Consider the following 54,393-nt stretch of genomic DNA (forward strand, 5'->3'; position numbering starts at 1 on the left):
TGATCACTGATCCTACTGATTAATCTGATTAACCTGAAGATCATTTGTGATCATTGCTGATGTGTGAGATCCGATCTCCGTGGCACTTTTGCCAAACATCCTGTTTCAATTTATCCGCAATTTTCGCTTTTCGTTTGCGGCCCGTTGTTGTTGGGGTTGCAAAGGTAATCAACTTTTCATTTCTACCAAATCTTTTTAAAGATTTTTTAAAATTTTATTTTTTCATTGCTGTTGACCGCAAAAGCGCTGCCACCAGGTATTAGCGGCTGTCGGGCATCTGAAAAAAAATGTAGAAATACGATGTCGGGAAGAGCTTTTGTATGCGTGCTTTCTATCAAAGCGGAGCGCAAAGGTAGGCGGAATTTTTACACTTCCAACTTTTTTGCAGTACTATTTTAAAAAAATCTCTGTAACCCTTTACCGCAAAGGATTACAGAAGCAAAGAATTATTGGCGACCAAAGCGAACCGGCTGCAAAAGCCCTTCCGGATATCTCACTTTCATCAAAAACAATCCCTGGGGGGGCACTGCAAAATCAGCATTTGTGCAATCCCTGCTCTCTACCGCTTTCCTGAACTGATCCATGGAAAGCTTCCCCCGCCCCACTCTCAGCATGGTTCCCACCAGGCCCCGTACCATTCCCCGAAGGAAACGATTGGCAGTAACGTTATAGACTATACGCTCTCCATCAACCGTCCAGAACGATTCTTCAATTTTACAGATATAGGTCTTCACCTGTGTATTTCGCTTTGAGAAAGTAGTGAAGTCACTATACTCCTTTATTATTTCCGCGGTTTCCTGCAAAGCAGCTATATCCAACTTATAAGGAAAAAAATAACCACGATCCTTCATGAACGGATCCTTATGTGTATATAAGGTGTACTCATATGAACGGCCTAACGCAGCAAAACGGCTGTTGGCATCTGCAGGCACCTGGTAGATACCTTTCAACACTACATCCTCGGGCAGGATAGCATTGATCTTGTAGATAAACTGCGGATGCAACGGCAACGCCGTATCAAAGTGAAGGAAATTCTGCGCTGCATTTACACCGGCATCCGTTCTGCTGGAGCCTGTACTAACAATGGTTTCTCTGAATAATGTACTCAATGCCCGGTCTATTTCCGCCTGCACCGTATGTGCATTTTCCTGCACCTGGAAACCGCTGTACTGCGCCCCTTTATAACCCACTTCTATAAAATACCTGTTCATATGGGGGCGAAATTAAAGAATTACGAATTAGGAATTACGAATTACGGATTTGTGAGTAGATAACAGCAAATGCCCTTCGCGTTTACCGTCTACTCACAAATCCGTAATTCGTAATTCCTAATTCGTAACTCTTATTTATGCAGCATGGCTTTGAACCTGCCCCGGTAGTAGTCATCAATTAACAGGCTTTCCAGGGAACCATACTTTTCTGTATCATATGTTTTTGAATAACCCGCATCCAGCAAGCGATAACGGGTATCATCTGCAGTCAGCAACTGTACCAGGGTTTTAATCTGGGCTGTTTCCAGGCAGTAGTTACGGGTTTGCTTGCGGAACACATCTATCATGCTGTTATCTGTTCTGGCAGCCACGAACTTACGTAACAGTTTACGGAAGGTGGCCTCGTCCATGATATTAGTACAATCAGAATTGAGTAAACGGGCATCGCTCGCTTTCTTCTTTTCCGTTGCCGGCACATCTGGTACCACTTCTGCCCCAACAGGTGCTCCTGCCGCATCTACCGCTGTTTCTTCCTCACTGCGTTTTTTCTTCTTTTTACTCTTTACCGGTTCTTCCTCTGTAACCGGGCGGGCTACGGCTACGCCGTATCCGCTGGAATCTGTAATGATATTAGGAGGGTTTTCGGTATCATCAAACAGTTTACCGCGTTTTTTCTTTTTCTTCACTGGCGCTGTTGGCTCCTCCGGTGTTGTTACCGGCACTTCCACCACTACCGGCGCAGCAGTAGCTTTCACGGCAGCCACCGGCGCCTGGGACTTGTCGTCCTGGAATTCTATGAAATCAGGATCCCCCTCCTTTGCCTTATGTTTCTTATGTTTTTTTACAGGCTCTTCTGAGGCAGCAGGAGTTGCCTTCGCCACTTCTTCTGTAGCGGCCTCGCTGGCTGCTGCTTTGCCTTCCTCCGCCAATACATCTGTTAAAATAGCCTGTTCTTCTTCTGTCAGCGGCTCTCTTTCACCTTTACGCTTTTTACCTTTGGACTTCTTTACTTCCCCGGTTTCTCCTGTTGCCACTGGCACATCGGCGGGTGGCGCAGCTGGTTTTACTTCTTCCACCGGCTCATTTCTGTCGTCGCCGGTCACTACTACTTTATCCAGGGCGGAAGAAAAAGGATTGGAGGATTTGGCCGGCGTTGTTGTCTTGGCAGGCCCCGTAACAATAGCTTTATCTGCAAAAGTGGTTTCCAGGTCTTTCTGCAGATTGGTCATCATTTCCTTCTTAGCGGTATCCAGCTCAGGAACCAGTGAATCAGCCACTGCCGCGGTTTCAGCAACCGGCGTAGCAGGAGCGCCCGCTTCTGACTTAATTTCCCGGAATGTTTGCAGGTTATACAAAGAATAGCCCGCTTCGCCGGACTGTTTCAGCAAAAAGCCCTGATCATTCTTCGCTATTTTCAGGTAAAACTGTGATTCGTGGCCTTCATCTTTGGCTAAACCAACGGTAATAGGCGTGGTACCACTCTCCAGCTGGGGTATAATAATATACCCCCGCTCGGTGGAACTCAATACTTTACCATTATGTTTTACATAAAACGGTTGTCCCTTCTCGCTCTGAATATATACGTAATGGTGCTGTTCCTGCGCCAGAAGACGGCCACAGAGTAACAAGCATGCCCAAACGAATACGACTGTCCTGTATTTGAGATGCATACTATAAATTGGTATAAAACTGTTCCTGTGCAAATATTATTCCAGCACGATCAGCACTTCGCCTTTTTCAACGGCGGTGCGCTCTGCGACCTTAATTTCTTTAACGATGGCATCTGAAGCCGATTTGAATACATTCTCCATTTTCATGGCTTCCAGGATCAATACCGGATCGCCTTTACGGATCGCCTGTCCCGGCGTAACCAGTACCTTCAATACCAGCCCCGGCATCGGCGCCTTGATGTCATTTACCTTCCTGGCCATGGCATCTTTAATACCCATAGATGCCAGTAACTGGTCGATTGGCTCTTCTATAACGACTTCAAACTGTTGCTGGTTTACCTGTAGGACCACTGTTTTGGTGTCCCGGTCTACCCGCAACACCTGCGCCTGATAGCTATGGCCGTCCATTATGATGCTATAATCGCCCGAAGGAAGCCTGGCCGCAGACCAGTCTACTTCCTGGTTATTACAGGTAACCTTTGTATCTGTATTCACGGCAAACCCGGATTTGCCATTCACTATTGCTTTGATCATAATACTGTTTTATTGGCCGCTAAGTGTAACAAAAATAGCATTTTTAACCACTTACCTCATATTTGGCCCATTTGTTTAAATTTGACTCTTTTTAATATCGCAAGCCGATACATTTGTTTAAAACTGTCTTTTACATGAATCAACATCTGAAACAAACCCTGATGGGCATGTTGATCGGAGGAATAGCAGGTCTGGGAATGAGCACTCCCCTGATGGCCCAATCCGATAAAGCTGGCCAGGAAGACCCCGCACTAAAAATTTACCGCGCCTCTGCCACTAAAGTGAACGACCTGGTACATACCAAGCTGGATGTACGTTTTGATTATGCCAAAAGATATCTCTATGGCAAAGCATGGATTACCCTGAAACCTCATTTTTATGCCACTGACTCCCTCACACTGGACGCCAAAGGTATGGACATCAAAGATGTAGCTGTTGTAAAAGCTGGTAAAAACAGTGCGCTGAAGTACAGCTACGACAGCCTGCAGCTGCACATTGCCCTGGATAAACGATATAAACCAGGCGAATCTTATGTCATCTATATCAATTATACTGCAAAGCCGGACGAACTGAGAACAAAGGGCAGTGCAGCCATTTCGGAAGCCAAAGGCTTATACTTTATCAATCCTGATGGAAAAGACCCCAATAAGCCCATTCAGATATGGACACAGGGTGAAACAGAAAGCTCATCTGCCTGGTTTCCAACGATAGATAAAACCAACCAGAAATGCACAGAAGAAATCAGCATGACGGTGGAAAAGAAATATGTGACCCTCTCCAATGGCAAGCTGGTGAGCCAGAAAAACAATGCTGACGGTACCCGTACAGATACCTGGAAAATGGACCTTCCCCACTCTCCCTACCTTTTTATGATGGCAGTAGGCGACTATGCCATTGTAAAGGATAAATGGCGTGGCAAAGAAGTAAATTACTATGTAGAAAAAGCCTATGAAAAATATGCCAGAAATATTTTCGGTAATACCCCGGAAATGCTCACCTTCTACTCCAAAATACTCGGTTATGATTATCCATGGGTGAAGTATTCTCAGATCTCCGGTCGTGACTATGTTTCCGGTGCTATGGAAAACACCACCGCTACCCTGCATGGTGATTTCATACAAAAAACTGATCGGGAATTACTCGATAACAACAACTACAATGAAGCCGTGATAGCTCATGAACTGTTTCACCATTGGTTTGGCGACCTCGCCACTGCGGAGTCCTGGAGTAATCTTACCGTCAATGAATCTTTTGCGGACTACAGCGAGTACCTGTGGCTGGAATATAAATATGGCAAGGACGCTGCAGATGAACATGGATTTGAAGCTGTACAATCTTATATGTCGATGGCTCAATACTCCGGCGATAAGGATCTGGTTCGTTTCCACTACCATGATAAAGAAGATATGTTTGACCAGATCACCTACCAGAAAGGCGGTCGTGTGTTAAACATGCTCCGCAATGCAATAGGTGATTCCGCCTTCTTCAAGTCGCTGAACCTATACCTGAAAACAAACGCATTCAAAGCGACAGAAGCCCACCAGCTACGCCTGGCCGTTGAAGAAGTAACCGGTCGTGATATGAACTGGTTCTTTAATGAATGGTACTTTGGAAAGAGCTTCCCCCAACTGGATATCAGCTATAAGTATAACGATGCTGCCAAAACAGTTACTGTTATTTTACAGCAGATACAGAAAGAAGCCAAAGTGTGGCAGATCCCTATGGCTGTTGACATATACGCCGGCGGTAAGATAGAACGTCATTCTATTTTTATGGAAAACAAGGTGGATTCATTCACCTTCTCTTATACTACCCATCCTGACCTGGTAAATGTAGATGCAGATAAAGTAGTATTAGCTAAGATAGATGACCACCGTGCATTCAGTACTTATGTTTACCAGTACTCGCATGCGCCCAATTATATGGACCGCCGCATTGCCATTGATGAAGCAGCAGACGCCCAGGCTACCAATCCCGAAGCGGTGAAGGTGTTGCAACTGGCGCTGAAAGATAAATATCATGGCTTAAGAACTTATACCATCGGCAAACTCACTATGACGAACAGTACAGTGAAAGCCGCTACCCTGCCTATTTTGCAGGAACTGGCCAAACAGGATCCCAGCTCGCTCGTACGTGCGGCAGCGTTACAACAACTGGCTGAATTGAAAGATCCGCAGTATAGTTCGCTGTTTGAAGCTGCTACGAAAGATAAATCCTACAGTGTGGAAGCCGCAGGCCTGGAAGGCCTTGCAGCGCTGGATCTGGATAAAGCCTATACCCTTGCCAAACAGATGGAAGGGGATAGCAAAGGTAAACTGGTCAATGCCATTGCTGGTGTTTATGCCAGGAAAGGCAATGCAGCTGATATCTCATTTGTTGCTACCAAATTTGAAGAAACCAGTGGTCAGGATAAGCTGAATGCAGCGTTCGACTATCTTGGCTTTTTATCTAAGGTAAATAATACACCCGCTGTTATCAAAGGTGTAGACCAGGTAAAAGCAATGACTGCGCAGTTTAACAACCCGCAGGTAAGCACTTACGTCAGTAACTGGATGCAGGAAATCAGCAAAAACAAATCCCAGGAAGCAACTGCCGTTTCCGGCGCCAACAGGGATGAACTGCAAAAGCAATCAGCCTATATGGGTAAGGCTGCTGAAGAAATAAGAAAGTCGATCAAAGAATAGTAGGTGGGTCTTGCCGAGGATTTTTTCTTGCCCAGGATTAGACTGATTTTGATGATTTAAGGATTATATTTTTACAGGATTAAAAAAGATTAGCGAAGACAGAAGCGGATACTCGCTTTATCTTCGCTAATCTTTTTAAAATCATCAAGGAAAAAATCCTTAAATCATCAAAATCAGTCTAATCCTGGGCAAGAAAAAATCCTGAGCAAGGCCAAACCTTCGGCGTTACAGCTCCGATTCTACCAGCGCCCCTACAGCCGGATCCCAGCGCCATAAGCTGTTGACCAACCGCACGCCGCCCAGCCACCGGTGTTCCAGGGAAACATAGTCCAGGTAGTTTTCTTCTTCTTCCAGTATTTCTTTTCCCAGGCTGGTAATTTTAAGCATCTGGTCATGCTCCTCAATTACGCCGGCGCGAACCATCCGGTTAACCAGGATATCGAGTTGAAAGTTGGTGAAGCCATATATTTCGAGTTCATTCCAGAAAAGCATGTAGAGGTCGTACCAGCGGTAGTTACCCAGTACCAGTCGTAACAGGAAATAATGCTCAATGGTACTGAGTCCTGTGTTTACATCGGGAAATCTTTTCAGGTGGGCATGAATGGCTGCTGGCAGGTATTTAAGATTACCGGTAGGTAGTTTACTGATTGTTTCCAGCGCCTGCGGCGTGTTGAGGCACCAGGCGTCCCAAACATCCGCGGCCCGGGTAAGATCATTGGGCTCCAGCCTGATACGTTCTTCAAATGTTTTAGGCAGGTCATCCGGTTGCACATGATGCTGCAGATCGGCAATACTGATGGGAGGAAGTGTGGGAAGCTTGCTGCTGATATAATGCAGTATAAACAGCATATTGATCTGGCAGAACAGGTCGTATTCAAACCAGAGGATAATTTCATCAGCAGAGGAGCCGGAGAGGTCCAACCTCTCCAGCTCCTGTACTATATTGGTAAAGTATGTTTGTTTATCTATTCCGTATTGAAATTCCAGGTGTTTAGCGCGGCTTTCAAAAAACGCTGTAAGATCTTTGGTATACTTTACTTTTCCTTCGCACATCATTTCTCTGCATACCACTACTTCACCGGGTATCTTACTTTGCCGGAACAAGGTAAGGGTAGCATCTCCATTTAACACATGCAAGTATTCCATAAAATAATTTTCAGATATTACCAGCTGCCACTGGCGCCGCCTCCTCCGCCGGACCCTCCGCCGAAGCCACCGAAGCCGCCTCCACCGGAACCTCCGCCACCGGACCAGCCACCACCACCGCCGCCGCCAAAGCCTCCCATACCGCCTATTACCGGCCATATCCAGCCTCCGCGCCTGTTATAAGTGGTGCCGCCACCGCCTCTGCCGCCACCGCCGCGACCAATAATAGAAACAACGATCACGATCAGCATGATCAACAGGAACAGACCTCCCGGGCTGATCCCCGGCTTACTCTGCTTTGGATCCGCCCTGTATTCACCGGCAGCAGCTTTCTTAATAGCATCCACTGCCCCGTCGAGCCCCTGGTAGTAATGGCCCTCCCGGAAAGCCGGCTTGATAATCTGGTTAATGATATCGCTGGCAACGGCGTCCGGCACCACGCCTTCCATACCATAACCTGTTTCTATCCTGATCTTCCTGTCTTCAACTGAAACAAGAATTAGTATTCCATTGTTCTTGCCTTTTGTACCAATCCCCCAATCACGCAATATTTTTAACGACACCTGGCTTACATCATAATCACCGATCGACTTCAGCGTTACGATGGCTATCTGGGTAGAGGTACTATCGAAATAAGCAACAACTTTGTGTTCCAGGGCATCGTCTTCATCTTTCAGCAATACACCTGCAAAGTCATTTACTAAAGTTGGAGGATTAGGCCGGGGAGGTATATTCTGCGCTTTCGCCAGCAAGCCCGCCATCATTAATAATCCCGGTAAAAACCAGCGTAGTATCCTCATTGTTTCTAAGCTAAAATCGTTTAAAAAGAGTGGCCGTTATTTGCCGAAGACGATATCATCCGGCAATTCGTTGACATCGGTGCCGGCTTCATGCGGAAACCAGGTGCGGAGTGAAGCCCCTATTTCTGCTATACATGCTTCGATGCCTTCAATGATACGATTATCCTGGAAATGGTCTATCAACAACCCTGCTTCTTTTATCCAGAAGTCGTCGCCCACTTTGTCATGTATGCCCTGGTCGCCCAGGATGGCAAACTGCCGGTCTTTAATGGCCACATATACCAATACGCCGTTGCGCAATTTAGTTTTTCCCATTTCCAGTGATGCAAAGGCTTCTCTGGCCCTATCCATGGGGTCTACATAGGTGCAATGACTTTCTACAAACAACCTGATTTCTCCGGATGTAAGTCGTTCTGCTACCCGGATAGCCTGCACCAGTCTATTCTTCTCCGTTTCTGAAAAAATCTCTTTTCGTTTAAAAGGAAAAATGCGCATGCGTTATATATTTTTAATTTCCGGTTACTGACGGCAGGAGAACTGACCGGGAAACTTGTCTTTCCCGGCCGGCGTCCACATTGATCAGGAACCGGAAATACTCGTATGGGTTATTTTAGAATTTCACCTGTGGTGCGTTTTCAGCACCAGCAGCTGCTTCGAAGTAACCTTTTTGTTTAAAGCCTGTGATACCCGCAACGATGTTGGTTGGGAAAGCACGAACAGAACTGTTATAACCATTTACGGCTTCGTTGAAGTCATTTCTGGCAACGTTGATCCTGTTTTCAGTACCTTCCAGCTGTGCCTGCAGGTTCTGGAAGTTGGCGTTTGCTTTCAGGTCCGGATAACTTTCAGACACCGCGAGCAAACGGCCTAATGCCTGGCTGAGCTGACCTTGTGCAGCCTGGTATTGCTGGATTTTTTCAGGGCTCAGATCATTCACATCTACCTTGATCTGTGTAGCGCTGGCACGTGCCTGTATCACTTTCTCAAGGGTTTCAGTTTCGAAGTTGGCGGCGCCCTTTACAGTGGCTACCAGGTTAGGAATCAGGTCAGCGCGGCGTTGATAGCTACTCTGTACCACTCCCCATTTATTCTTCACGTTTTCATCCTTAGTCACGAGGCCGTTGTATTTACCACAACCAAACATGCCTAATAATACGAGTACTACAATTACAATAATTCCTGTTTTCATCTGAATTAAAATTTAAGTTTTAAGTGCCGGCAATGATGCAAAACGTATTCCCGTTTTAAGGCTTACCGGTGTACGTGTTGTTTTCACCGGTGAATGCTATAAAAAAAGCGGTAAACGCAAGCTTTTCACGCCTACACGAAAATATGGAAACTAAGCCACTAAATAGCTATTGGATAAGGAAACGGCAATTTTTTAAAAAAGTTCATTCATCCTTGAAATATTCATCATAAAACAGTATGTTTATATGTACCTTTGCAACGTATAAAACGTTGAACGTTTTACTAAACGATCTATGGTGAATGGGGTGGAATGGATACAAAATCGATATCAAAGGTTCATTGTTTCTAACTCATTTATTATCAATAACTTGGAACTAAGTCTGCTTAAATGAGTGCACAACACATCCATATACTCTATATTGATGATGAAATACACAATCTGAATGCCTTTAAAGCTTCTTTCAGAAGACTGTACAACGTAGTAACGGCTACCTCGGCGGAAGAGGCAGAGAAGCTCCTGGCCGAACAGGAATTTCACATCATTATCTCGGATCAGCGAATGCCCAAAACAACCGGGATAGAGTTTTTTGAATCCATACTGGAAAGGTATCCCGAACCTATTCGTATGCTGTTAACAGGGTATGCCGACATTAACGCGGTGGTAGATGCCATCAACAAAGGACAGGTATACAAGTATTTCTCCAAACCCTGGAACGAAGAAGAACTGAAACACAACATCGACAAAGCATATGAGGTGTATGCCCTTCGTAAGGAAAACAAAGAACTGACCGCCAAGTTGCTGGATGTAAACCAGAAGCTTGAGTTCCTGGTACGACAGAAACTGATTTCCTGATCCTTTAATGCGCCCCATCTCTGACTACAGTTCCCTTACAGGAGCCTGTTATCTTATTATACCATTGTACTTCCCTCAGCCCGTTCATCAAAATCCGCCTATCTGCAATTTCTGAATGTTGATTTTCCTTTAACTTGCACCACATTGTGAACTTAATTTCCTGAATCATGCAAGTTTGGAAAGATTACCAGGCGGAGAATAAAGATCGTTTCCTGGATGAATTACTGGCGCTGTTACGCATTCCATCTGTGAGTGCGGATTCCCGTCATAATGGAGATACACAGCAATGTGCAGAAGCTGTAAAGCTGCGCCTGCAGGAAGCCGGCGCTGAAAAAGTAGAAGTGTGTCAGACTGCAGGTCATCCTATCGTTTATGGAGAGAAGATTATAGATCCGTCCTTACCCACCGTACTGGTATACGGCCACTACGATGTACAGCCCGCAGACCCGCTGGAGCTGTGGCACAGTGGTCCGTTTGAGCCGGTGATCAAAGACGGCAACATATATGCCCGCGGCAGCGCCGACGACAAAGGCCAGTTTTACATGCACGTAAAAGCCTTTGAAACCATGAACAAGACTAACACCATTCCGTGTAATATCAAGTTTATGATTGAGGGCGAAGAAGAAGTAGGCTCCGCGAACCTGGGCATCTTCCTGAAAGAAAATAAAGAGCGGCTGAAAGCTGATGTAGTATTGATTTCAGATACTTCCATGATCAGCCTCGAAAACCCTTCCATTGACACAGGTCTGCGTGGCCTTGCCTATATGGAAGTAGAAGTAACTGGTCCTAACCGCGACCTGCACAGTGGCGTTTATGGCGGCGCAGTGGCTAATCCTGCAACCGTCCTCGCAAAAATGATTGCTTCCCTGCACGACGACAATAACCACATCACTATTCCAGGCTTCTACGATAAAGTACAGGAGCTGAGCGCAGAAGAAAGAACCGCACTGAACGCTGCTCCGTTTGATGAGGAAGAATATAAGAAAGACCTGGGAATAGCAGATGTATGGGGAGAAAAAGGTTATAGCACCATCGAAAGAACAGGCATCCGTCCTACCCTCGAAGTAAACGGTATCTGGGGTGGATATACCGGCGAAGGCTCTAAAACAGTTTTACCATCCAAAGCATTTGCCAAGATATCCATGCGCCTTGTTCCTAACCAGGACTGGCACGAAATATCTGACCTGTTTACCAAACACTTTGAAGCTATTGCACCGAAAAGTGTAAAAGTGAAAGTGACCAAACACCATGGTGGCAGCCCTTATGTAACACCCACCGACTCTGTTGCATTCAAAGCAGCCCACAAGGCGATCAATGCCACGTTTGGCAAAGATCCTATTCCTGTTCGCGGCGGCGGCAGCATTCCCATTGTAGCACTGTTTGAAAAGGAACTGGGACTGAAAACAGTATTGATGGGTTTTGGCCTGGATAGTGATAACCTGCACTCTCCCAACGAGAAGTATGGTTTGGACAACTACTACAAAGGCATCGAAACCATTCCATATTTCCACAAATTTTTTGCGGAAATGGCAAAAAATAATGGTTAAACACCGGCAGTTAGCTCCAGGTAAAAGCCGCCATCTCCGCTGCACTTACTAAAAGCTAACTGCTAAAAGCTAAAAGCTTATGAGCACTCCTGAAAAAGTACGCGTCGACAAATACCTCTGGTCGATCCGGGTATTTAAAACACGCAGCCAGGCTGCAGATGCCTGCGACGGCGGTAAAGTAAAGATGAACGGCTCCTCTGTAAAAGCTGCCAAGCCGGTAAACATCGGCGATAAGTTTGAAATCAGATCAGAAGCCCGTAAATGGGTGATAGAAGTAACCGGCCTGCTATCCAACCGGGTAGCGTACAGCGAAGCCATTAAATATTATCTTGATACAACACCTGATGAAGATAAATTAGCGCCAGCCTTTGTACCCTCTGTATTCCAGACCGGTAAACGGCAAAGTAAGATTGGCCGTCCAACGAAAAAAGACCGAAGAAGTATAGAAGGTTTTATGGAAGGAGACGGGGAAGAGTAGGTTTTCACAGGATATTTTACAGAAAAAGGCGCCGCTCTGCACGTTAGCGGCGCCTTTTTATTTTAAACGCCTTGCCAATTGAAGCGCTCTATGCTTTTTTCTACAATTTCTCACTTTTGCGTAGTAATTTTGCCACCTCATTCTTAAACTAAGGATTATCAATGCCTAAACAAAGCGACGTACTTGCTGCGGATTTCCTCGTGAAAGTAGCAGAAGAATTTGGTACCCCGGTATATATATACCATGCAGAAAAGATAAAAACCCAGTATGAAAAGCTCCAGAAGGCTTTTCATAAGGCCGACACCCGCTTTTTCTACGCCTGTAAGGCATTGACCAATATCAATATCCTTAAGTACATCAATTCCATTGGTTGCGGACTGGATACTGTATCCATCCAGGAAGTGCAATTGGGCCTGAAGGCCGGATTTGATCCTAAAAACATCATCTTTACCCCCAACTGTGTGGATTTGCAGGAAATTATTGCTGCAAAAGACCTGGGCGTAATCATCAATATAGACAACCTCTCTATCCTGGAGCAGTTTGGCAATAAGTTCGGCGGCAGCTACCCGATCTGCATCCGCCTGAACCCGCATATCATGGCAGGTGGTAATTTCAAGATCTCCACAGGCCATATCGATAGCAAGTTTGGTATTTCCATCCACCAGATGCGTCATATTGAACGTATTATCAATTCCACCAAATTGAAAGTAACAGGCCTGCACATGCATACCGGCTCTGAAATCAAAGACGTGGATGTGTTTCTTCGTGGTGTAGAAGTGATGTTTGAAATGGTACAGCATTTCCCTGACCTGGAATCTATTGACCTGGGCAGCGGCTTCAAAGTAGCCTACCAGCAGGGCGATCCTGAAACCGATATTGATCTGCTCGGTAAGAAACTGAGCGAAGCATTCAACAACTTCGCGAAATCATACGTACGCCCACTCCAGCTGTGGTTCGAACCAGGAAAGTTCCTTGTAAGTCAATCCGGTTACTTTGTAGTAAAAGCTAACGTGATCAAACAAACAACGGCTAATGTATTTGTAGGCGTGAACTCAGGCTTTAACCACCTGATCAGACCTATGTTTTACGATGCCTTCCACCTGATCCGTAATATTTCCAATCCTAAAGGCACCGAACGGATATACACCGTAGTAGGTAATATCTGCGAAACCGACACTTTTGGATGGGACAGAAAAATAAATGAGGTAAGAGAAGGTGACTACCTGGTGTTTTATAACGCCGGCGCCTATGGCTTTGAGATGTCTTCCAACTTTAACTCCCGCCTTAAACCAGCGGAAGTACTGGTAAGAGATGGCAAGCCACACCTGATACGTAAACGCGATACGATAGACGATCTGCTCAAAAACCAGATTGAGCTGCAATAAAATTCCCGGTTTTTCAGAAATGCAGGTAATTGATTTTCAGATATAATATCAATTACCTGCAGCTGACCCGGATGTTGAATACAATATTTCCCCTACCTTTGCGTCTACATTAGTATACTTCCCTCTGTTATTCCTGCACTGATTTTACTGTAATTGTAATAAGATATTTTTTTGCTGGCACACCAAAATTGATGGCCTTTGGTTATAATTATACGTTGATATGAAAGTTTTAACTGCACACCCCGGTGTATTTAACGATGATAAAGTAATTGAGTCTAATATATCATTCGTCCCCTTCCTGAATTATTTAAAGGAAAAGGTAAATAATGCCGATGAAGTCCGCTCTCCTTTCTATAAACTCATCATTGATAAGTTTGAAAGCAACCCGGATACCCTGAAGCCCATTTCCAGTGATAGTGATCTGAGCCCTTATAAAGAATACCTGGACCTGTTGATATCCGCCATTTTCCCGGTAACAACAGATGCTACCAAAGATATTTATGGCATTGGCGTACCTTTTAAATTCGCCATTTTCTACTACTCTGACCTGTTTAAGCAGTTGTTTACAGAGAATGGGAAAGAACTGACCGCTGTTCCGGATGGCATTTCACTGGCCCAGGTGAAAAAAGATAAGATCACCTGGCTGTATAAGCTCATCCTGGAGAAAGTGTATCATTTTCCGATGACCTACAAGAACGAAATCATCCATACTGTGGAAACACCGGATGGAGGTAAACGTTATGTAAAGGTGAATATAGACCCACGCTTTGTAGAGGTAAAAGTAAAGGGCAATCTGCCGGTACTGAACTATGATCAGTTCTGTTCCAAACAAATTACGCCGGAAGCACTGCAGGAACTGTTGCCCACCAACATGTTTTCCCTGGAAGGCTTTGTGATCTGGACGGTAAAAGATGTTACACAATCCGAAACGCTCAATAATATCAAAAGCCTGGTGATGAATATGCGCGCCAGCAATGAAATAGAGAGCTATCGTACCCTGGAAAAAATGATCCCGGTGATACTGGGCGTTCCGGACATCACCGCCCACGTAGTGCCCTTTCCGAAGGTAAACGGGAAGAATGTACTGGAAGAACAGTTCTCCAATACAGATCCGATCCTGGGAGTAGGCAACAAAAAACAACAGCAGCATTTTTTCCAGTTATTGCTGGAACACGTGCAACAGCATCCTATTCCACTGATTGTTCCGGATGTAAACGAAACCACCATCGCACCGCATGCTTTTCTCAAGTATCTGCCTATAAAAAATATCAGGAGCTTCCTGGTATTCCCGATCACCCATAAAAAGGAGATCCTGGGCGTACTGGAACTGGCATCTTCCACACCTAACCGGCTATCTGCCGATCCTTTGTGGAAATTTCAGAACACCTATCCCCTGCTGGTACTAATGCTCAACCGCAGTATGAACATCCTGGAGAGCCGCTTAAATGAAGTGATCAAGGATCAGTTCACTGCCTTACAACCCTCCGTAGAATGGAAATTCGTGGACGCAGCCTGGAATTACCTGCTCACACCAACAGAAGAAAGAAAAGATATTGAAAGCATCAGCTTTGAAGAAGTATACCCGCTCTACGGTGCGGTAGACATCCGCAATTCTTCTGTGCAGCAGGGCAATGCCATCAGGGAGGACTTACAGGAACAACTGGAGCTGATCCGCGATACCCTCGAAACCATCGGGCAAACCATACATCTGCCGTTGCTGGAAGAGCTGCAGTTTAAAACCAACGACCTGCTGAATAACCTCAGCGATAGCCTCTCTGCCGGCGAAGACCTGAAAGTGAACGAATTCATGGAACAGGAAATACAACCCGTGCTGGAGCATCTCTGTGAAGGTAACGACACCCTGAAACCACTACTGACCAACTATTTCGCCAAAATGGATAAGTCAGAAGGACATGTATATCATCACCGGAGGGAATACGAGGAAAGCTTATCAAAAATCAATGCGGCCATTAGTCAATACCTGGAAAAAGAGCGCCAATACATACAGCATTCCTTCCCATGCTACTTTGAGAAATACCGTACAGATGGTGTGGAATACACCATTTATATTGGTCAGTCTATTGCACAGGAAAAGAAATTTGATCAGTTGTACCTGCGTAACCTGCGCCTGTGGCAGCTTTCTTCTATGGCTCATATTGCGAGGCTTACGCATAAGCTGGGACCCAAATTAAAGACCCCGCTGCAAACCACACAGATGATCCTCATGCACAGCGCTCCTATCACTATCAGCTTCCGCAGCGATGAGCGCAGATTTGATGTGGAAGGCGCGTATAATGTCCGCTATGAGATTATCAAAAAACGTATCGACAAAGTACATGTAAAAGATACCGGTGAAAGGTTAACACAACCCGGCACCATTGCAATGGTATACTCTTATGTAAGGGAAATGGAAGAATTGAAAAAATACATCACCTTCCTTCAAAGCAAAAAAATATTGCTGCCCGAAATTGAGATGCTCGACCTCGAAGAGCTACAGGGCGTAAGCGGTCTGAAGGCACTCAGGGTGAGAGTGAATATGGAGGAGGAGTAAGCGGATTTTTTCTTGCCCGGGATTTCAAAGATTTTGATGATTTACAGGATTTTTATTTTTTGATTTAGCGAATTAAAAAAGATTAGGGGAGATAAAAGCGGATATGCTTTTATCTCCCCTAATCTTTTAAAAATCATCATAGGAAAAATCCTGTAAATCATCAAAACCTTTGAAATCCCGGGCAAGAAAAAATCGGCTAGAATTTAAAACCGAAAGTCACATACGGTACGGTTTCTTCTTTGGAATGACCTACTACTGCGGTAATAATAAGCGCATTGATAGGCGCTACATAAATACCACCGCCGTATCCATCGTGCCATACATGCGATGTTTCGTTCTCCCGCCATACACGTCCTACATCGTTAAAGGCGATCAGTCCTACCCCTGCAGGCAGTACATATGTTTTCAGATCGAAGAGCTTCACGCGTATTTCTGTGTTGTTATACACATTGGCATCGCCGGCAAAACGGAAGTTGCGGTAGCCGCGCAGGTTCTGCACACCACCTACCGTAAGCGCCTGGAAGTATTCATAGTTGCCCCATAGTTTGCCACCACCAAAACGGCTCACAATTACAAAATTAGCAGGTATGCGGAAACTCATATACAGGCTCAGGTCGGACTGCAGCTGCGTAGTGTTGTGACTGCTATTATTCAACCCAAAATTACCGGCATAGGTGGTTGTCCACAGGACGCCGCGTGTAGGAATGATCTTATTATTACGGGTATCTATAGTAGCTACTATCTTGCCGCCCGCATAGGCTTTGTTGCTGTAGATACCGGCGGAGTCCAGCCCGTTGTCTTTGAAATTAGTGATGAAACGGTTATCATTTTCCTCCTTATTAAAAGCATAATTATTGAAAGTTGGGCCATACGCTATATTCAGGTGATTCCCGAAACTCGTTCTCAGCAACGCTTCCGCGGTATAGAAATTATACCTGGCCCGGTAGTAGGAAATGGTTTTGTTATTGGATTTATCAAACACCGTTTCGTTGCCATAGCCAAAAAAGTTGATGGTATTATTGGGCGCTTTGGCTCTGGCAAATACTAACAGGTCTGATTTTCCAATCACATCAGTATACTCCCCTTCGTAGCGGAAGTTCCAGGCACGTGTTGCCAATGCGTGGGTGGCTGTAAACAAATGCTTGGTGGAGAAAGGCTCTCTCCTGAAAGCATGACGGGTAACAGACAGGCCTAAACCCAGCAAAACACCGTCATCGCGGTTATAACCCCCTGCCAGCAGCGGCATTGTTTTTTCGTATTGGAAAGCGCTGCGGTTGTATTTAATATTCTCCGGGTCGTTGGATAAACGGCGTTGCTCATTGCGTGTCAGCGCAAAACTATCTTTGCCGGTACGCTGGTCGTATATGCGTATCCGTTTCCCTGCTTTTACAGTGGTGCTATCTACGTAGGTATCTGCTTCTTTGCCGCCAATAAGTCTTATACGTATAGGTGTGCCGTGATCGCCTTTTATTTCAAAACGGTCGTTTCCACCCATGCCGTACACATTTACTTCTTTGGTAACAGCCGGATCAAAAGTGCGGGAATAGATATTCTGTTGTACCACGCCCTTTTTGCTGATTTTAAACATATTCAGCGCTACGGCGCCGCCAGCCTGTTTCTCCACGGTAATCAGTTCATTCTTTTCTGTAGCGGGGATATCTACACCCTTAGCAAGGAACCGATAATATTTGAGCAAATTCTTTTCCAGGATGTTACGGCGAACAGACAAACGATGGAGCATCATTGGGCCCACCTGCGCTTTAACGGTATCGGGAAAAGCGTTTACAGCAGCCTGCAGCACGCTGTCGGTCATCTTCTTCAAAAATTTATCCGTTTGTTTTTTCCAGTCTTTTTCATCCATCTCGTTGAGGAAAGAACGGTCGAAATAACGGGTGCTGAAGTTAAAGCCGTTGATATCCGGGATACCATCACGGAATCCCTGTATGGCCGGCAACAGCCATGGTCTTGTTGCAGCGCGTGGTATGACACCACCGTTAATAAAAAATGCCTGATCACGGTCGCGGGGAACCGGGTAATAATAATCTTCTCCCTTATGCGACTCCTTATACCAGCGCCACTGATCATCGTGGCGGTCAAAGTCCATAATGTACATATCAAGGATACGGGCCCGCAGCACCGACTTCTGGTCTACATGCACGTCATTGTCGCCCCAGATCTTTGCGAGTACTTTTGGGGTGTTGTATGTTTTATCATTTTTGCCCGTCATGGGTTCTCTTTCTTCAAAGAGATACAGTTCGTTGCCATAGTCGCTGGCAAAGGCCCCTAGTGCCGTATCTGCGGGCAGGTATACAAAGGTTGGATTGGTATGTGGTACACCGGCAGCTTCGGCCAGCACGCTTACCGCCAGCGGCGCATACGGGTTGGCAGCTGAAATCTGATCCTGCACCACTTCTTTGGCGATGGTTTCCCTCAATATTTCGGGGATAGCGGCCAGTGGAAATTTCCGGAGGGAGCGCATGGAATATTCGGTACCGGTGCTGTCTTCCAGCCGGAGTGAATGTGTTTGTTTACCGCCACCGCGCTGTAATACCTTTAATCCGCCTTTGGCTGTTTTAAGGTCCAGTACCGGGAAATTCATAGGGGTTCCCCATACTTTCCGGTAATTTTCTCCCAGCAAAAATCTATGAAAGCGGCCTACATCGTTATACTGGGTATCTGCAGCCATTTTTATAAACGGCGGCAATTGTGCCGGGGTAGTATAGACCCTGCCCTGTTGCTGGATATCCTGCAGGCGGAAAAGATTATTGGTAAATACGGGGGTATTGCCGTTGCCGGCAAAGTAATACTGTACCCGCACGGTATTATCCGACATTAATTCCACCGTGCTGAAGCCATTGGCGGTAGAGGCAAATAACGACTTTGACCCTTTCTTTACGCGGTTGTGTTTTGCCCCACTGCCGCTCACCACATAGGCATTCTGGTTATCCTTTATCAGCTGCAACGTGTGATCATGGCCGGATACAAATACTACCGGGCCATGCGGTTTCAGGGCTTCTTCCACGCCTTTCACCATCTGCTGGTATTTCGGATTGGGAATATCTTCCGGCGTACCAAATACGCCGCGGGCAATAGGATAAATAGAACCTATCACCGGCAATGGCACATATAGCCCTGGATTCAGATCTGTTAAAGGGAAAATATGCTGTTTGATGGTATAATAACCACCATGAATACCATAACTGCGGAAGGGATGATGGGTAGCAAAAATGATCAGCTTATTACGGTTCAATGCTACTATTTCCGATAGTTTGGTGAGTATTTCGTCGTTGTCCTTACAGTCGCAGGACGATTCCAGTCCCGGCTTCTGATAAGGGAATACCCACCATTCGCTATCCATAATGATGAGCGTGATACTGTCCGAGATCTTCACTTCAACAGGACCGGGACAGCCTTCCTTGGGTTCAAAATGAACATTATTGAGATGCTGTGAATCTACATATTGTTGCTGGTTACGGATAATATCCCAACCGTCAGGTTTACTTTTATTCCAGTCGTGGTTACCGGGAATAATATATCCATTTGCGTTGGTACCCCTTACCAGGTTAATCTGGTAGTCAAGAATTTCTTTGGCTGTTGGGAACCGGGGGCTGGAGGAGTCGGGTAACCCTTTCGGGTATACGTTGTCGCCCAGGAACAGGATGGTGTTACGGGCATCCTGCAGGTCGAATGTCTTCCGTACGGCGTCTACCACGGCGTTTTGCCCGTTGGCGTGCAGTTCTCCGGCGTCGCCAATGAGAATAATACGTTTTACTACATCAGGGGTTTGGGCATAGCCATGGTGGTAACCCAATAGTGTGACTACTATAAAGATGATGGCTGATCTGATCATTTGGACTTGTAAGTGAATTTAAGAATAGCGGCGGTGCCGTCGTAACCGCCTTCGTTAGAAATAAACATATCCCCGTTGGGCGCAAAAGCAATTCCTTCCGGCTGTAAAAATAAGCGATGTTTCAGGTTATAAGCTTCCTGTACATGTCCCTGCAGGTCGGTGATGACCAGCAAACCGTTTACAGAAGCCACAATGTATAATCTTTTTTCCACAGGGTGAATAGCGGCGGCAGAAGGTTTAAAGAAACGCATGTCTGAGCCGGCCAGTTTGGCTATTTCCCGGTTATCGAACCGGTAAATGGCCGTGGTATCAAACGATTTGGTGGCCAGATCAAAGCGATAGGCGCTGGTAACCCCCAGCTTTTTGTCGTCTTCACAGTTCTTGCAGATCATCACGATACCGTTCTTCTTGGGGTCGTAGTAAGTGGTTTCAAACTCGCGTTTCCCCTGTTTGACCATTTTGTAGTGGTCGCTGTAAACGCTGTCAGTAAATAATCCATGTACATGGAACAATGAGCCGTTGCTTTTCAGCACAAACCAGCCACTGTCGGTATGGCAAATATCCTCGTAGTCACCGTCTTTCGCGAATTTATAATGCGGATAGGGGCTGGTTGCGGCCACATCTACCTGGTAGATCCGTCCTTGCTCATCGTTGATGGCCATAATTTTATGTTCATCGGGAAACAGCTCTATACCGGAGATCTCCTGCATGGATTCCCGTAACCGGTAGCGTACAGGCTCTTTCAGATCATAGCCTGCCGGAGAGGCGTATACTTTTTGTTCCCTGTCGCCGAAAGCATTACATGACAGTAAGAAGAGGAGAAATATTAACCCGATACGGACATCCATAGTGTAACTTTATAGCATAAATTTAACTCAAAAATGCAGTAACTTCCGTGAAGAATTACGAATTACAAATTATGAATTACTTATTTGTACGGGGATTGCAAACACGGAAAACAGTCTTTCCGGATATCTCCACACAAATACGTAATTCATAATTCGTAATTCGTAATTTTAATTCAATACTACCAATATGCAAAACAGCACAATTATAGATGCAGCCCGGGATTATGTACTAGCCCAGTATCAGCAACACCCGAACCCTAACCTGGTATATCACAATCTGGTTCATACACAGCAGGTAGTACAGGCAGCTGCGCAAATTGCGGCCCATTACCGTTTGCAGGATGATGAACTGGTGGCCGTTTATGTGGCTGCCTGGTTTCACGATGCCGGTTATTTATTGGGAGAAGGCAAGGCTCATGAGGAAAATGGCGCCAAAGAAGCCCTGGTATTTCTACAGCAACAACAGGCGCCGGAAAATGTTCAATCTATGGTGCAGGGAGCTATTATGGCCACCAAAATGCCCCAGTCGCCCCAAACCCTGGTAGAACAGATCGTTTGCGATGCCGACCTCTCCCACCTGGGATCAAAAGAATTTTCAGACCGTAATAAATTGCTCCGTAAAGAGCTGGAGTTGGTCTATCAGATGGAGATTCCCGCCGTCAAATGGCTGACCAACAACGTTGCCTTTTTAACAACACATCACTACTGGACGGACTACGCCCAAACACTGTTCAAGCAACAAAAAGAGGAAAATCTCGCCAAACTGCAGAAGAAGCTGGAGAAAAAATCGGCCGATGCTGCAGAAGAAACCAGCATCGTTCCCGGCAGTACAGAAGCTCCGAAAAGCGCTGCTGAAAAAGTGAAAAAGGAAAAACTGAAAGACAAGAAAGCAGAACGGGGGGTGGAAACCATGTTCAGAACCACTTCTACCAATCATATCCGGCTCAGCTCTATGGCCGACAGCAAAGCACATATCATGATTTCCGTAAACTCCATTATCATCTCGGTGATATTGAGTGTGCTGGTAAGAAGACTGGAAGACTATCCCAACATGGTTATTCCTTCCATCATATTTCTTACCACGGCAGTGCTAACGGTTATCTTCTCCGTATTAGCCACCCGTCCTAATGTTACGAGTGGCGTGTTTACCAAAACAGATATTGAGAAGAAAGACGCTAACCTGCTGTTTTTTGGCAACTTCTATAAAATGCACCTGGAAGAATACCAATGGGGAATGAAACAGATGATGAATGATGCCGACTTCCTGTACAGCAGCATGACCAGGGATATTTACTATCTCGGTGTGGTGCTCGGGCATAAGTACAAACTGCTGCGTATTTCCTATAATATCTTCATGTTTGGTCTCATTATATCTGTACTCTCCTTTTTGATTGCAGCTATTTTCTTTCCGGTAAAAGCATAATGATTCATGAGTGTTCCTTTATATAACCGCGATCTCAGCTGGTTATCCTTTAATTACCGGGTATTACTAATGGCGGCCGACCAACAGGCACCACTATACGAACGCATTAAGTTCCTGTCTATTTTTTCTTCCAACCTGGATGAATTTTTCCGGGTAAGAATGCCCGCCATACTGGCTATTAACAAAGTGCTCGAAACAGACCCTGATGCCGGCGAAAATGAATCTATCAGCAGCGAAACATTAACCGATGTGTTGCAGGAAATAAACCGGCAGCAACAGGAATATGGCCGGATATTTACGGGCAGCGTACTGCCGGCACTGTTAGCTCAAGGTGTACAATTGTATTATAACCAACCCTTGCTGACAGCTCATCATGCGTTTACCAAAAATTATTTTCTCACCACAATACTGGCTTACCTGCAACCGGTATGGCTAACCGGGCATCAGAAAAACCTGTTCCTGGAAAACAATGCGCTGTACCTGGCGATTACGCTTATTCCACGTAACAACAACGATATCCGGGAATATGCGATCATCAATATCCCGGCAGCCTTACCGCGTTTTCTGCAACTGCCGGCGGTTGACGGTGTTCACTACATTGCTTTCACTGACGACATTATCCGCACACACCTCGCATATATTTTTCCCGACCATACTGTGGACAGCTCTTACAGCGTTAAGCTTACCCGCAACGCGGATATGGATATGGATGAAATAAAAGGAGATATACTGGAAGAAGTAGAAACGTTGATCCGTAAACGTGAGCTAGGTGTACCTACCCGCTTTCTTTACGATGGCAGCATTCCTTTGCCCTTACTGCATTTCCTCGCACAGCAATTTGACATACGTGAAGACGAACTGGTAATGGGTGGACGCTATCATAACCTGAAAGATCTGGCTGGCTTACCACAGCCTCCGGGTTTGACAAATGTGGACTACCCAAGAGTAACTCCTGCAGAAGATAAAGCCATTGCGGCCACCGATCGCCTGCTGGACCTGGTATTGCAACAGGACCTGCTGATCCATTTACCTTATCAGCGATACGACTATGTACTGCGCTTTTTTAATGAAGCAGCCGCAGATCCAGATGTAGCAGAGATATACGTTACACTATACAGGATTGCTTCCGGCTCCCAGATAGCACAGGCGTTGATCAGCGCGGCCAGGAATGGCAAAAAAGTAACCGTGTTTGTAGAACTGAAAGCACGTTTTGATGAAGCCAATAATATCCGCTGGGCAAAGAAAATGAAAGATGCAGGCGTGAAACTCATCTATAGTATTCCGGGAATGAAAGTGCACGCTAAAACCGCACTGGTAAAGCGCAACCGGGGTTATCAATGGGATTATTGCGGCCTTATTGCCACCGGTAATTTTAATGAAAGTACCGCCCGCTTTTATACTGACCATGTATTGTTTACCGCCCATACAGGTATTACCAGGGAGATGGAATTGCTCTTCCTCTATCTGCAAAGCAGGGAACAACCGGTCTCCTATCAATTTTTGCAGTTCGAACATTTGCTGGTAGCCCAGTTCAATATGACGCAACGATTTACCGGGCTGATAGACCGGGAAATCAGGCATGCCAAAGAAGGTAAACCTGCCCGCATCATCATCAAAATAAATAACCTGCAGGAAAGAGGAATGATAGGCAAACTGTATGAAGCCAGCGAAGCAGGTGTATCCATAGACCTGGTTGTGCGCAGCATCAACTGCCTGGCACCGGGTATTCCTGAAAGCCGCAACATCCGTATAGTAAGGATAGTAGACCGCTACCTTGAGCATGCCCGCGTATTCATCTTCCATAACAATAACCAGGAAGAAGTATACATGGGCTCCGCTGACTGGATGAACCGTAACCTCCACCGGCGCATAGAAGTATGTGTACCGGTGTATGTACCTGCCTTGCAGCAACAGCTGAAAGATATTCTCCAGCTGCAGCTGAAAAACAGTACTACCGCCCAGCAGGCCATACAAACATATGTGCAAAATATAGTGTAAATTAGATATTCTGATTTAATCGTTTTTTATGAAGAAGTACGTTTGGACGTTGTTATTGAGTATTGCCTTTGCGATCCCGGCCACACAGGCGCAAACACATGACCTGGAACATATTTACAACCCGGCCGCTGATACCAGGGCCGATATAGCTGCCGCTGAAAAACAGGCTGCCAAAGAAAACAAACATGTGCTGCTGCAGATCGGTGGTAACTGGTGTATCTGGTGTAAAAGGCTGTATAAATTTATGGAAGATGATGCAGCACTGAAAGCAGCGTTGAACAACAACTATGTGGTATATCATCTGAACTACAGTAAAGAAAATAAAAATCTGCCTATCCTGAAAGAGCTGGGATTTCCACAGCGCTTTGGTTTCCCGGTGCTGGTAATACTTGATGCAAAAGGCAACCGGTTACATACACAGAACTCCGGCCTGCTGGAATCAGCAGATTCATATGATAAGAAAAAAGTGGAGGAGTTCCTGAAACAATGGTCACCAGCAGCGTTGCAGCCTTCCCATTACACCAACGAATAACATGGTCATGAATAACGGCATTACCACTTTTAACACGGATGCTGTGCAATCTTTTCAAAAGTTTGCACAGCATCCGTTTAAGTTTTCGGCCTATTTGTTCTGGAAATTGCCGGCAGCATGGCTTTCAGGGGTGAGACTCCAATCGCTGGAAACAGATACCTGTGTTACCTCGGTACCTTTCCGCTGGTTATCACAAAACCCTTTCCGCTCTACCTACTTCGCCTGCCTGGCTATGGCTGCAGAACTCAGTACGGGCCTGCCCGCCATGATGTATGTACGCAGCGCACCGCGGCGTGTATCCATGCTCGTTACCGGTATGGAAGCTACATTTGTTAAAAAGGCTACCGGCCGCACCTTGTTTACCTGTTCAGAGCTGCCGCTGCTAAGGGCTGCCATTGAAAGGGCGCTCAACGATGCAACGGCAGAAACCATTACCCTCCACAGTGAAGGCAGGGATAAAGACGGCATATTAATTGCCTCCTTTGCGATCACCTGGTCGTTTAAAAGTAAATCCTAAAATGGTGAACCCGTTCACCCAAAAACATCGATATGAAAATTGCATTTCATGGCGCCGCGCGCACCGTTACCGGATCAAAACACCTGATCACACTTAAGAATGGCAAAAAAATTCTATTGGATTGCGGCATGTTCCAGGGTATGGGACAAGAAACAGATTCGCTGAACAGAGACTTTGGATTTAACCCGGCAGAAGTAACCTATATGGTATTGTCACATGCCCATATCGATCACTCCGGCCTGATACCGCGATTGGTGAAAATGGGCTATGATGGCGATATTTTCTGCACGCCAGGTACCCGCGACCTCACAGAAATATTGCTGCTGGACTCCGCGGAAATACAACAATCAGACGCCAAATTCACCAATAAAAAAATGGCCCAGGAAGGACTTCCCTATATACAACCACTGTATAGTGTGGAAGACGCCAAAATTGCTATCGGCGCGTTAAAACCCATGGGGTATAATACCTGGGCAAATATAGATCCGGATATACAACTCATGTTTACAGACGCCGGCCATATCGTAGGCGCTGCATCCGTACATTTGCGGATCACAGAAAATGGTAAAACAGAACAGATTTCCTTCAGCGGCGACATTGGCCGCTATAACGATGCCATCCTGAAATCGCCGGCGGTATTCCCACAGGCAGATTATATCCTCATTGAATCGACCTATGGCAGCACCCTGCACGCAGATGCTGCTCCCGCAGATGCTGAACTGCTCCGGTATATCCGCGAAACCTGTATTGAAAAAAGAGGAAAACTTATTATCCCCGCTTTCAGCGTAGGACGCACCCAGGAACTATTGTATGCATTAAACAATGCACAACTGAAAGGCACGTTACCCCGGGTAGATATTTTTGTAGACAGCCCGCTCTCCACAGAAGCTACTGCAGTTACAAAAGCACATCCGGAAGTATTCAATAGGGAAGTATCTACCCTGCTGAAAAAAGATGATGATCCATTCGACTTTCCCGGTTTACGTTACATTAAATCGGTAGACGAATCGAAAGCGCTCAACTTCCGGAAGGAACCCTGCGTGATCATTTCCGCATCCGGAATGGCCGAAGCAGGACGCGTGAAACATCATATCGCCAACAACATCGATGAAGAAAGAAATACTATTCTCATAGTAGGTTACTGCGAGCCTCAGTCTTTAGGCGGACGCCTCATGCGCGGCGCCAAAGAGGTATCTATTTACGGTACCCGCTACGAGGTAAATGCAGAAGTAGGCGTTATCCGCTCTATGAGCGCCCATGGCGACTATGAGGATTTAAGTCAGTGGCTGGCCTGCCAGGATCCAAAGGAGATAAAGAAACTATTTCTTGTACACGGCGAATATGATGTGCAACAAATTTTCAGGAACTGGCTACTGAAAAAAGGATTCCTCGATATTGAAATCCCGGAACGGCATTTTGAACTGGGACTGTGATAAGTGTGATTATAATGATGATCCTGATGAACGAAGATTAGTTTGAATATTAAATAAAAAAGGCCCTTCCTGATTATGGAAGGGCCTTTCAGTGTCAATATCCTAAGTAACCTTCGTTCATCAGGATCATCATTATAATCATACTCATCACAGTCCACAGTCAGTCATACGAATCCCCATCCACCAGCGGAAACCACAAATTAACGCGTGTTCCCTGCGCCTTACCATCGTCATCTGCAAGGTCTTCTATATCAAAGCTGGCATCCACATTAAAGCGACTGTTATACAGCGATAACCGGTCACGTGTGATCTGCAGCCCGCGCGACTGATGCCCGGGCTTATTTGCCTTTTTCATGGCGGCAGATTTCTCCCGCCCGATGCCATTATCTTCAATAGTACATAGCATACGGTCATCCACCTTCTGGAAAGTAATAGTGAGTTTTCCTTTGCTTTTTTCATGCAACAGGCCATGCCAGATGGCATTTTCCACGAAAGGCTGGATCACCATCGTGGGTACTTCTACCATATTGGCGTCCAGTGAGGGATCTACAATTATTTCATATTCAAATTCATCGGTAAACCGCAGCTTTTCCAGCTCCATATAATTCTCCAATACACTTACTTCCTGTGCTACCGTAATGTGGTTCAGCTGGGAGTTGTCCAGTACGTTGCGGATTAATTTTGCGAAACGACTCAGGTAAGACAATGCCTGTTCCGTTTCGCTTTTCATCATAAATGTCTGGATAGAATTCAGCGCGTTGAAAATAAAGTGCGGATTCATTTGTGCACGCAGCGCTTTCATTTCCAGTTGGGCAATCTGTTGCTGTATAGCCTCTCTGTGCTTTGCTTCTTTTTTTATCCCTGAAATCCGCAGGCGGAAATACAGGTATACCAGCGACGCTGCCAGTAACAGGCACAATAATTTAAACCAGCCTGTTTGCCAGAAGGCGGGCCTGATATATATCTGCAGCCGGCTGATATGTTTAGAAAAAGTGCCGGCAGTATTCACAGCCCTCACTTTAAAAACATAATTTCCGGGTGGCAGGTTAGTATATTTTGCTACCAGGATGTTGTCGGTGAGCACCCAGTTTTCGTCTACCCCTTCCATCTGGTAGTAATAGCGGATCCTTTCTTTGTGGTATTGCAGGCTTTTAAATTCGATGCCTATAAAGTTCTGTTTATGGCTGAGCACTACCGGCACGCTATCCCGCTGAGCAGCCTGTATAAGGACTATACTATCGAGCGCTTTCAGATTTACGATGGTTACATCGGGCGGCGCCGGCGCCACAAGCAGACTTTTCGGATCAAACGTAATAAAATGATCTGATGCCCCTGCCAGCAGATCACCGTTCTGCAGGGTAACGATACGCCTGCGTACCTTACGGGTATTATCGATGATATCATCGCTCTGGATAAAAGTTTCCAGTTTTCTGGCCGGCGGGTACCAGCGATAAAAACCATACTGGGTAGTAAACCATATTTCACCGGCCTGACCTTCTTCCATACTCAGCACCCACTGGTCAAACAACTGGTTGTTGGTCAGGAGCGGTTTGGAAGTACAGGTACGGGTATTATACATCCATAAACCGTGGTCGGTGCCGGCCAGCAGGATACTGTCGCTATAGCGTAACAGGCAGGTAATATTGCTGTATACATGTGAACTCCAGGCAAAGGTTTCCCTGTTAACGATGCGTCGCGATCGGGTATTGAACAGCATCAGTCCTGCGCTGCTGGTGCCCAGCCAGAGCGCGGTATCGCCTTGTGATACAATATCCATCACCGATACCGGGCGTTTCAGGGAATCGGTTATTTCATTAAATGCCTGGAAAGTGTTTTGCTGAGGGTTCCAGCTGGCCAATCCCCTTTTATATAAGCCGATCCAGACAGTAGTATCATTTTGCGGTTGCAGATGCAACAGTGTTTGTTCATATAAAAACGGCGACGACAAATGTTTTATAAATTTCCCCGTAGCAGGATTAAAGAGCGACAGGTACCCATTTTCCTGTCCTACGAGGATGGTACCATCTTTTAACTCTGCAAAACTCCATACCAGCCCCCGTTCTTCCGGAAGGGTAATACCGGGGTCGCCATCACTGTGTATATAATTTTGTACCAGGTTCAGATCGGGTGTAAGGCGACTGAATCCTTGCCCCCAGTATCCTACATATACGTTACCGTTAACAGCCTGGTAAATGCCTGTTACCTCTGCAACCGGCAGATGTTTACTGGTATTAGGAAATGACGTTCTGCTGTCGAGCAACCGGAATGTTTTGTTATGCAGACTGAGAATATTTACCCCCCGGTCGGTTCCTATCCACAGGTGTCCTTCGCGGTCGCTGAGAAAACAGTTGGCCTCATACGTGTAATGAAAGCCCTTTTCATCGTCGTTATTGGCCGCAATATTCAGGTCAAAATTCCCGGTAAGATAGTTATAACGGAAAATACCGCCTTTTTCAGTGGCCATCCAGGTGTTTTTTTCCCGGTCGGAGATAATATCAAAGATGGCATCAGTATCTGTCGGTTTCCTTTTGGCATTTTTGGGGATGGGTGCGTCAAAGGTGTAATTATTCAGTTTACGCGATACGGGATCATAGCGGTATAGTTGTGCACTTCTGCCCGCCAGCCATATCTGGTGATGCACATCTGTATATATTTTTTTAAACGTATTGTCGATATCAAGTACGGGCAGGTGCTCCGGGTTATTGGTACGACTGTATAGATTTTTGCGATCCCGGTCAAGGATATACACCCCTTTTTTCCCGCTGATCCAGAGGTTCCCGGATTCATCTTCCATGATGGCATCCATCATTTGTATGCGGTCCGCTTCCGGGATTAAGGCCGCTTTTTGGAAATTAAAGGCTTTTTCGTTGAAACGAAGCAGGCCATCATGGGTAGTCGCCCATATAATACCATTATGATCCTGCACGATCTGGCTGCATTGCAGCCCTTCCGGCCGGATATCCCGGTCCGATACTTTTAGTGCCCGTACCTGGTCGGTAACCGGGTCGTATACACGAATGTTATCGGGAGTACCCATCCAGATACGGCCTTTACGGTCTTCACACAGGCAGATATCATCGTAATAAATAGAGCCTGGCACCCTGTCAAAACTGGCCATTGTTACGAGGTTAGTGCCATCGTAGCGTTGCAGGGCGGTGCTGGCAATCCATATAAACCCTTTCCTGTCCTGCATAATAGCAGAAACATGGTTGCTGGCCAAACCATTATTGATATCGAGATGGGAGAAGTTGTAAGACACATGATCGCCCGACTGTGCAAAGGAGGCAGGAAGATAAATGACCATCCACAGCAGGTAAATGATATACCTGGCTGCATTTTGCCATCGCGGGGCATTATCCTTGATATGCCGTAAAATCATTACAATTTTGGGAAAGAAGTAGTGCTGGAATAAAAATACTAAATGTTGTCGTGAATATGCAGCATGATCAATCAATACTGCTAAACAAAAATCCGAAGGCTGGAAATAAAAGGTAAAAATGAAAAAAGGACCTCTTTTCAGAAGTCCTTTTCTTGTACCACGTACGGGATTCGAACCCGTGATTCCTCCGTGAAAGGGAGGCGTCTTAACCCCTTGACCAACGAGGCATTTTTCGTTTGGGATTGCAAAGATAGGAAAATGTTTTACAATCCAAAATTTTTTTTCGATTCTCAAACAAAGGTAAGAAGATTCACGGTTTTAAAGGGGGTTTTATTTGCCGCTATCCGGAAAAGCTGCCCCATCCCTGACCGCTACCACCGGGCGTTCTATCCGTATGCAGTGACAGGGAACCAATTGTTGCTGCTCTTTTATTTTTTTCGGGAGATAAATACCTGGCTATAACCCTTAAGCCTATACGATTATTGTTTCAATCCTGCTATCAGGTTTATGGTTAATGCTACCACAAACGTATTCAGGGCAAACGACAGTAGTCCATGGGCCAACGCAGTACGCCGGATCACACGCCCGCTGATTTCTACGTCCGACACCTGGAACGTCATCCCGATCACAAACGCGAAATACGCAAAATCTATATAGTCCGGCCGCTTTTCGCTGGGAAACTCCAGTCCGCCTGCATGCTGGTTGATATCGTTCACCGCATCATCGTAATACAGGTTGGCATAATGAAAGGTAAGCGTGGTATGCACCATGGTCCAGGAGGCCAACATCCCGGTAATGGCTACCGGCAGGTAAATCAACCTTGATCCGCCGGATATTTCCTTTGACAGCATCAGCAGCAAAACGATCACCAGGCTGGCTACAGACGATAACAACACTAAAAATGAAACGAATATCCTGCTGCCGTCATCCACCCTCGCCCACTTGCGTATTTCATCTACCGTACGATTGTAAAAAACAATCCAGCCGGAGGCAATATAGGAAAGCGCAAATATGTCCCACAACATCACATAGATGATCAGCGGATGCAAAGCCGCCCTAAAAAAGAACAGACCGGCAAAAGCCACCAGGGTCAGGCCCAGGCTTACCAGCACCCGCTCCAGCGGATGCATCGTTACCAGCAATTTAACCGCCTTCTTGTTTCTCATAAAAGATCACTTATTACTTAAAGATAAACCTGTTTTTCACAGCAAACACATCATGCCCTTAAATTATTATCTTATAAAATAAGTAGACTGTTATTTAGGTCATCCAATCGCTTTGTTTATTACCATCATCATGGGTTACTCTGCTTCCAGCTGCTGAATGATGGTTTTGTAGTTATTGATCACATCCGGCTCCGATGCATTGTTACTATCTGCCACATATTTTTTTAATACCTGCAGGTACTCATCTTTAAAAGATTTATTCTGCGGACTCGCCTTATACTGTATCCACGCCTTTTGCACCTCCTGCTGGTTTTCCATGATCTTCCGGGCAATGCCGTAATTGGATTCATCACTCAAAATCACAATGTTCTTTTCATAACCCGGGATATACTTTACAAGAAAAGGTTCATCAACATTTGGTATAAGAATACTGTTCCTCACCGGGTATATAGCCGCCGACATGGTAGAAAAGCCGGTGAGTACATCTTTGCCATCGGCTGTTTTAACCAGTACATCATAGTCATAAATATACTGATCGTTGAGTGTGGAATTAGTTTGCTCAGATTGTGTAATCACCGCCGTTCCCTTAACCCCGAACTTATTCAGGAACCATGCATTCAGCATATGCGCCAGGAAGATATTGGCTATTGGCGCCAGGAGTACCAGCAAACCATAAATTGTTTTCTTTCTCCAGCTCCACAACAGTCCGAAAAAAATCATGAGTAACGGGAAAGACCATCCGGGGTGATGGCTGAGAAAGTACAGAATGGCTGAAATAATTTTCATGGGCTACAACTTTAACGTAACAGGTTTTTCTTTCTAAACAAACCTACAATTAAAAAATCACCTGGAAAAATACCGGATGCGCTTTCATGCACTCTTTACAAAGACGCACCAGAGAGCCATTTAAGGAACAGTGGCGCCTTTTCCTTGCTGATCGTAATACTTTCTTTTACCGGCACGGAAACACTCAGCGATAGCTTACGCGAAAATAAGCTGGATGCATTAACGATGGCTTTGCGATTAACCAGGAATTGGCGGTTGACCCGGAAAAAATCGTCGCCCACAATAGCTTCCAGCTCCTCCAGGCTTTTACCGGGATAATAGGTTATTTGATCAAATGTGAGCAGGTAAACAATTTCATGGTCCAGTTGAAACAATGCAATGTCTGCGATCTTTACGGGAAGGATCGTGTCTTTATAGTGTATCAGCAAAGAAGAGGCTTTGGCTGCTTTGGTCGCTGAAAACAACTGCCTGATCGATTCGTATTGCCGGGTGATTTCATCCTGCTTTACCTGGGTGAGATGCTTGTACTTCTGTAATGCTGCAACAACAGATGCCGTTGTAAAAGGTTTCAAAATATAATCTATCCCATTCGCCTTAAATGCGTTTAACGCATACTCATCATAGGCGGTGCAAAATATTACCGGTACATTCAGGTGCCCCAGTATTTCAAAGCTAAGCCCGTCACCTAATTGAATATCGCTGAATATAAGGTCTGGCGCCGGGTTAGACGAAAAATAAGAAAGTCCTTCACTAACAGATTTCAACGTAGCTGTAATTTCTATACTGGCATCCGCCTGCCGGATCGTTTGTTTGAGATCATCGGCCGTAAGCCATTCATCTTCTATAATAACTACTTTCATCTCTGTAAAATTTTTATCCGCACCGTAAAAAAATGACTGTCAGATTTAATCGTAATGGCCTCTTCATTCAGCAGGCGGTATCGCTCGGCCAGGTTTGATAATCCTTGGCCGGTTGAGGTTTCCTTATAATTTCGTAGTTGCAGGTTATTGGTAACAGACACGTATCCGTTTTCTTCCTTAATCCTAATCAGTATGGGGCGTTCCTCCGTCAGGTCATTATGTTTCAGTACATTCTCTATCAAAGGTTGTAAAGAAAAGAAAGGAAGATATTGATGTTGAATAGTATCTTCTGATATAGCAATGGAATAATTCAGCGCGGCGCCAAAACGGATCTGCTGCATTTTCAGATAATCCAGGCAAAATTCAAGCTCATCTTTTATCAGCGTAATTTCCGTGTTATGATGGGAGATAGATGCCCTTAGAAAATTAGCCAAATGCACCAGGTAATCTTCCCCCTGCTGCAGGTCCCGCTTATAAAGCGACTTTATTGTATTCAGCGCATTAAAAAGGAAATGCGGATGGATTTGCTGTCTTAATAACAAATTGGCCGTTTCACTTACGTTTGCTTTTAACTGCAGATTTTCAATTTCTCCCTTTGCCTTGTTATGTTGCAGAATAACAAGGTCCTGCAGCACAATGATCAGCGTATTAAGCACAGATATAGCAAGAATGGCAAGAGAGTAAGCCTGGAATATATGCGGCCCCTCCCCCTCCCACTTCGTATCGGTTATGGCCGTATACAAGGTTTTTACAAAAACCCAGTTGATAATGCAGGCTATATAACTAGCAATATAAAATTTCAACCTTGCATATTTTTTTTCTGCTTGTTTTCTGCCGGTGAAGACATCCAGCAGAAATATATTTAAGAAACTTTGGGCAGTCATAAAGATGATGACCTGTAAAGCCCTGAGCAGCGACTGGTATGCGTCCTGTATAACGGCCAGCAAAAATATAAAAGCCAGCAACGCTGTTGCAAGCGTTATCATCCAGTTTAGCGTTTTCAGGCTTTTTAATGGCAAATCATTTGACATCAACAACACTTTTTGTATAACATGATATTACCGGGCGATTTACTCACAAAGTATTCCGGCTACCCCGGGCAACCGGAATGCTTTATGCTTTACAGGGATCTGCGTTAGCCGCGTCAGAACACATAAAATACGCTCACCTGTGCATTATTATTTTTGAAGTCGTTTTTTATGCCGGAGGCTTCAAAATTACCTACTGAAGATAAGCCATAAATATATCTTGCCCCAATACCAAGGCCCATTTTAGACTGGTAGCCAATTCCTCCAACCGCAGCAATATCTGTTTTCTTAAAAAACTCCCTGTCGGTTACACCGCCAATATCTTCTCTTACCTTAAATCCCGCCTGTGCACCCGCTTCCACATAAAAGCCCATATTGGTTCTGTATTTTAAAAGGAGAGGCACAGAAATATAATAAAGTTTGATATCCCCCTTTCCAAACGCATCTCCCATGCTTTTAGCTCCCTGCGAGGAGAAAAGAAAATCTTCCTGTACCAAAAAATTCTTCGTGATTTTAAATGCAACAGTACCCCCGGCATGAAATCCGACCAACGGATCTGTGGGAAAATTGGCGTCGGTAAAATTACTGTAGCTGGCGCCAGCTTTGAGCCCAAACTCCAGGCGTTGCAGCAGGCCCTGGGTAAAGCTTTTGGGCGCTGTTTGAGAAAACCCTTTCACAGAGAAGAAAACCAGACAAACCAGGATAACTTTTTTCATAAAACTTGTATTTAGTAATGAGTATTTAAATGCAGGGCAAAAGTGCGGGTTCAATACAGGTCTGTGAAAGAGAAGCTGGGGGAAGCGGACAAAATTATCAGGGAAACGGCAATACGGGAATTTAACAGCTGCGTACAGCACGCGGAGCATCGCCGGAACCGGGAAAGAGCCAAAGAAAAGGGCTCCCCAATATCGGGAAGCCCTCAGTCCTTTTGGATAAAATCCGTTTGCATAACAGGCGGAAATTGAACAATAATATTTATGGCTAACTTCCCTGGTATTGGATGTCATATAAAAATTACCTGATTTTCCCTTCAAATTTCCTGATCGCTCCCGAATCAACCGGCGTAAAGAAATTAACAAGATTTCCATCCGGATCGCGAAATAACAGCGATTTATTACCCCATGGCATTGCCGTCGGCTTTTGAACAAGGTAGGGTCGAATAGTTTCGGCTATTCGTTGATAAGTATCATCAACATCTTTAACAATAAATTCAATGATAGCGGTATGATTTTGCGCTGCTTTTGCCACCTCATCGCCGCCAAAAAACTGTAGCGTTTTTGTGCTGCCAATTGCCAGCGTCGCTGATTCACTTTGCAGCTCCGCAAAATCATCTGTATACTGTATGGCCAGCATGCCGGTTACCTGTTCGTAAAAGTTAACCAACCGCTTAACTTCAGCTGTTATAATTCGAATTGAAACGAGATTCATAATTCTTTGCTTTAGAAAATTAAAATTTGTTTGAGCAAAGATGAAACGGGATTATGACAAGGGTGTGTCAGGGGTAGTAAACTTTTTTTGTTTTTCACTGAGATATTCCGACAATGTTAGTTTGTGTGGTTCAAAAACTTCCTCAAGTATTTTAATTTTCGAAATCCTGTCGAGGCGAAACATTCTGAAGTCTCTTCTCAACCTGCAAAAAGCAATCAGCAGCCAGCTCTCCTGTAAGCTGTAATAAAAGGCAAAAGGTTCCACTTGCCGTTCGGTTCTTTCGGGCTGCTGCGCTGAGTGGTAGGTGATTTCTAAAACATGGAAGGAAGTAAGCGCGCTCTGAATCAGGGTGAGTGAATTACTTACCGAAGTTTCAGCAATGGCTGGGCTAACCGCAATTCTTTGAGATAATAATGCTATTTTTTCTTTTGTGGAATATCGCAAAACTGCCCGGATCTTTCCAACAGCGGCAGCATATTCCTGGCGAAGCGAGAGGTCACTGCTTTTAAGCATCAGTTGCTCTGCGGTTACCAGCGCATTGGCTTCCCCTTCTGTAAACATTACAGGCGGTACCCTATAACCTTCCATCAGCATATAACCTTTACCGTCTTCGGTCAAAACAGGTACGCCCGCCTGCTCCAGGGTCCTGATATCACGGTAAATTGTTCTGATGCTTACATTGAATTTTTGGGAAAGCTGAGTGGCCGTCAACAGCCGTTTAGTTTGCAGTTGAGTAATGATGGCTGTTAGCCTGGAAATTCTTTGTAAAGCCGCGTTATCCATTTTCAAAAGCCTCCGTTCTTTTAGAAAGAACCAAGAACAGTTAAATTAACTACAATTTACCAATGACATTATAAATAATATGCGCTGTTGCGGTTCAACACGCCCGGACGCTCCTCGAATACTTAGTTGGTTATAAATAACTAATTTCCAATTATAAATAATTGAAAATCAGTAACAATCAGGTCAAATATCGCCGTAGTTAAAATAAAAAAGCCTTAACATATGAATGTTAAGGCTTGCTTGTTGTTTGTTTGTACCACGTACGGGAATCGAACCCGTGACTCCTCCGTGAAAGGGAGGCGTCTTAACCCCTTGACCAACGCGGCGCATCATTTTCGGATTGCAAATGTAGGATGTTATTTTATATTTCCAAAAAAATATTTTCATAACCTAAATTTCTATTGATTAATAAGGGTATTGGTTGTAAATTCGCTCTCGATTTTTTCATACTCAAATCACGATGTAAAATGGGAACTACTCTCAAAATTGGTATTAATGGTTTCGGTCGTATTGGCCGTTTGGTATACCGCCAGATTTACAAAATGCCCGGCATTGATGTGGTAGCTATCAATGACCTCACCAGCCCTAACGTGCTGGCGCATTTGCTGAAGTACGATTCAGCACAGGGTAGATTCGATGCAGACGTTAAGCATTCTGAAAACGCAATCAATGTGAACGGTGAAGATGTGAAAATATATGCACAGAGAGATCCGTCTCAAATTCCATGGAAAGAGCACGACATCGATGTAGTAATCGAATGTACCGGTTTCTTTGCTGACAGGGATAAAGCTGCTGCTCACATTAGTGCCGGTGCTAAACGCGTTGTTATCTCCGCTCCTGCTACAGGTGATCTGAAAACGATCGTTTTCAACGTTAACCACGAAATCCTGGATGGTAGCGAAACCGTTATCTCCTGCGCTTCCTGCACTACCAACTGTTTGGCTCCTATGGCGAAAGTGCTGCAGGATACTTACGGTATTGCTACAGGTTTAATGACCACTGTACACGCTTACACCAACGACCAGAACACCCTGGATGCTCCACATCCAAAAGGTGACCTGCGCCGTGCACGTGCTGCTGCTGCCAACATCGTTCCTAACAGCACCGGTGCTGCAAAAGCAATCGGACTGGTACTGCCTGAACTGAAAGGCAAACTGGACGGTGGCGCACAACGTGTTCCTACTATCACCGGTTCCTTAACTGAGCTGACTACCATCCTCAATAAAAAAGTAACTGCCGAAGAAATCAACGCTGCTATGAAAGCCGCTTCCAATGAGTCTTTCGGTTACACTGAAGATGAAATCGTAAGCTCTGATATCATTGGTATCCACTTTGGTTCCCTGTTTGATGCTACTCAAACAAAAGTAATCACCGTTGGTGACCACCAGATGGTGAAAACCGTATCCTGGTACGATAACGAAATGAGCTATGTATCACAACTGGTACGTACTGTAAAGTACTTCGCCGGTCTGATCAGCAAATAATTATACAAAGCACTCCCGGCGAAAACCGGGAGTCTTTAATTTTCCGCGGGACTACACCATAGCAGCAATTGACCAGATTTTTTTGGTTGTATACTTGCTTTGCGCTGTTGGTATCGCGGTTTTTTAATAATACCCCTTTCTCGTTATCTTAAATTGATATATATGAGTAAATTCTCCGACTATAACTTCAATGGCCGTAAAGCCTTGATACGCGTAGATTTCAACGTTCCCCTGAACGACAAATTTGAGATCACCGACGATACCCGCATGCGTGCTGCGGTACCCACTATCCAGAAAATACTGAAAGATGGCGGCGCCGTAATCCTCATGTCCCACCTGGGTCGTCCGAAAGATGGTCCTACCGATAAATACTCTTTGAAACACCTGGTATACCACCTCATTTCCTTATTAAACGGCGCCACCGTGAAGTTTGCGGAAGACTGCACTGGTCCTGTTGCGGAGAAAGCCGCAGCAGATCTGCAGATGGGCGAAGTGCTGCTGCTGGAAAACCTGCGTTTCCACAAGGCAGAAGAAAAAGGTGATGCCGCGTTCGCCGAACAATTATCTAAACTCGGCGATGTATATGTGAATGACGCATTTGGTACCGCACACCGTGCGCATGCCTCTACTGCTGTGATTGCACAATACTTTGCACCTGAAAGCCGGATGTTTGGTTTGCTGATGGAAGCAGAAGTAAACAGTGCACAGAAAGTACTGAACGATGCTGCATCTCCGTTTACCGCGATCCTGGGTGGCGCCAAGGTAAGCGATAAAATCCTGATCATCGAAACCCTGATGGACCGCGCCAACAACCTTATCATTGGCGGTGGTATGGCTTACACATTCCTTAAGGCACAGGGTAAGGAAATTGGCGGCTCCCTTTGTGAAAACGACAAACTGGATCTGGCCAACGAATTAGTGGCAAAAGCAAAAGCTAAAGGCGTACAACTGATATTGCCAGTGGATTCTGTTGCTGCTGATAAGTTTGCAGCAGATGCCAACACACAGTTAGTTTCCAATGATAACATCCCTGCAGGATGGATGGGGCTTGATATCGGACCTAAGTCTGTAGCACTGTTTGCAGAAACCATTGCTGCTTCCAAAACCATTTTATGGAATGGTCCTATGGGTGTGTTTGAAATGCCCGCATTCCAGGCTGGTACTAAAGGCGTAGCGGATGCCATCGTTACAGCTACCGCCGCGGGAGCATTCTCCCTGGTAGGTGGTGGTGACTCCGTAGCGGCAGTAAACCAGTTCGGTATCGCAGATAAAGTAAGTTATGTATCTACCGGTGGTGGCGCTTTGCTGGAGTTCTTTGAAGGAAAGGAACTGCCGGGTATAGCAGCTATAGCTTAAAAAAGCATAAGGCGTAAAGCCGAAAGCAAAAAGCCATTGAAGCGTATGAGGAGCGATGTTTATTGTATTTTTCGCTTATATCATACATATGCTTCAATGGCTTTTTGCTTTCCGCTCCTTTTTTGTTTTCTTGCAAGTAATCATTAACACTTCCTGTCATGAACAAACGCTTTCTATGGTACCCAGCCATCATCGGTGTTTTCGCCACCCTGATATGGGTTATACTCCAGAAGGGACAATCGTTGCCTGTTAACCCGAACAACGTCATTCCCACAGCTCCTGTGGCTGCAGCCAGTCATTCCACTACCTGGTGGCGTTACCTCGATAATCTGAAACACCCACTGGGGCTGTTATTGTTACAGATTATTGTGATCATGCTGGTGGCAAGATTGTTTGGAGTGATTGCCAATAAACTAAGACAACCCGCAGTAGTAGGGGAAATCATTGCGGGCGTACTGCTCGGTCCTTCCCTGTTGGGTTGGGCAATGCCGGCTTTCTCCGGCTTCCTGTTCCCGGTAGAATCATTGAAAAGTCTGCAGTTCCTCAGCCAGATCGGGCTGGCCTTCTTCATGTTTATAGTAGGCATGGAACTCGACATCAATAAAATCAGGCATAAGGCGCATGATGCAGTGATGATCAGTCATGCCAGCATTATTGTTCCGTTTTTCCTGGGTGTTTGGCTGGCATATTTCCTCTTCACCCGGTTTGCGCCTCCGCACGTCAGCTTTTTATCTTTTGCCTTGTTTATGGGCATTGCTATGAGTATTACCGCTTTCCCGGTACTGGCACGTATTGTACAGGAAAGGAAGTTAACACATACGCCATTGGGTATCATGGCCATTACCTGTGCTGCGGCCGATGATATTACCGCCTGGTGTATATTGGCGGTAGTAGTGGCCATTGTAAATGCCGGCGGCCTGTTAAGCGCCCTGGTCACTATTTTACTGGCCATTGTGTTTGTAGCAGTGATGTTGCTGGCCGTGCGTCCCTGGCTTGGTAAAACGATGAAAGCGCAGATGGACAAAGGACGACAGAAAGCAGCGGTTTCGCTGGTATTTTTTATCCTGCTGATAGCTGCCTGGCTGGCGGAAGTAATAGGTATACATGCACTGTTCGGCGCTTTCCTGGCTGGCGTCATCATGCCTCCTGCTGCCAATATCAAACAACTGCTGACCGATAAACTGGAAGATGTAAGCGTGATGCTGCTGCTTCCTATTTTCTTTGTTTTCACGGGTTTAAGAACGCATATCGGTTTGTTGAACCAGGGCGATCTGTGGATGGTATTTGGTATGATTATGCTGGTGGCCGTGGCCGGCAAGTTTGGTGGCAGCACTTTTACCGCCAAACTAATGGGACAAACCTGGCGCCAGTCTGTATCCATCGGCGCGCTCATGAATACCCGCGGGTTAATGGAGCTGGTAGTACTCAACATAGGTTTTGATCTCGGTATTCTTTCTCCTGAAATATTTGCTATGCTGGTATTGATGGCCCTGGCCACCACCTTTATGACGGGACCGCTGCTGGACCTGGTGATCTTCAGCGAAAAGCATAAAAATGTACTGACCACATAAGGAGGCCATTGTTTACAAGGGCACAAAAAGAAGAGAACGCTGATAATCAGCGTTCTCTTTTTTTATATCGTTATCCTTATTGGTGCTTATTTCTTTCTGGTGCTTTTCTTTTTGCCAGCAGTATGTTTTTTAGCACTGTGGTGTTTTTTAGCAGAATAATGTTTTCTGGAAGAAGTAGTGGCTTTTTTCGCCGTTGTGGTATTGCTCTTTTCCGCCATTCTCACTGCTGGTGGGAATTTGGATTTATCAACACCTACCGCTTTATCATCCAGGGTGAGTTGCACAGATTCCTTCAGCATCTCATCTTTTTCTGCCATGAACTGCTTCATTTTTTCCTTAGGAATGCGCAGATCATAGTTGTTTTCCGGGCTGGCCATTGCTTTGGCAAAACCAGGGTTGAAGCGATCCAGTTCCGCTACCTGCATATCCAGTTTCTTGGCAATTGCTTCCAGGCGATATTTGCCGGTTACATTAATTTCAACGGTACTGAAAATTTCATCTTCTGTTAACGGGCCTCTTGCTATTGGTGCAGACACATTATCAGCAGCCGGCATATTTACAGTGATAGTAGGGTTTACATCGTCGCTTACACCAAAGAAGTTGTTGAAACGATCGAGTATATAACCGGTAGCAATGAATTTGTATACGTGATTGCGTGATTCAGCAGGCAGGAAATATTGCATGCCCCAGAAATCTTTACGTCCGCTGGCGTTGATTGCGCGTTGTACGCCGCCTGCACCGCAGTTATAGGCAGCAACTACCAGTAACCAATCATCGAACTGCGCATACAGCTGGTTGAGAAACTGGGCGGCAGCCAGGGTAGATTTATAAAAGTCTTTTCTTTCGTCTACTTTCTTACCTACGCTCAAACCAAAAATGCGGGCGGTACCGGCCATAAACTGCCAGGCGCCTACTGCACCTACCCTGGAACGGGCATTTGTATTAAAGCTGGATTCAATTACCGCGAGGTATTTCATTTCCTCAGGGATACCGTTATCACGGAACACCTTTTCAATCATGTTGAAATAAGGCTGTCCCTTATCAATCATGATCTGTAAATGCTGACTATACCGGGTAGCATAGTTACTTACGTAACCGGCAACCAGGTTATTGTTGATCTGTTCATATACTTTCGCATTGCGAATGGTATTAGGCAGACTTTGTGCAGCTTTTTTCACTGCCACAGAGGTAGGAGATGCCAATACAGTGGTGTCTTTTGGCAAACGCACCTTGTGGTTCAGTTTCAGTACAGAAGTATCAGGTGCCCCGATAACCGGATACACCGTCTCTTTAGGATTGCTATTGCCCCCCATCGCACTCACACTCATTAAACTTGTTGCTGGCAACAGCAGTAGTAAAAAGATTTTTCTCATACAATTTATTTTAAACAACAGTAACCTGTTCCTTAGCCATCACCTGATGAGCTATTTGCAACAAGTTTGCTTCGCTAAACTTCTTTGTGATGATCTGTACACCATATGGCATCCCGTTTGAATGCCGGTACAAAGGAACGGATATAGCCGGAACCCCTGCCAGATTTGCCAGTACCGTATAAATATCAGCCAGGTACATGGCGATAGGGTCATCTGTTTTCTCCCCTAATTTAAATGCTGTGGATGGCACAGTTGGCATTAAAATGGCGTCGTACTCTTCTAGTATATCGTTGAGTTTATCTGTAACAAGACGCCTAACCTGTTGTGCTTTAGTATAATATGCGTCATAGTAGCCCGCGCTCAGCACAAAAGTCCCCAGTAATATACGACGTTTTACCTCTTTTCCAAACCCCTCGGATCTACTTTTTTTGTAAAATTCAGTCAGATCCAGGTTTTTCTCAGCGGTCCGGTGTCCATATTTCACCCCATCAAAACGTGACAGGTTGGAGGATGCTTCGGCTGTAGTAAGCACATAATAGGCTGGAACTACATGGTCAAGGTATTCAAAACTCTTTCCTGATACCGTATGACCCAATGACTGTAAACTTTCAAAGAAATCAATATAGCCGTCTTTCATTTCTGCGTCCAGACCATCATGATACTGGGCATCTCTTAAATACGCAAATTTGAACGATTTATTGTCTTCAAGGTGTGCCTGATAGTCAGGGACTTCTTTTTGGGAGGCAGTACTATCAAACTCATCCGGTCCGGCAATTACCTGTAGAACTGCCGCCACATCGGCAATATCCTTGCCAAAAATGCCTATCTGGTCAAATGAAGAAGCATAAGCGATAAGCCCGTAACGCGAAATGCGGCCATAGGTGGGTTTCAGGCCAACTATACCACAAAAATCGGCCGGTTGGCGAACAGAGCCACCGGTATCACTCCCCAGGCTTAACTGGCAAAGATCGGCCTGTACGGCTACAGCAGAGCCGCCGGAAGAACCACCCGGTACACGGGAATTATCCAGGGCATTGAGTGTAGGTCCGAAAGCAGAATTTTCATTGGTAGATCCCATTGCGAATTCATCGCAGTTAAGATTACCAATGATAATGGCATCCGCCTGCAGCAGTCTCTCAACTGCAGTAGCGGAAAACAGGGATGTAAACCCTTCCAGAATACGGGAAGCGGCACTTACATTATGGCCTTTATAGCAGATTACATCTTTAATACCAACCACCACTCCTGCGAGAGCACCCAGCTTTTCACCCTTTTTAATACGGGTATCAAGCTCGCGTGCCTTCTCCAGGGCCTCCTCCTCATATACTTCCAGGAAGGCATTCAAATGTTTTAGCTGGGCTATACGGTCGAGGTAATAACGTACTCTCTCCGTACAGCTTGTACTGCCGGCGTATAATGCTTTATGGAAAGTAGTTATACTGCTGAATTCAGACAAGACTAAACCAGTTAAAAATTAAATTAATATCAGGAATACACTCTTTTCAGGGAGTTGGCTGATAGCTACGCGTTGTTATGTTGCGAAGCATCCGGTATTACAGTGCTCGTTGTGTGCGGAGCGTCTGTAGTTGCCGGTGCAGAAGGTTGAACAGGTCTTTCTTTCATACCTTCTTCTATTTCCTGGCGCACATTGTTTTTGGCGTCATTAAATTCACGGATACCCTTACCCAGGCCACGCATTAATTCAGGTATTTTCTTGCCTCCGAAGAGCAGCAACACTACCACAGCAATTAACAGCAGCTCGGACATACCGATATCCTGGAGAATCAAAAATGATGATTTAACAAAAACAGCAGTCATCGTCTCAAAATTTATATTGTTCAGCCAACAAAGATAGGGCATAAAATCGGCTTTTTCACCCCTTTGGGCTATGCCGGAGGAGTTTTAATACCATTTTAAGCACACGAAAAAAGCGGCACCGGTAAGGTCCCGCTTTTAACAAATTTCCCTGTATTTATACTAAACCCTTTTTTCTTTGATACGGGCCTTCTTACCAGCTCTTTCGCGCAGGTAGTAAAGCTTAGCTCTTCTTACCTTACCCACCTTGTTCAACACGATACCATCGATATGAGGAGAGTAAAGCGGAAACAGTCTTTCCACACCAATGCCATCAGAAATTTTTCTAACAGTGAAAGACATTGTTGATCCTGTACCCTGGATTTTCAACACATCACCTTTAAAGGACTGAATCCTTTCTTTATTACCTTCCACGATTTTATAGTTGACAGTGACGTTGTCGCCTGCTTTAAACTTCGGGTACTGTTTGTTAGCTGTCAGTTGTTCGTGAACAAACGAAATTGCGTTCATCTTTCAAATATTTATGGGAGTGCAAAAGTAAGTCAAGAAATAGCATTTACCAAATTAAAAATCAAGAAAGTATATTGTTCAAATGGTAAAGCAATCTATATGACCTATGTATCATTAAGTTATAACAGGTCGGGCCTGCGTTGTTTTGTTCGTTCTACCGATTCCTGGTGCCGCCATTCCTCGATTTTCTTATGATCTCCGCTCATGAGGATCTCCGGCACTTTCCAGCCGCGGAACTCTTCCGGGCGGGTATATACCGGCGGCGCCAGCAGGTTATCCTGGAAAGAGTCTGTTAAGGCGCTGGTTTCGTTATTCAGCACCCCAGGCAACAGTCGGCCGATGGCATCCACCAGTACTGCCGCCCCCAGTTCTCCCCCACTCAGCACATAATCCCCGATGGAGATCTCTTTCGTGATAAAATGATCGCGGATCCGCTGGTCTATCCCCTTGTAATGCCCGCAGAGCATCAGCAGGTTGCCTTTAAGCGACAGCTGATTAGCCATTTTCTGGTTCAGCGTTTCGCCGTCGGGCGTCAGGTAAATCACTTCGTCGTACTGCACCTTAGCCTGCAGTGACTCAATGGCATTTACGATGGGCTCCAGCATCATTACCATTCCCGCACCGCCGCCAAACTGGTAATCGTCGACCTGGCTGTGTTTCAGGCTGGAATATTGCCGGAGCGGATGTACGTGTACTTCCAGTAAGCCCTTGGCCTGCGCTCTTTTCATGATAGAATGCGACAACGGACTTTCCAGCAGTTCGGGTAATACGGTTATTATATCGATTCGCATAGCGTATTAGCTTTTAGCAGTTAGCTTTTAGCAGTTAGTCTTTAGCGAGTCACTAAAGGCGAAGTGCTCAAAGCTATTATTCTCCTGTGTACAATTCAATCAAACCATCGGGCAGGTTCAGGTGCACGGTCTGCTGTTTCTTATCCACCTTCACCAGTGATTGCTCATTCACCGGCAGCAGGGCTTCTTTGCCTTTTATAAACACCTTTACGAGTACCTGCATGGGCATCTCGATCACTTCCTCAATAGTGCCCAGGGGCCCGTATTGCTGGTCTTCCACGGCGTAACCCAGCAAAGCCAGGGGAGCAGAGGAAGCGGTTTGTTGTTTAAAGTCATCTTCCTGCAGGTATACCTGTGCCGGCATCAGTTTATGGGCGGCTTCCTTCGTGTCTATCCCTTCCAGCTTGATATATACGTTTTCTCCGTCCTTAACGGTCACCTGTTGTACAAAGTAGGGAATAAAGCTGTTTTTCCGTTCTTCCAGGAAAATCACGGTTACCCCTTTTAGAGCGGATCTTTTACCCAGGCTATGCCTTAAAACCAGGTCGCCCTGCAATCCATGTGCGGATGCGAGCTTCCCGATACTGAAATAATTATTAGCCATATTAGCTGTAAGCTTTTAGCAGTTAGCTTTTAGTGAGTTCCTAAAGGCTGAAAGCTGTTTTTTAGCGGTGTTAGTCCTGCGTTGATTAATTACAACCAGTTGCCGGCTGCAGATAGTAAAAAGCAGGTTCAATAAAAATTAAAAAAGGAAATATTTGCGGCTGCAAATATTTCCTTTTTCAGGTATTGTTAAAACGTTGCCGTTTTATGCTTCGGTACCTTCTTCTGCTGCTGGTGTTTCAGTCGCAGGAGCAGCCGGAGTGTCTTCTACCTTTCTTACGATTGGAGCAGCAATCCTTGCTTTCTTGTGACCGTCGCGGCGGGCAGAAACTTTTTGTTCGTGCTCAGCTTGCCATTGTGCAAACTTCTGGTAAGCAGTAGGCTCGTCGAACAGGTTCAAAGTAACACCTCTTAACAGGTGTTTCAAATACAATACACCTTTAAATGACAAGATTCTTCTAACAGTGTCAGTAGGTTGTGCACCTTTCTGCAACCAACGCAATGCCTTTTCGGTATCGATGTTGATGGAAGCCGGAACTGTTAAAGGATTGTAAGTACCAATTTTCTGGATGAATTTACCATCTCTTGGTGCGCGCGCGTCGGCTACTACGATAAAATAGAAAGGCCTTTTTTTCGCGCCATGTCTCTGCAGTCTGATTTTTACTGGCATAAATAAGTCGAGTTATTTTTTGCGAGTTAGGAAATATTGTTTAATTAGGGATGCAAATGTAATCAGTAAGTTGGTATTTGCAAAATAAATTTATCGGTCCCCTGGTTTTCTCCAAAAGCTAACGGCCGGCCGCTCATCGCTTTTATCTCACCATTCCTTTCAAACCCTTACCACCACCACCAAATTTATTCATCATCTTCATCATCTGGCGCATCTGTTCAAATTGTTTCATGAACTGATTCACATCCTGGATGTCCTTACCGGCGCCTTTTGCGATGCGTTTGCGGCGGCTTCCGTCGATCATATCAGGGTCGGCACGCTCTGCCTTCGTCATGGAGTTGATCATGGCTTCAATGCCCTTAAAAGCGTCATCGCTGATATCCAGGTCCTTTACGGCCTTACCAACGCCAGGAATCATGCCCATCAGATCTTTCAGGTTACCCATTTTCTTGATCTGCTGCAGTTGCTCTTTAAAATCGTCAAAATCGAACTGGTTCTGGCGGATCTTCTTTTCCAGCTTTTTGGCCTGTTCTTCATTGAATTGCGCCTGTGCACGCTCTACCAGGGTGGTGATATCACCCATTCCCAGGATACGCTGGGCCATACGTTCGGGGTAGAAAACATCGAGGGTATCGAGTTTTTCTCCCATACTCACAAACTTGATAGGTTTTTCTACCGTGTATTTGATCGTAAGGGCCGCACCACCGCGGGTATCACCATCCAGCTTGGTCAGTACCACACCGGTAAAATCAAGCCGATCATTAAATGCCTTGGCGGTGTTTACCGCATCCTGACCGGTCATGGAATCCACCACGAACAGGATTTCCTGTGGTTTTACCGCTGCTTTTACCGCTGCCACCTCTGTCATCATCGCTTCGTCTACCGCCAAACGACCGGCGGTATCTATGATCACAACATTGAAATTGTTGGCTTTGGCGTGTTTGATGGCATTTTCAGCGATCTGAACCGCATTTTTGTTTTCGGGTTCGCTGTATACTTCTACGCCGATCTGTTCTCCCAGTACTTTCAGCTGATCAATCGCCGCAGGACGGTAAATATCTGCTGCTACCAGTAAAGGCTTTTTATTTTTCTTTGTTTTCAGGAAGCTGCTGAGCTTACCGGAGAAGGTGGTTTTACCGGAACCCTGTAAACCTGCAATCAGCACTACTGTAGGACTCGCCTTGAGGTCAAATTCCGCCTCAGTGCCGCCCATCAGGTCCACCAGTTCATCCTTCACGATCTTTACCATCAGCTGTCCGGGAGAAATGGAGGTTAATACTTTCTCTCCCAGGGCCTTATCCTTTACTCTATCCGTAAATTCCTTGGCAATCTTATAGTTCACGTCCGCGTCCACCAATGCACGACGGATCTCTTTAACAGTAGTGGCGATATTTATTTCGGAAATCCGGCCTTCACCTTTAAGCTGCTTAAACGCGGAATCGAGTCTCTCTGATAATGATTCAAACATTGTTGGTATTTTAAACGGACTGCAAAAGTATATTTTTTTAGCGGAATTTGTCTTTACCAGGATTAAACTGATTAGCAGGATTGTCCTGATTTTTTTTATCAGGATTAAAAAAGATTAGCGAAGACAAATGCGATATCCGCACCAGTCTTCGCTAATCTCTAAAATCTTTACAACACAACTAAAAAATCAGGATCATCAGTTTAATCACATTAATCCTGGCCAGTTATCCGAGGTAGTTGCGGAGCAACTTACTTCTGGAAGTGGTTCTGAGTTTGGTGATGGCTTTGTCCTTGATCTGACGTACGCGTTCGCGGGTCAGGCCAAATTTTTCGCCGATATCTTCGAGCGACATGGGATGTTCTACGGCGATGCCGAAGTACAGCATGATCACATCTTTCTGGCGATCTGTTAAAGTAGAGAGGGAACGTTCTATTTCGCGACGGAGGGAATCATGATGATCCAGTTCTTCGTCGGCGCTAACGGCGTTCGGATTCTCCAGTACATCCAGGAGGGAATTATCTTCTCCGTCAATAAACGGTGCATCCATAGACACGTGGCGGGCGGCTACGCCGAGGGTAGCTTCCACTTCTTCCGTGTTAATTTCCAGGATGGTAGCGAGTTCATCGGGAGATGGTTCTCTTTCATATTCCTGTTCCAGCTGTGAGTACGCCTTGCTGATCTTGTTACTCAGGCCCACTTTGTTGAGTGGCAGGCGAACGATCCTGGATTGTTCTGCCAGCGCCTGCAGAATAGACTGACGGATCCACCATACTGCGTAGGAAATGAATTTAAAACCGCGCGTTTCATCAAAACGTTGAGCAGCTTTAATTAACCCGAGGTTCCCCTCGTTGATCAGGTCACTGAGCGACAGCCCCTGGTTCTGATACTGTTTCGCAACGGATACCACAAAGCGAAGATTTGCTTTAGTAAGCTTCTCCAACGCTCTCTGATCGCCCTGCTTGATCCGGATAGCCAGGTTTACCTCTTCTTCCGGCGTAATTAAATCCACTTTCCCAATCTCCTGTAAATACTTTTCCAGGGATTGAGACTCCCGGTTGGTAATGGATTTAGTGATTTTAAGTTGGCGCATTGACATAGAGTCGGAACAGTTACAGGTTAATAAAAAGTTAAGATTTGATGAATGCCTGACAAAAATAACTTTTTTTAGAAAGCCACCAAAAAAAATCTATTGTTTTTAAATCATTTCCAAATAAAATCGATTGATCATTAAGGGCTTGCAATTGTCGCGGAAATTCGCCACTATGGAGGCAAAACAGCGGGCGCTCCCATATGTTGAATTTTAATATTTATTAAATATTTAATATGTATGGTTTTAGTAAGGCGTGTAAAGTTTTTATGTATTCTATAAAAAAAAACCGTAAATTATTTTGACAGAGTAAAATATTTTCTATAATTGCAACTGGATGATATTGATTTACTAATTATTTGAGAGATGTCTAAGAAAGTGCTTTACGAGTTAGAATTTCCGGTACGGTGCTCACCCGGTATCCTGTATGAATTCTTATCTACGCCAGCTGGTTTACAGGAGTGGTTTGCAGATAGAGTTGATTTCAGGGATAATGTTTTTTCCTTTTCCTGGAATGGCACTGCCGAAGAAGCAGAAGTCCTGGAACAGGAGGAAGATGAGTACATCCGGATGCACTGGACGCATGCTCCCAAAGATGAATATTTTGAGTTCCGTATACAAATTTCTGAAGTAACGAATGAAACTATCCTGGTAGTAAAAGATTTCGCAGAGAAGAAAGAGGTGAAGGACCAAAGTCAGCTATGGGAATACCAGGTGAAAGATCTCTTCCACCGCATCGGCAGCTAAGCTCCCTTTTTATTATCAAGTATACTGAGTAGCGTAGCATAGGCTGCTACTACATCGGTAATTATTTCTCCCCAATGACCGATCACGAAAGGTTTTGCCAACTTAATGAAATCGTTCCGGCTAACCAGCGTCTTCCACTCATGTAAACTCAACTTATCTATGAAGCAGTAGTTTCCATTTTCGAAATCATGCTCCCAGGGATTTTCCTGTAGGTATACCTGAAATCCTGCTTCCGCCAGCTTCATATATGCTTCTTCCAGGACAGTACTGAAATGTGCTTTCACTTTACCCGCCAGGTGCAGGGTAGCGCTGAAGTAATGCCCCCACCAGAACATGGTGCGGAAAGCAAATACATCTGATTTACTGAAATAACGCGGGTAATCCAGCATTACCCAGGGCAGTCCCTTGTACTGTTCCCCTTTCGAAATCTTGCCTCCCTGTAACAGCCATTCCGGCTCAAAAGGAAAATCCGTCTCCCGGTCGTAAGCCGCCAAGGCTGTCTGCAGGTTTCCCATCAGCCCCATCACCTTCTCTATTGCACTGTTTTTCAGGCGAATAAAATGCGTGCTGCCTATAATAGCCGCCTCCTCTGGTGTTAAATCAAAATTTTCCATATAATTTTAACGGTATTTTCAGGTTGAGCTGACCACTCCTTTGTGAAATCGTGCTAACTTTACCGTTTATGTAGTATCCCGGATAGTAAAATACGAATATCGGGATTCCATTTTTTTTAATACCGCATTATCAGTGAAAAAACTCGACAAACTCATCATCAAAACGTTCCTGGGTCCCTTCGTTGCTACCTTTTTTGTTACCTTGTTCGTGCTGGTAATGCAGTTTCTCTGGAAATATGTGGATGACCTGGTGGGTAAGGGGCTGGATACCGGCGTGATCATACAGCTGATCGCCTATACCAGCGCCACGCTGGTAACCCTGGCATTACCGCTGGCGGTATTGCTGTCGTCGATCATGACCTTTGGCAACCTGGGAGAAAGTTTTGAGCTGGTGGCCCTGAAATCGTCCGGTATTTCCCTGCTCCGGTTTATCCGGCCCCTGTTGTTTGTTTGTACCGTTATCGGTATCCTGGCCTTCCTGTTTGCCAACTATGTGATCCCGGTCGCCAATCTCCAGGCAAAATCTTTGCTCTACGATATTACCAACTCAAAACCGGCGTTTAATATCAAAGCCGGGGTTTTCTATAAAGATATCCCTGACTACACCATCAAGGTGGCGCAGAAAGACAAGGATAATCAAACCATTCACCAGGTAATGATCATCGATCATAAAAACAATAATGCGGTGATCCTGGCGGAAAAAGGGCAGATGGTACTAACGGCCAACAAACGTTTCCTGTATTTTGTGCTGGAAAACGGCTGGCGTTACGAAGAAAGAGGAAACCGGGGCTATACCGTTCCCGGCGACATGATAAGACAGGGTTTTAAAAAATACAGCAAGGCATTTGACCTCAGCTCGTTTGCCTTTAACCGCCTGAACATGGACCTCTTCGCCTCCAACCAGCAAATGCTGAATGTACGGCAGCTGGATGTGGCGATAGATTCTATGCAAAAAGTAGAGAACCAATTCAGTAAAACCGTAAATTCGTATGTAACTGTTCGTTATCCTTTTTTTAAATGGAAAGATTCAGCCTGGGCCAGCAGTGCCCCACCGCTGAAAGCAAAAAATTTTGAAGAGGTGGTACCGGAGAAGAACCTCCGCTCCGTGCTCGACAGAGCCGAACAAAACGTGCGTGAAACACAAAGCGCCCTGGAACAGCCCACGCAGGAGTATGAAGACAAACACGGACTCATACTCATGCACAAAGTAGAATGGCAGCGGAAATTCACACTGGCAGCAGCTTGCATTGTGATGTTCCTGATCGGAGCCCCGTTGGGTTCCATCATTCGAAAAGGCGGTTTGGGGACCCCATTGGTTTTTGCTGTGATATTCTTTGTCATCTTTAACGTATTCTTCATGATCGGGGAAAAAATGGCCAGAAGCGGCGTCATGTTTACCTGGTCGGGAATGTGGTTATCCAATATGGTACTCCTGCCCATTGCAGGTTTCCTTATTGTTAAGGCTATGAATGACTCTCAGCTATTTAATAAAGAATACTATTTTCGCATTATTCAAAAAGTAAAGAAGTTCTTACGAAGATTTAAAAAGCAACCTACAATTTAAAACCTACAGAATTGAAAACGCTGTTTACACTGTTCAGGAAGAATACCTACTTCTTCCTGCCCTTCCTGCTATGGCTGATAGTAGGAGGAGTGATGTTGGCAACTTACAGCCAAAGGGAGTTGTTCCTTGGTATAAACGGGGAACATTCCGAATGGGGCGATGTGATTGTTACCGGGTTAACCTACCTCGGTGACGGGATTATGTTTGGAATAGTGTTGTTTCTGATGCTGGTAACGCAAAGATTCAGGCTATTTTTTATCGGGCTGGCCGTACTCCTGCTGGTAACACTGGTGGTACAGGTAGCCAAACATTATTTTAACGCGCCCAGGCCCATCAGCTATTTTGGTGATGAAACGGCCACCCTGGTGCATACGGTAAGATGGGTAAATGTGCACAGCAGTTGCAGTTTCCCTTCGGGCCATTCTGCCGGAGCTTTTGGCATGTTCAGCTTTCTGGCTGTTATATCACGCAATAAAAAGCTCGGTTTACTGTTAATAGGAATGGCGCTGTGCGCTGCTTACTCCCGGATCTACCTGGCACAACACTTTTTTGCCGATGTATATGTGGGTAGCATCGTAGGCACCCTGAGCACTATTATTGTATACGGATTTTTTAAATTCAGGGATACCACGTCGTCGCCTGAAGTATGTGCCGAAGCAATGCTGCAGGCTAATACAACGTCGTAAAAATTACGAATTACGAATTAGGAATTACGAATTTGCAGGGAGATAGAAGCAAAGGCCGATCTTCGCTTTTATTATCTCCCTGCAAATTCGTAATTCCTAATTCGTAATTCGTAATTTTGATTTTCTTAAAAACTGTCAATGAAATACCTATTGATCGCCCTGGTGGCTGCTTTACTATTCATCCCTTTTCTGGGTGCTGTACATTTATTTGACTGGGACGAGATCAACTTCGCCGAAGCAGCCCGGGAAATGATAGTGAGTCATAACTATAGCCAGGTGCAGATTGACTTCCGCCCCTTCTGGGAAAAGCCACCACTGTTCATCTGGATGCAGGTGGGCAGCATGATGCTGTTCGGCGTGAATGATTTTGCCGCCCGTTTCCCAAATGCCATTATCGGTATAGCCACTATCGTTAGCCTGTTTGCCATCGGCAAAAAGTTGGCGGATGAACGATTTGGCTTCTGGTGGGCACTGGTATATGCCGGTTCCTGGTTACCACATTTCTATTTCAAGTCAGGTATTATAGATCCTACCTTCAACTTCTTCATATTCCTTTCCATCTACTTTGCCTATCGCATCGGTTATAACAGCAAGTCATTCCGCATGGCCATTTTCAGCGGTTTGTTCCTTGGCCTGGCAGTGCTCACAAAAGGCCCTGTAGCTATCCTCGTGGCTTTACTGACATTACTGGTATACTGGATCTGGAATAAAGGAAAAATCAATATCCGTTTTTCGCATCTCGGACTCATCGCTTTGTTTGCCTGTATTACCACCCTGCTGTGGTTCGGATATGAAATTATTGCACATGGCTGGTGGTTTGTCAACGAATTTGTAGCTTACCAGGTCCGTTTGCTGACAACAGAAGATGCCGGGCATGGCGGACCATTTTTCTATCACTGGATTGTATTGCTGATAGGCTGCTTTCCTGCCAGTACCTTCCTTTTCACCTATTTACAGGGCAGGAAGAAAACCATCTACAGCACTGCTGCCGCTACAGAGATGAAGGATTTCAAAGTATGGATGTGGGTATTGTTCTGGGTAGTACTGATCCTGTTTTCCATTGTGAAAACCAAAATCGTACACTATTCTTCCCTTTGCTATTTCCCCCTCTCCTTCCTTGCTGCGTGGCAGGTATATAAATTGTCTGAAGGTAAACAACAACTGCGTGGATGGAATATCGCGCTCATCCTGTTTATCGGTATTGTGCTGGGGCTCGCCATCGCCGTACTGCCGCTGGTAGGAGTATTCAAGGATATGCTGATTCCATATATCGGTGATAAATTTGCTGTAGCCAATCTCCAGGCTGCCGTACCATGGTCAATAGCGGAAACCGCCTACGGTGCCGGCTATATTATTCTGGTGATTGTGAGTGGTGTGTTACTGATGCGGAAACAGATCTCCAGGGGATTGCTCTGCCTGTTCATCAGCTCTATCCTGGTAATACAGGTAACAGTGGTGCATTTTGTACCCAAAATAGAAGCATACTCCCAACGCGCGGCAATAGACTACTTTATTTCTCTGCAGGGAAAAGACGTATATGTGAAAGCGTTAGGGTACCACAGTTATGCACAGCATTACTATTCAAGAGAGCAGCCTCATACCAATAAAAACTACTACGACCAGGAATGGTTGCTGAACGGGGCTATCGACAAACCCGCCTATTTTATTTGCCGCATTACCGACAGCGAGCCTTACCGTAATCATCCCAACCTGGAAGTGATCGGGGAAAAGAATGGGTTTGTGTTCCTGAAAAGGAAACAATGATTTTCTTGCCCGGGATTTTTTCTTGCCCAGGATTAACGGTGATTATGATGATTTTCAGGATTTTTTCTTGTGATTATAATTTGATTTTAAAAGATTCGGGAAGATCTAAACGAATTTATCCGCTTAGATCTTCCCGAATCTTTTAAAATCAAAAAAGAAAAAATCCTGAAAATCATCATAATCACCGTTAATCCTGGGCAAGAAAAAATCCC

At 45.3% G+C, this 54,393-nt stretch carries 45 protein-coding genes and 2 tRNA genes; 18 read left to right on the forward strand and 29 right to left on the reverse strand.

Annotation, left to right across the window (positions count from 1 at the left end; translation table 11 throughout):
- Window positions 1-446 precede the first annotated feature (446 nt).
- The 3 genes from truA to KE626_RS33490 form a co-directional block, all read right to left on the reverse strand.
- Complete coding sequence (truA, locus tag KE626_RS33480; protein ID WP_211977451.1) at window positions 447-1,211, reverse strand: tRNA pseudouridine(38-40) synthase TruA; 765 nt, start codon at window positions 1,209-1,211, stop codon at window positions 447-449.
- Window positions 1,212-1,342: 131 nt separating this feature from the next.
- Window positions 1,343-2,881: a proline and serine-rich protein 1 family protein gene (locus tag KE626_RS33485; protein WP_211977452.1), complete on the reverse strand. Its 1,539-nt coding sequence runs from the start codon at window positions 2,879-2,881 to the stop codon at window positions 1,343-1,345.
- Between the two features lie 36 nt (window positions 2,882-2,917).
- Window positions 2,918-3,415, reverse strand: a complete 498-nt coding sequence (locus KE626_RS33490; RefSeq protein ID WP_211977453.1) for a biotin/lipoyl-containing protein — start codon at window positions 3,413-3,415, stop codon at window positions 2,918-2,920.
- 134 nt (window positions 3,416-3,549) lie between these two features.
- Between KE626_RS33490 and KE626_RS33495 the strand changes: the two genes are divergently transcribed.
- On the forward strand, window positions 3,550-6,099 hold the full coding sequence (locus KE626_RS33495; RefSeq protein ID WP_211977454.1) for a M1 family metallopeptidase: 2,550 nt from the start codon (window positions 3,550-3,552) through the stop codon (window positions 6,097-6,099).
- A 225-nt stretch (window positions 6,100-6,324) separates the two neighbouring features.
- On the opposite strand, the gene KE626_RS33500 is transcribed toward KE626_RS33495, so the two are convergent.
- The 4 genes from KE626_RS33500 to KE626_RS33515 all read right to left on the reverse strand — a co-directional run bounded on the left by KE626_RS33500 (window position 6,325) and on the right by KE626_RS33515 (window position 9,234).
- Window positions 6,325-7,245, reverse strand: coding sequence for a hypothetical protein (locus KE626_RS33500; protein WP_211977455.1), 921 nt, complete (start codon window positions 7,243-7,245; stop codon window positions 6,325-6,327).
- Window positions 7,246-7,262: 17 nt separating this feature from the next.
- On the reverse strand, window positions 7,263-8,045 hold the full coding sequence (locus tag KE626_RS34975) for a TPM domain-containing protein (RefSeq protein WP_211977456.1): 783 nt from the start codon (window positions 8,043-8,045) through the stop codon (window positions 7,263-7,265).
- Between the two features lie 36 nt (window positions 8,046-8,081).
- Window positions 8,082-8,540 (reverse strand): TPM domain-containing protein, encoded by a 459-nt coding sequence (locus tag KE626_RS33510; RefSeq protein WP_211977457.1) that lies wholly within the window; start codon window positions 8,538-8,540, stop codon window positions 8,082-8,084.
- Between the two features lie 115 nt (window positions 8,541-8,655).
- Window positions 8,656-9,234 (reverse strand): LemA family protein, encoded by a 579-nt coding sequence (locus KE626_RS33515; protein WP_211977458.1) that lies wholly within the window; start codon window positions 9,232-9,234, stop codon window positions 8,656-8,658.
- Window positions 9,235-9,621: 387 nt separating this feature from the next.
- Between KE626_RS33515 and KE626_RS33520 the strand changes: the two genes are divergently transcribed.
- The 5 genes from KE626_RS33520 (at window position 9,622) to KE626_RS33540 (ending at window position 16,047) form a co-directional block, all read left to right on the forward strand.
- Window positions 9,622-10,086, forward strand: a complete 465-nt coding sequence (locus KE626_RS33520; protein ID WP_134643530.1) for a response regulator — start codon at window positions 9,622-9,624, stop codon at window positions 10,084-10,086.
- A gap of 167 nt (window positions 10,087-10,253) precedes the next feature.
- Window positions 10,254-11,633 (forward strand): dipeptidase, encoded by a 1,380-nt coding sequence (locus KE626_RS33525; RefSeq protein ID WP_211977459.1) that lies wholly within the window; start codon window positions 10,254-10,256, stop codon window positions 11,631-11,633.
- A 79-nt stretch (window positions 11,634-11,712) separates the two neighbouring features.
- Window positions 11,713-12,111, forward strand: coding sequence for an RNA-binding S4 domain-containing protein (locus KE626_RS33530; RefSeq protein WP_211977460.1), 399 nt, complete (start codon window positions 11,713-11,715; stop codon window positions 12,109-12,111).
- Between the two features lie 161 nt (window positions 12,112-12,272).
- Window positions 12,273-13,496 carry a diaminopimelate decarboxylase gene (lysA, locus tag KE626_RS33535; protein ID WP_211977461.1) on the forward strand — a complete coding sequence of 408 codons (1,224 nt, stop codon included), beginning with the start codon at window positions 12,273-12,275 and terminating at the stop codon, window positions 13,494-13,496.
- Window positions 13,497-13,716: 220 nt separating this feature from the next.
- Entirely contained in the window at window positions 13,717-16,047 is a 2,331-nt protein-coding gene (locus KE626_RS33540) for a GAF domain-containing protein (protein ID WP_211977462.1), read from the forward strand.
- 196 nt (window positions 16,048-16,243) lie between these two features.
- Here the strand turns inward: KE626_RS33540 and KE626_RS33545 are convergent, their stop codons facing one another.
- Entirely contained in the window at window positions 16,244-19,897 is a 3,654-nt protein-coding gene (locus KE626_RS33545) for a BamA/TamA family outer membrane protein (protein ID WP_211977463.1), read from the reverse strand.
- Entirely contained in the window at window positions 19,894-20,745 is an 852-nt protein-coding gene (locus KE626_RS33550) for a hypothetical protein (protein WP_211977464.1), read from the reverse strand. Before KE626_RS33550 ends, KE626_RS33545 begins: the two co-directional genes overlap by 4 nt.
- A gap of 187 nt (window positions 20,746-20,932) precedes the next feature.
- On the opposite strand from KE626_RS33550, the gene KE626_RS33555 reads away from it, so the two are divergent.
- From KE626_RS33555 to KE626_RS33575, 5 genes are read left to right on the forward strand one after another with little or no spacing between them, the layout of a single operon-like run.
- Window positions 20,933-22,168, forward strand: coding sequence for a Pycsar system effector family protein (locus KE626_RS33555; RefSeq protein WP_211977465.1), 1,236 nt, complete (start codon window positions 20,933-20,935; stop codon window positions 22,166-22,168).
- A gap of 6 nt (window positions 22,169-22,174) precedes the next feature.
- Window positions 22,175-24,166 (forward strand): polyphosphate kinase 1, encoded by a 1,992-nt coding sequence (ppk1, locus tag KE626_RS33560; protein WP_211977466.1) that lies wholly within the window; start codon window positions 22,175-22,177, stop codon window positions 24,164-24,166.
- A 28-nt stretch (window positions 24,167-24,194) separates the two neighbouring features.
- Entirely contained in the window at window positions 24,195-24,698 is a 504-nt protein-coding gene (locus KE626_RS33565; protein ID WP_211977467.1) for a thioredoxin family protein, read from the forward strand.
- Between the two features lie 7 nt (window positions 24,699-24,705).
- A complete protein-coding gene (locus KE626_RS33570; RefSeq protein WP_211977468.1) occupies window positions 24,706-25,215 on the forward strand; it encodes a DUF4442 domain-containing protein in 510 nt (169 codons plus the stop codon).
- Window positions 25,216-25,247: 32 nt separating this feature from the next.
- On the forward strand, window positions 25,248-26,648 hold the full coding sequence (locus KE626_RS33575; RefSeq protein WP_211977469.1) for an MBL fold metallo-hydrolase RNA specificity domain-containing protein: 1,401 nt from the start codon (window positions 25,248-25,250) through the stop codon (window positions 26,646-26,648).
- 160 nt (window positions 26,649-26,808) lie between these two features.
- Here KE626_RS33575 and KE626_RS33580 read toward each other — a convergent pair whose 3' ends face one another.
- The 10 genes from KE626_RS33580 to KE626_RS33625 form a co-directional block, all read right to left on the reverse strand.
- Window positions 26,809-30,027 carry a sensor histidine kinase gene (locus KE626_RS33580; protein ID WP_211977470.1) on the reverse strand — a complete coding sequence of 1,073 codons (3,219 nt, stop codon included), beginning with the start codon at window positions 30,025-30,027 and terminating at the stop codon, window positions 26,809-26,811.
- Window positions 30,028-30,182: 155 nt separating this feature from the next.
- Window positions 30,183-30,254: transfer RNA gene (locus tag KE626_RS33585), tRNA-Glu, on the reverse strand.
- A 252-nt stretch (window positions 30,255-30,506) separates the two neighbouring features.
- Window positions 30,507-31,193: a DUF1345 domain-containing protein gene (locus tag KE626_RS33590; RefSeq protein ID WP_211977471.1), complete on the reverse strand. Its 687-nt coding sequence runs from the start codon at window positions 31,191-31,193 to the stop codon at window positions 30,507-30,509.
- A 135-nt stretch (window positions 31,194-31,328) separates the two neighbouring features.
- The gene (locus tag KE626_RS33595; RefSeq protein WP_211977472.1) at window positions 31,329-31,979 is read right to left on the reverse strand and encodes a hypothetical protein; all 651 of its coding nucleotides are present in this window, start codon (window positions 31,977-31,979) and stop codon (window positions 31,329-31,331) included.
- 95 nt (window positions 31,980-32,074) lie between these two features.
- The gene (locus KE626_RS33600; protein WP_211977473.1) at window positions 32,075-32,839 is read right to left on the reverse strand and encodes a LytR/AlgR family response regulator transcription factor; all 765 of its coding nucleotides are present in this window, start codon (window positions 32,837-32,839) and stop codon (window positions 32,075-32,077) included.
- Complete coding sequence (locus tag KE626_RS33605) at window positions 32,836-33,870, reverse strand: sensor histidine kinase (protein WP_211977474.1); 1,035 nt, start codon at window positions 33,868-33,870, stop codon at window positions 32,836-32,838. Before KE626_RS33605 ends, KE626_RS33600 begins: the two co-directional genes overlap by 4 nt.
- Before the next feature lie 113 nt (window positions 33,871-33,983).
- A complete protein-coding gene (locus tag KE626_RS33610; RefSeq protein ID WP_211977475.1) occupies window positions 33,984-34,583 on the reverse strand; it encodes a porin family protein in 600 nt (199 codons plus the stop codon).
- 298 nt (window positions 34,584-34,881) lie between these two features.
- Window positions 34,882-35,295 carry a VOC family protein gene (locus KE626_RS33615; protein ID WP_211977476.1) on the reverse strand — a complete coding sequence of 138 codons (414 nt, stop codon included), beginning with the start codon at window positions 35,293-35,295 and terminating at the stop codon, window positions 34,882-34,884.
- Between the two features lie 51 nt (window positions 35,296-35,346).
- The gene (locus KE626_RS33620; RefSeq protein ID WP_211977492.1) at window positions 35,347-36,078 is read right to left on the reverse strand and encodes a helix-turn-helix transcriptional regulator; all 732 of its coding nucleotides are present in this window, start codon (window positions 36,076-36,078) and stop codon (window positions 35,347-35,349) included.
- Window positions 36,079-36,332: 254 nt separating this feature from the next.
- Window positions 36,333-36,404 (reverse strand) — tRNA-Glu (locus KE626_RS33625).
- Window positions 36,405-36,545: 141 nt separating this feature from the next.
- On the opposite strand from KE626_RS33625, the gene gap reads away from it, so the two are divergent.
- From gap to KE626_RS33640, 3 genes are all read left to right on the forward strand, one after another.
- A complete protein-coding gene (gene gap, locus KE626_RS33630; RefSeq protein WP_211977477.1) occupies window positions 36,546-37,562 on the forward strand; it encodes a type I glyceraldehyde-3-phosphate dehydrogenase in 1,017 nt (338 codons plus the stop codon).
- Window positions 37,563-37,724: 162 nt separating this feature from the next.
- On the forward strand, window positions 37,725-38,918 hold the full coding sequence (locus KE626_RS33635) for a phosphoglycerate kinase (RefSeq protein WP_211977478.1): 1,194 nt from the start codon (window positions 37,725-37,727) through the stop codon (window positions 38,916-38,918).
- A gap of 158 nt (window positions 38,919-39,076) precedes the next feature.
- A complete protein-coding gene (locus tag KE626_RS33640) occupies window positions 39,077-40,489 on the forward strand; it encodes a cation:proton antiporter domain-containing protein (protein WP_211977479.1) in 1,413 nt (470 codons plus the stop codon).
- An 86-nt stretch (window positions 40,490-40,575) separates the two neighbouring features.
- Here the strand turns inward: KE626_RS33640 and KE626_RS33645 are convergent, their stop codons facing one another.
- The 9 genes from KE626_RS33645 to KE626_RS33685 form a co-directional block, all read right to left on the reverse strand.
- Window positions 40,576-41,862, reverse strand: a complete 1,287-nt coding sequence (locus KE626_RS33645; RefSeq protein WP_211977480.1) for a lytic transglycosylase domain-containing protein — start codon at window positions 41,860-41,862, stop codon at window positions 40,576-40,578.
- Between the two features lie 10 nt (window positions 41,863-41,872).
- Window positions 41,873-43,318: an Asp-tRNA(Asn)/Glu-tRNA(Gln) amidotransferase subunit GatA gene (gene gatA / locus KE626_RS33650; protein ID WP_211977481.1), complete on the reverse strand. Its 1,446-nt coding sequence runs from the start codon at window positions 43,316-43,318 to the stop codon at window positions 41,873-41,875.
- Between the two features lie 65 nt (window positions 43,319-43,383).
- Window positions 43,384-43,680, reverse strand: a complete 297-nt coding sequence (locus KE626_RS33655) for a Sec-independent protein translocase subunit TatA/TatB (protein WP_211977482.1) — start codon at window positions 43,678-43,680, stop codon at window positions 43,384-43,386.
- Window positions 43,681-43,839: 159 nt separating this feature from the next.
- On the reverse strand, window positions 43,840-44,187 hold the full coding sequence (rplS, locus tag KE626_RS33660) for a 50S ribosomal protein L19 (RefSeq protein WP_079473603.1): 348 nt from the start codon (window positions 44,185-44,187) through the stop codon (window positions 43,840-43,842).
- A gap of 119 nt (window positions 44,188-44,306) precedes the next feature.
- On the reverse strand, window positions 44,307-44,978 hold the full coding sequence (trmD, locus tag KE626_RS33665) for a tRNA (guanosine(37)-N1)-methyltransferase TrmD (protein ID WP_211977483.1): 672 nt from the start codon (window positions 44,976-44,978) through the stop codon (window positions 44,307-44,309).
- A gap of 76 nt (window positions 44,979-45,054) precedes the next feature.
- Complete coding sequence (rimM, locus tag KE626_RS33670) at window positions 45,055-45,582, reverse strand: ribosome maturation factor RimM (RefSeq protein ID WP_211977484.1); 528 nt, start codon at window positions 45,580-45,582, stop codon at window positions 45,055-45,057.
- Between the two features lie 204 nt (window positions 45,583-45,786).
- Entirely contained in the window at window positions 45,787-46,251 is a 465-nt protein-coding gene (gene rpsP, locus KE626_RS35115) for a 30S ribosomal protein S16 (protein ID WP_211977485.1), read from the reverse strand.
- A gap of 142 nt (window positions 46,252-46,393) precedes the next feature.
- The gene (gene ffh, locus KE626_RS33680) at window positions 46,394-47,719 is read right to left on the reverse strand and encodes a signal recognition particle protein (RefSeq protein WP_211977486.1); all 1,326 of its coding nucleotides are present in this window, start codon (window positions 47,717-47,719) and stop codon (window positions 46,394-46,396) included.
- 223 nt (window positions 47,720-47,942) lie between these two features.
- On the reverse strand, window positions 47,943-48,809 hold the full coding sequence (locus KE626_RS33685) for a sigma-70 family RNA polymerase sigma factor (protein ID WP_079473598.1): 867 nt from the start codon (window positions 48,807-48,809) through the stop codon (window positions 47,943-47,945).
- A 363-nt stretch (window positions 48,810-49,172) separates the two neighbouring features.
- Between KE626_RS33685 and KE626_RS33690 the strand changes: the two genes are divergently transcribed.
- Complete coding sequence (locus tag KE626_RS33690) at window positions 49,173-49,553, forward strand: START-like domain-containing protein (RefSeq protein ID WP_211977487.1); 381 nt, start codon at window positions 49,173-49,175, stop codon at window positions 49,551-49,553.
- Here KE626_RS33690 and KE626_RS33695 read toward each other — a convergent pair.
- Window positions 49,550-50,167 carry a hypothetical protein gene (locus tag KE626_RS33695; RefSeq protein WP_211977488.1) on the reverse strand — a complete coding sequence of 206 codons (618 nt, stop codon included), beginning with the start codon at window positions 50,165-50,167 and terminating at the stop codon, window positions 49,550-49,552. The two genes, KE626_RS33690 and KE626_RS33695, sit on opposite strands and share 4 nt — an antisense overlap.
- A gap of 133 nt (window positions 50,168-50,300) precedes the next feature.
- Here KE626_RS33695 and KE626_RS33700 point away from each other — a divergent pair, with 133 nt between their 5' ends.
- The 3 genes from KE626_RS33700 (at window position 50,301) to KE626_RS33710 (ending at window position 54,181) form a co-directional block, all read left to right on the forward strand.
- On the forward strand, window positions 50,301-51,731 hold the full coding sequence (locus tag KE626_RS33700) for an LptF/LptG family permease (RefSeq protein WP_211977489.1): 1,431 nt from the start codon (window positions 50,301-50,303) through the stop codon (window positions 51,729-51,731).
- 11 nt (window positions 51,732-51,742) lie between these two features.
- Complete coding sequence (locus KE626_RS33705) at window positions 51,743-52,417, forward strand: phosphatase PAP2 family protein (RefSeq protein ID WP_211977490.1); 675 nt, start codon at window positions 51,743-51,745, stop codon at window positions 52,415-52,417.
- Window positions 52,418-52,555: 138 nt separating this feature from the next.
- Complete coding sequence (locus KE626_RS33710; protein ID WP_211977491.1) at window positions 52,556-54,181, forward strand: ArnT family glycosyltransferase; 1,626 nt, start codon at window positions 52,556-52,558, stop codon at window positions 54,179-54,181.
- Window positions 54,182-54,393: the final 212 nt, after the last annotated feature.

This window comes from Chitinophaga hostae, assembly GCF_018224885.1.
Taxonomy (GTDB): Bacteria; Bacteroidota; Bacteroidia; order Chitinophagales; family Chitinophagaceae; genus Chitinophaga; species Chitinophaga hostae.

What these genes read in the sequence shown, in the direction of transcription:
- truA (WP_211977451.1), bottom strand. Translation starts at nt 1,211, where the DNA reads ATGAACAGGTATTTTATAGAAGTGGGTTATAAAGGGGCGCAGTACAGC.
- KE626_RS33485 (WP_211977452.1), bottom strand. Translation starts at nt 2,881, where the DNA reads ATGCATCTCAAATACAGGACAGTCGTATTCGTTTGGGCATGCTTGTTA.
- KE626_RS33490 (WP_211977453.1), bottom strand. Translation starts at nt 3,415, where the DNA reads ATGATCAAAGCAATAGTGAATGGCAAATCCGGGTTTGCCGTGAATACA.
- KE626_RS33495 (WP_211977454.1), top strand. Translation starts at nt 3,550, where the DNA reads ATGAATCAACATCTGAAACAAACCCTGATGGGCATGTTGATCGGAGGA.
- KE626_RS33500 (WP_211977455.1), bottom strand. Translation starts at nt 7,245, where the DNA reads ATGGAATACTTGCATGTGTTAAATGGAGATGCTACCCTTACCTTGTTC.
- KE626_RS34975 (WP_211977456.1), bottom strand. Translation starts at nt 8,045, where the DNA reads ATGAGGATACTACGCTGGTTTTTACCGGGATTATTAATGATGGCGGGC.
- KE626_RS33510 (WP_211977457.1), bottom strand. Translation starts at nt 8,540, where the DNA reads ATGCGCATTTTTCCTTTTAAACGAAAAGAGATTTTTTCAGAAACGGAG.
- KE626_RS33515 (WP_211977458.1), bottom strand. Translation starts at nt 9,234, where the DNA reads ATGAAAACAGGAATTATTGTAATTGTAGTACTCGTATTATTAGGCATG.
- KE626_RS33520 (WP_134643530.1), top strand. Translation starts at nt 9,622, where the DNA reads ATGAGTGCACAACACATCCATATACTCTATATTGATGATGAAATACAC.
- KE626_RS33525 (WP_211977459.1), top strand. Translation starts at nt 10,254, where the DNA reads ATGCAAGTTTGGAAAGATTACCAGGCGGAGAATAAAGATCGTTTCCTG.
- KE626_RS33530 (WP_211977460.1), top strand. Translation starts at nt 11,713, where the DNA reads ATGAGCACTCCTGAAAAAGTACGCGTCGACAAATACCTCTGGTCGATC.
- lysA (WP_211977461.1), top strand. Translation starts at nt 12,273, where the DNA reads ATGCCTAAACAAAGCGACGTACTTGCTGCGGATTTCCTCGTGAAAGTA.
- KE626_RS33540 (WP_211977462.1), top strand. Translation starts at nt 13,717, where the DNA reads ATGAAAGTTTTAACTGCACACCCCGGTGTATTTAACGATGATAAAGTA.
- KE626_RS33545 (WP_211977463.1), bottom strand. Translation starts at nt 19,897, where the DNA reads ATGATCAGATCAGCCATCATCTTTATAGTAGTCACACTATTGGGTTAC.
- KE626_RS33550 (WP_211977464.1), bottom strand. Translation starts at nt 20,745, where the DNA reads ATGGATGTCCGTATCGGGTTAATATTTCTCCTCTTCTTACTGTCATGT.
- KE626_RS33555 (WP_211977465.1), top strand. Translation starts at nt 20,933, where the DNA reads ATGCAAAACAGCACAATTATAGATGCAGCCCGGGATTATGTACTAGCC.
- ppk1 (WP_211977466.1), top strand. Translation starts at nt 22,175, where the DNA reads ATGAGTGTTCCTTTATATAACCGCGATCTCAGCTGGTTATCCTTTAAT.
- KE626_RS33565 (WP_211977467.1), top strand. Translation starts at nt 24,195, where the DNA reads ATGAAGAAGTACGTTTGGACGTTGTTATTGAGTATTGCCTTTGCGATC.
- KE626_RS33570 (WP_211977468.1), top strand. Translation starts at nt 24,706, where the DNA reads ATGAATAACGGCATTACCACTTTTAACACGGATGCTGTGCAATCTTTT.
- KE626_RS33575 (WP_211977469.1), top strand. Translation starts at nt 25,248, where the DNA reads ATGAAAATTGCATTTCATGGCGCCGCGCGCACCGTTACCGGATCAAAA.
- KE626_RS33580 (WP_211977470.1), bottom strand. Translation starts at nt 30,027, where the DNA reads ATGATTTTACGGCATATCAAGGATAATGCCCCGCGATGGCAAAATGCA.
- KE626_RS33590 (WP_211977471.1), bottom strand. Translation starts at nt 31,193, where the DNA reads ATGAGAAACAAGAAGGCGGTTAAATTGCTGGTAACGATGCATCCGCTG.
- KE626_RS33595 (WP_211977472.1), bottom strand. Translation starts at nt 31,979, where the DNA reads ATGAAAATTATTTCAGCCATTCTGTACTTTCTCAGCCATCACCCCGGA.
- KE626_RS33600 (WP_211977473.1), bottom strand. Translation starts at nt 32,839, where the DNA reads ATGAAAGTAGTTATTATAGAAGATGAATGGCTTACGGCCGATGATCTC.
- KE626_RS33605 (WP_211977474.1), bottom strand. Translation starts at nt 33,870, where the DNA reads ATGTCAAATGATTTGCCATTAAAAAGCCTGAAAACGCTAAACTGGATG.
- KE626_RS33610 (WP_211977475.1), bottom strand. Translation starts at nt 34,583, where the DNA reads ATGAAAAAAGTTATCCTGGTTTGTCTGGTTTTCTTCTCTGTGAAAGGG.
- KE626_RS33615 (WP_211977476.1), bottom strand. Translation starts at nt 35,295, where the DNA reads ATGAATCTCGTTTCAATTCGAATTATAACAGCTGAAGTTAAGCGGTTG.
- KE626_RS33620 (WP_211977492.1), bottom strand. Translation starts at nt 36,078, where the DNA reads ATGGATAACGCGGCTTTACAAAGAATTTCCAGGCTAACAGCCATCATT.
- gap (WP_211977477.1), top strand. Translation starts at nt 36,546, where the DNA reads ATGGGAACTACTCTCAAAATTGGTATTAATGGTTTCGGTCGTATTGGC.
- KE626_RS33635 (WP_211977478.1), top strand. Translation starts at nt 37,725, where the DNA reads ATGAGTAAATTCTCCGACTATAACTTCAATGGCCGTAAAGCCTTGATA.
- KE626_RS33640 (WP_211977479.1), top strand. Translation starts at nt 39,077, where the DNA reads ATGAACAAACGCTTTCTATGGTACCCAGCCATCATCGGTGTTTTCGCC.
- KE626_RS33645 (WP_211977480.1), bottom strand. Translation starts at nt 41,862, where the DNA reads ATGAGAAAAATCTTTTTACTACTGCTGTTGCCAGCAACAAGTTTAATG.
- KE626_RS33655 (WP_211977482.1), bottom strand. Translation starts at nt 43,680, where the DNA reads ATGACTGCTGTTTTTGTTAAATCATCATTTTTGATTCTCCAGGATATC.
- rplS (WP_079473603.1), bottom strand. Translation starts at nt 44,187, where the DNA reads ATGAACGCAATTTCGTTTGTTCACGAACAACTGACAGCTAACAAACAG.
- trmD (WP_211977483.1), bottom strand. Translation starts at nt 44,978, where the DNA reads ATGCGAATCGATATAATAACCGTATTACCCGAACTGCTGGAAAGTCCG.
- rimM (WP_211977484.1), bottom strand. Translation starts at nt 45,582, where the DNA reads ATGGCTAATAATTATTTCAGTATCGGGAAGCTCGCATCCGCACATGGA.
- rpsP (WP_211977485.1), bottom strand. Translation starts at nt 46,251, where the DNA reads ATGCCAGTAAAAATCAGACTGCAGAGACATGGCGCGAAAAAAAGGCCT.
- ffh (WP_211977486.1), bottom strand. Translation starts at nt 47,719, where the DNA reads ATGTTTGAATCATTATCAGAGAGACTCGATTCCGCGTTTAAGCAGCTT.
- KE626_RS33685 (WP_079473598.1), bottom strand. Translation starts at nt 48,809, where the DNA reads ATGCGCCAACTTAAAATCACTAAATCCATTACCAACCGGGAGTCTCAA.
- KE626_RS33690 (WP_211977487.1), top strand. Translation starts at nt 49,173, where the DNA reads ATGTCTAAGAAAGTGCTTTACGAGTTAGAATTTCCGGTACGGTGCTCA.
- KE626_RS33695 (WP_211977488.1), bottom strand. Translation starts at nt 50,167, where the DNA reads ATGGAAAATTTTGATTTAACACCAGAGGAGGCGGCTATTATAGGCAGC.
- KE626_RS33710 (WP_211977491.1), top strand. Translation starts at nt 52,556, where the DNA reads ATGAAATACCTATTGATCGCCCTGGTGGCTGCTTTACTATTCATCCCT.